This is a genomic window from Actinomadura chibensis NBRC 106107, assembly GCF_001552135.1.
GTDB classification, from domain to species: domain Bacteria; phylum Actinomycetota; class Actinomycetes; order Streptosporangiales; family Streptosporangiaceae; genus Spirillospora; species Spirillospora chibensis.
The window spans coordinates 1-57,671 of sequence record NZ_BCQP01000039.1 but is presented as its reverse complement, the minus strand read 5'-3'; the positions used below and the strand labels follow the sequence as shown (position 1 = coordinate 57,671).

Annotated in this window: 38 protein-coding genes (1 of these 38 running past the window's edge); 24 read left to right on the top strand and 14 right to left on the bottom strand. The window is 74.5% G+C overall.

Annotated features, from left to right (window positions below):
* The 7 genes from ACH01S_RS22705 to ACH01S_RS22675 all read left to right on the top strand — a co-directional run.
* Positions 1-1,599, top strand: the 3' portion of a protein-coding gene (locus ACH01S_RS22705) for a sensor histidine kinase (protein WP_067894801.1). It extends 528 nt beyond the left edge of the window; 1,599 of the gene's 2,127 nt are visible here — the last part of the coding sequence; its start codon lies beyond the left edge, outside the window; the stop codon is at positions 1,597-1,599.
* Entirely contained in the window at positions 1,596-2,243 is a 648-nt protein-coding gene (locus tag ACH01S_RS22700) for a response regulator (protein WP_083981003.1), read from the top strand. The genes ACH01S_RS22705 and ACH01S_RS22700 overlap by 4 nt, the downstream gene beginning before the upstream one ends.
* Positions 2,244-2,305: 62 nt before the next feature.
* Positions 2,306-2,677 carry a nuclear transport factor 2 family protein gene (locus tag ACH01S_RS22695; RefSeq protein ID WP_067894798.1) on the top strand — a complete coding sequence of 124 codons (372 nt, stop codon included), beginning with the start codon at positions 2,306-2,308 and terminating at the stop codon, positions 2,675-2,677.
* A gap of 285 nt (positions 2,678-2,962) precedes the next feature.
* A complete protein-coding gene (locus tag ACH01S_RS46115; protein ID WP_255220342.1) occupies positions 2,963-3,094 on the top strand; it encodes a hypothetical protein in 132 nt (43 codons plus the stop codon).
* A gap of 280 nt (positions 3,095-3,374) precedes the next feature.
* Positions 3,375-4,388, top strand: a complete 1,014-nt coding sequence (locus tag ACH01S_RS22685; protein WP_067894792.1) for a DUF5753 domain-containing protein — start codon at positions 3,375-3,377, stop codon at positions 4,386-4,388.
* 98 nt (positions 4,389-4,486) lie between these two features.
* Complete coding sequence (locus ACH01S_RS22680) at positions 4,487-5,314, top strand: SAM-dependent methyltransferase (protein ID WP_067894789.1); 828 nt, start codon at positions 4,487-4,489, stop codon at positions 5,312-5,314.
* A 120-nt stretch (positions 5,315-5,434) separates the two neighbouring features.
* Entirely contained in the window at positions 5,435-5,869 is a 435-nt protein-coding gene (locus ACH01S_RS22675; protein ID WP_067894787.1) for a universal stress protein, read from the top strand.
* Between the two features lie 11 nt (positions 5,870-5,880).
* Here the strand turns inward: ACH01S_RS22675 and ACH01S_RS22670 are convergent, their stop codons facing one another.
* Positions 5,881-6,525, bottom strand: coding sequence for a LuxR C-terminal-related transcriptional regulator (locus tag ACH01S_RS22670; RefSeq protein ID WP_067894784.1), 645 nt, complete (start codon positions 6,523-6,525; stop codon positions 5,881-5,883).
* Positions 6,526-6,725: 200 nt separating this feature from the next.
* Between ACH01S_RS22670 and ACH01S_RS22665 the strand changes: the two genes are divergently transcribed.
* Positions 6,726-9,509, top strand: coding sequence for a protein kinase domain-containing protein (locus tag ACH01S_RS22665; RefSeq protein ID WP_083981002.1), 2,784 nt, complete (start codon positions 6,726-6,728; stop codon positions 9,507-9,509).
* Between the two features lie 40 nt (positions 9,510-9,549).
* Positions 9,550-10,965, top strand: coding sequence for a serine/threonine-protein kinase (locus tag ACH01S_RS22660; RefSeq protein ID WP_067894778.1), 1,416 nt, complete (start codon positions 9,550-9,552; stop codon positions 10,963-10,965).
* Here the strand turns inward: ACH01S_RS22660 and ACH01S_RS22655 are convergent.
* Both ACH01S_RS22655 and ACH01S_RS45440 read right to left on the bottom strand, forming a co-directional pair.
* The gene (locus tag ACH01S_RS22655) at positions 10,947-12,815 is read right to left on the bottom strand and encodes a sensor histidine kinase (RefSeq protein ID WP_067894775.1); all 1,869 of its coding nucleotides are present in this window, start codon (positions 12,813-12,815) and stop codon (positions 10,947-10,949) included. The genes ACH01S_RS22660 and ACH01S_RS22655 overlap by 19 nt on opposite strands.
* A gap of 445 nt (positions 12,816-13,260) precedes the next feature.
* Positions 13,261-13,452: a hypothetical protein gene (locus ACH01S_RS45440; protein ID WP_218010357.1), complete on the bottom strand. Its 192-nt coding sequence runs from the start codon at positions 13,450-13,452 to the stop codon at positions 13,261-13,263.
* Positions 13,453-13,564: 112 nt separating this feature from the next.
* Between ACH01S_RS45440 and ACH01S_RS22650 the strand changes: the two genes are divergently transcribed.
* Entirely contained in the window at positions 13,565-21,103 is a 7,539-nt protein-coding gene (locus ACH01S_RS22650; protein WP_218010356.1) for a SpvB/TcaC N-terminal domain-containing protein, read from the top strand.
* Between the two features lie 11 nt (positions 21,104-21,114).
* A complete protein-coding gene (locus ACH01S_RS22645) occupies positions 21,115-31,173 on the top strand; it encodes a Tc toxin subunit A-related protein (RefSeq protein ID WP_067894772.1) in 10,059 nt (3,352 codons plus the stop codon).
* 1 nt (position 31,174) lies between these two features.
* Here ACH01S_RS22645 and ACH01S_RS22640 read toward each other — a convergent pair whose 3' ends face one another.
* On the bottom strand, positions 31,175-31,987 hold the full coding sequence (locus ACH01S_RS22640; RefSeq protein WP_067894769.1) for a class I SAM-dependent methyltransferase: 813 nt from the start codon (positions 31,985-31,987) through the stop codon (positions 31,175-31,177).
* A gap of 34 nt (positions 31,988-32,021) precedes the next feature.
* Entirely contained in the window at positions 32,022-34,070 is a 2,049-nt protein-coding gene (locus ACH01S_RS22635) for a phosphocholine-specific phospholipase C (protein ID WP_067894766.1), read from the bottom strand.
* A gap of 311 nt (positions 34,071-34,381) precedes the next feature.
* Here ACH01S_RS22635 and ACH01S_RS43725 point away from each other — a divergent pair, with 311 nt between their 5' ends.
* From ACH01S_RS43725 to ACH01S_RS22605, 6 genes are all read left to right on the top strand, one after another.
* Positions 34,382-35,437, top strand: a complete 1,056-nt coding sequence (locus ACH01S_RS43725; RefSeq protein WP_157406301.1) for a hypothetical protein — start codon at positions 34,382-34,384, stop codon at positions 35,435-35,437.
* On the top strand, positions 35,434-37,707 hold the full coding sequence (locus ACH01S_RS22625; protein ID WP_067894760.1) for a serine/threonine-protein kinase: 2,274 nt from the start codon (positions 35,434-35,436) through the stop codon (positions 37,705-37,707). Before ACH01S_RS43725 ends, ACH01S_RS22625 begins: the two co-directional genes overlap by 4 nt.
* A 29-nt stretch (positions 37,708-37,736) precedes the next feature.
* Entirely contained in the window at positions 37,737-39,176 is a 1,440-nt protein-coding gene (locus ACH01S_RS22620; protein WP_067894757.1) for a vWA domain-containing protein, read from the top strand.
* Complete coding sequence (locus ACH01S_RS22615) at positions 39,173-40,312, top strand: GlnX family signal transduction membrane protein (RefSeq protein ID WP_067894754.1); 1,140 nt, start codon at positions 39,173-39,175, stop codon at positions 40,310-40,312. Before ACH01S_RS22620 ends, ACH01S_RS22615 begins: the two co-directional genes overlap by 4 nt.
* On the top strand, positions 40,309-41,640 hold the full coding sequence (locus tag ACH01S_RS22610) for an ABC transporter substrate-binding protein (protein ID WP_067894752.1): 1,332 nt from the start codon (positions 40,309-40,311) through the stop codon (positions 41,638-41,640). Before ACH01S_RS22615 ends, ACH01S_RS22610 begins: the two co-directional genes overlap by 4 nt.
* Positions 41,641-41,831: 191 nt before the next feature.
* Positions 41,832-42,206 (top strand): hypothetical protein, encoded by a 375-nt coding sequence (locus ACH01S_RS22605; RefSeq protein WP_067894749.1) that lies wholly within the window; start codon positions 41,832-41,834, stop codon positions 42,204-42,206.
* A 66-nt stretch (positions 42,207-42,272) separates the two neighbouring features.
* On the opposite strand, the gene ACH01S_RS22600 is transcribed toward ACH01S_RS22605, so the two are convergent.
* From ACH01S_RS22600 to ACH01S_RS43720, 8 genes are all read right to left on the bottom strand, one after another.
* Positions 42,273-43,802: an amidohydrolase gene (locus tag ACH01S_RS22600; protein ID WP_083980999.1), complete on the bottom strand. Its 1,530-nt coding sequence runs from the start codon at positions 43,800-43,802 to the stop codon at positions 42,273-42,275.
* A 77-nt stretch (positions 43,803-43,879) separates the two neighbouring features.
* On the bottom strand, positions 43,880-44,491 hold the full coding sequence (locus tag ACH01S_RS22595) for a class F sortase (RefSeq protein ID WP_067894743.1): 612 nt from the start codon (positions 44,489-44,491) through the stop codon (positions 43,880-43,882).
* 91 nt (positions 44,492-44,582) lie between these two features.
* Positions 44,583-45,131, bottom strand: coding sequence for a hypothetical protein (locus ACH01S_RS22590; RefSeq protein ID WP_067894741.1), 549 nt, complete (start codon positions 45,129-45,131; stop codon positions 44,583-44,585).
* 174 nt (positions 45,132-45,305) lie between these two features.
* Entirely contained in the window at positions 45,306-45,734 is a 429-nt protein-coding gene (locus tag ACH01S_RS22585; protein ID WP_067894736.1) for a Zn-ribbon domain-containing OB-fold protein, read from the bottom strand.
* Between the two features lie 17 nt (positions 45,735-45,751).
* On the bottom strand, positions 45,752-46,918 hold the full coding sequence (locus ACH01S_RS22580; RefSeq protein ID WP_067894733.1) for a thiolase domain-containing protein: 1,167 nt from the start codon (positions 46,916-46,918) through the stop codon (positions 45,752-45,754).
* Positions 46,915-47,772, bottom strand: coding sequence for an alpha/beta fold hydrolase (locus ACH01S_RS22575; protein WP_067894730.1), 858 nt, complete (start codon positions 47,770-47,772; stop codon positions 46,915-46,917). The genes ACH01S_RS22580 and ACH01S_RS22575 overlap by 4 nt, the downstream gene beginning before the upstream one ends.
* Positions 47,765-48,544 (bottom strand): hypothetical protein, encoded by a 780-nt coding sequence (locus tag ACH01S_RS22570; RefSeq protein ID WP_067894726.1) that lies wholly within the window; start codon positions 48,542-48,544, stop codon positions 47,765-47,767. The genes ACH01S_RS22575 and ACH01S_RS22570 overlap by 8 nt, the downstream gene beginning before the upstream one ends.
* A 19-nt stretch (positions 48,545-48,563) precedes the next feature.
* Positions 48,564-49,268: an IclR family transcriptional regulator gene (locus tag ACH01S_RS43720; RefSeq protein WP_169809334.1), complete on the bottom strand. Its 705-nt coding sequence runs from the start codon at positions 49,266-49,268 to the stop codon at positions 48,564-48,566.
* A gap of 146 nt (positions 49,269-49,414) precedes the next feature.
* Between ACH01S_RS43720 and hutI the strand changes: the two genes are divergently transcribed.
* The 4 genes from hutI (at position 49,415) to ACH01S_RS22545 (ending at position 54,046) form a co-directional block, all read left to right on the top strand.
* The gene (hutI, locus tag ACH01S_RS22560) at positions 49,415-50,755 is read left to right on the top strand and encodes an imidazolonepropionase (RefSeq protein ID WP_083980998.1); all 1,341 of its coding nucleotides are present in this window, start codon (positions 49,415-49,417) and stop codon (positions 50,753-50,755) included.
* Positions 50,748-51,911 (top strand): acyl-CoA dehydrogenase family protein, encoded by a 1,164-nt coding sequence (locus tag ACH01S_RS22555; RefSeq protein ID WP_067894717.1) that lies wholly within the window; start codon positions 50,748-50,750, stop codon positions 51,909-51,911. Before hutI ends, ACH01S_RS22555 begins: the two co-directional genes overlap by 8 nt.
* Before the next feature lie 136 nt (positions 51,912-52,047).
* Complete coding sequence (locus ACH01S_RS22550; protein ID WP_169809333.1) at positions 52,048-53,034, top strand: TauD/TfdA family dioxygenase; 987 nt, start codon at positions 52,048-52,050, stop codon at positions 53,032-53,034.
* Between the two features lie 31 nt (positions 53,035-53,065).
* A complete protein-coding gene (locus ACH01S_RS22545; RefSeq protein WP_148344390.1) occupies positions 53,066-54,046 on the top strand; it encodes a TauD/TfdA family dioxygenase in 981 nt (326 codons plus the stop codon).
* 7 nt (positions 54,047-54,053) lie between these two features.
* On the opposite strand, the gene ACH01S_RS22540 is transcribed toward ACH01S_RS22545, so the two are convergent.
* Positions 54,054-54,773 (bottom strand): enoyl-CoA hydratase/isomerase family protein, encoded by a 720-nt coding sequence (locus ACH01S_RS22540; protein WP_067894708.1) that lies wholly within the window; start codon positions 54,771-54,773, stop codon positions 54,054-54,056.
* A gap of 69 nt (positions 54,774-54,842) precedes the next feature.
* On the opposite strand from ACH01S_RS22540, the gene ACH01S_RS44545 reads away from it, so the two are divergent.
* Genes ACH01S_RS44545 through ACH01S_RS22525 form a run of 3 tightly spaced genes read left to right on the top strand, consistent with a single transcriptional unit; the run spans position 54,843 to position 57,629 of the window.
* Positions 54,843-55,058, top strand: coding sequence for a hypothetical protein (locus ACH01S_RS44545; protein WP_067894704.1), 216 nt, complete (start codon positions 54,843-54,845; stop codon positions 55,056-55,058).
* On the top strand, positions 55,055-56,521 hold the full coding sequence (locus ACH01S_RS22530) for an amidase (RefSeq protein WP_067894701.1): 1,467 nt from the start codon (positions 55,055-55,057) through the stop codon (positions 56,519-56,521). The genes ACH01S_RS44545 and ACH01S_RS22530 overlap by 4 nt, the downstream gene beginning before the upstream one ends.
* A 1-nt stretch (position 56,522) precedes the next feature.
* Positions 56,523-57,629: an extracellular solute-binding protein gene (locus tag ACH01S_RS22525; protein ID WP_067894697.1), complete on the top strand. Its 1,107-nt coding sequence runs from the start codon at positions 56,523-56,525 to the stop codon at positions 57,627-57,629.
* Positions 57,630-57,671 lie beyond the last annotated feature (42 nt).

The following is a 57,671-nucleotide window of genomic DNA, read 5'->3' as shown; positions in this document are numbered from 1 at the left end:
CAGGGCGAGCCGCTCGCGCCGGGGCTGCGGGACGTCCCGCTCGACCCGCTGACCCCGCCGCTGCCCCACGGCCTGTGGCCCGTGTCGGGCCTCGCGTTCTGGATCGGCTTCGTCGTCTCCTTCGGGGTGTCGATCTCCGCGTTCACCGTCCGGTTCCGGCGGTCGGACCCGGCGCGGCGGGCCCAGCTGCGGTGGATGCTGCTGGCGCTGGTCGCCAACGTCGTCCTCCTGACGGCGGGCATGGTCCTGACGGAGGTGACGCCCCCGTCGGTGGACTGGTGGGTCGGCGACATCTCCCTGGTCCTCATGCACGCGGCGGTCGCGGCGGCGGTGCTGGTCGCGGTCGCCCGCTACCGCCTCTACGACGTGGACCTCCTGCTCGGCTGGACGCTCCTGTACGCCGCCCTCGCCGCCGCCGTGATCGGCATCGACGTCGCGGTGTTCGTCGGGGTCGGGACGTTCATCGACGAGCCGCTCGCCGCCGTGGCGGCCGCCGGGGTGGTGGCCGTCCTGTACGCGCCGCTGCGGCTGCGGCTCCAGCGGTGGGTGAACCGGATCGTGACGGGACGCGCCGAGCCCTACGACGTGGTGTCGGCGCTGGCGCGCCGGTTGGAGCGGTCCATGGAGCCGGACGAGCTGCTGTCCGAAGTCGCGCGGGTGGTGGCGGAGTCGTTCCGCTCCCCCTACGTGCGGGTGGAGCTCGACCGCGCCGACGGCCGCACCTCCGTCGTCGAGCACGGGACGCCCCGCGACGACGTCGTCGTCCTCCCGTTCGGCTACCGGGGCGCGGCGATCGGCCGCCTGGCCCTCGTGCCCCGGACGGGCTCGCGGCTCCCGGCGGCCGACCAGCGCCTCCTCGCCGACGTGGTCCGGCAGGCGGCCGCCGCCGCCCGCGCCACCGCGCTCACCGAGGAGCTGCAGCGCAGCCGGGAGCAGCTCGTGACCGGCATCGCCGAGGAGCGCCGGCGGCTGCGCCGCGACCTGCACGACGGCCTCGGCCCGTCCCTCGCGGCGGCGGCGCTGAAGATCGAGGCGGCCCGCAACCTCGCCCCGCGCGACGGCGACGCCGCCGACGCGACCCTCCGGTCGGTCCGCGCTGACCTGTCGGCGGTGCTGTCGGACGTGCGGCGCCTCGTGCACGACCTGCGTCCGCCGTCCCTGGACCAGTTCGGCCTGGTCGGCGCGGTGGAGCAGCTCACCGAGCGGTTCCAGGGCCGGACCCTGCGGGTACGGTTGCGCTGCGCGGGCGAGCTCGCGGCGCTGCCCGCCGCCGCCGAGGAGGCGGCGTACCGGATCGTGGGTGAGGCGCTCGCGAACGTCTCGCGGCACGCGGCGGCCGCGCGCTGCGACGTCCGGCTGGAGGCGGCCGGGGACACGCTGGAGGTGGAGGTCATCGACGACGGGCGGGGCGTCCCGCCGGGCGCGCTCGCGGGCGTCGGCCTGGTCGGGATGCGGGAACGGGCCGAGGAGCTCGGCGGGCACTGCGCGGTGACGGCGCGGACCGGCGGGGGGACGCGCGTCCACGCCGTCCTGCCGCTGGAGCCGCGCCCGGCGGCCGCGCCGCCGGAGCCGCTGCCGCTCGCGCGGAGCGCGCCGTGACGCCGCGGGTGCTGCTCGCCGACGACCATCCGGTGTACCGGGACGGCCTGCGGCTGATGCTGGAGTCCACCGGCGAGATCGAGGTCGTCGGGACCGCCCCGGACGGCGCGGTCGCGGTCGAGATGGCGGGACGGCTGCACCCGGACGTCGTCGTCATGGACCTGCAGATGCCGCGGCTCGGCGGGGTCGACGCGACCCGCCGGATCCTCGCCGCCCGCCCGGAGACCGGCGTGCTCGTGCTGACCATGCACGAGGACGACGAGAGCGTGTTCGCCGCGATGCTCGCCGGAGCCCGCGGCTACCTCGTGAAGGGCGCCGACCAGGACGAGATCATGCGCGCGGTGTCCGCGGTCGCGGGCGGCGAGGTGATCTTCGGTCCGGCGCTGGCCGGGCGCGTCACGGACTACTTCGCGCGGATCGCGGCGGCCCGCCCGGCCGGGGAGCCGTTCCCGCAGCTCACCGCGCGGGAGCGGGACGTCCTCGAACTGATCGCGCTCGGCCTGTCGAACCCGGCGATCGCCAAACGGCTCGGGCTGTCGCCGAAGACCGTCCGCAACAACGTGTCGAACGTGTTCGCCAAGCTGCAGGTCGCCGACCGCGCGGAGGCGATCGTCCGCGCCCATGACGCGGGCCTCGGCCGGTGACCCGGGGCGGCGGCGCGGGGATCGCCCGGCGCGGGCCCGGCGCGCTTTTGTAGGCTGCGACGATGAGGGACGATCTGCACACCCGCGCCGTCGACGCCTTCATCGCAGCGGCCAACGAGAGCGACGACGGCCGGCGGGCGGGCCTGCTCGACCGCGCGCTCACCCCCGACATCGTCTTCTGGGGACCGCTCGGCCGGAGGGTCGGCCGCAAGGCGGTCGACGGCTTCCTCGCCGAGGTGGTCCAGCGGCACCCTGCCGCGCCGTGCCGGCTCGTCCGCACCACGCGGGTGGACGCGCCGGAGGAATGGGCCCGGTTCGGCTGGCGCTACGAGGCGAACGACGGCCGCAGCCTGCTGTCCGGCGTGGACATGGTCCACGTCACCCCCGGCGGCGGCATCGACCACTTCGTGGTCTTCGCGGGCGCCCTCGAATGAACCGGCGGGAGCCCTCGGCGCGACGGTGAGGGCCCCGTCCCCGCGATCCTCGTGACGGCGGTCGGAAAGGGCCGGGCCGGTGACCTCGAGTGCCCGGGCCACGAGCCCGTGAAGGTTGCCGCAGAGCCTGACCTGGTGCTCGGTGTCCCGGTGCAGGTCGCCGAAAGCAGTGATGTCGACGGCGACCAAGGGTCTGCGCATGGTGATCGACTCTCGTTCTCGGGAAACGGCTGGTCGAGTTGGTCGTCCGCCCAGAAGTCCTCCAGCTCCCGGACGCTCAGCTCCGTGACGGGGACCGGGCGGAGCGCCCTGCCGGTCCGGGCCGCCCAGACCACGTACAGCGCCTGCGCCACCTCACACCAGACGGTCTCGGTCGTGTCGAACGTCGGAATCGGCAGCGAGCGCAGCATCGGCTGAAACTTCCCTTCGGGCGGATCGGCCGTCAGAGGAGATCCTGTCGATGCGCCGGGACAAGGAGGGGCGAGTCAGGCAACCGTGGACAAAGAAGAACGGCACCGCGGGCGCGGCGGAATAGATCTTGATGCGTCCATGACTTCCCGGTCACAAACCGAGTAGCGCTCGGTCGGCCCGTCCCAAGGGCGTTCTGTGCATTTTTCCGCAGTTACCTCCGCTATGAGGTGACGGGGTATCGTTTGCCCGACCCGTGGTCATCTCTATCCCAGGAAAGGGTTCCTCGATGACGGACGAACCCAAACGCATCGTCGAAGCGTTTTCGCGGGAGCTGCACGCCGCTTACCACAAGGCGGGAATCCGTCGTTACACGGACGTGGAGGACCGGTCGGAGAGGATCTACTCGGCGGAGCGCGCGGACGGCGGGACGTGCATTCATGTGAGCCGCTCTGCGGCCTACAAGACCCTCACCGGCGATCGCGAGCGGATGCCGTCGTGGGACCAGGTCGCCCAGCTCGTCCGCGTGTTCCGGGCCGAGGCGGCGGACCGCGGAATCGACCCCGACTCGGTGGGCACCCTGGCGGGGTGGAAAGCGAGATACGAGGCCGCGGCGGCGGAATTCCGGGCCGCGAAGAAGGCGGCGCCGTCCCCGGTCCCGGCGCCGGCGGCCGCCGTTCCCGCCGCTTTCTCGGACGGCCCGCAGACCTGGTGGCGCGCCTATGCCGACATCGTCCCCGCCTGGTCCGAGCGGTACCTGAACCACGAGCCCCTTTCCGACCGCATCACCAGTTACGAGAAGACTTATGTGCCGGGCCTCCTCCAGACGCCCGAATACGCGGCCGCGGTGATCAGGCTCGGGCACGGCGACGAGCCCGAGGACCGGATCGCGCGCCGGGTGGAGCTGCGGATGCTGCGGCAGCGGCACCTGGCGCGCGACGGCGCCCGGCCCCGCATGTGGGCGATCATCAACGAGGGCGCGCTGCGCGACGGCCCGGTGGGCGGGGCGGCGATGCGCGCCCAGCTCCGGCACCTGCGGATGCTCGGACCCTACGTGCAGGTGCAGGTCATTCCCGCCGACCATCCGGCGCACGACGCCGCCGACGGCCCCATCACCCTCTTACGATTCCCCTCACGCCAGTTTCAGGACCTCGTGTTCCTCGAACACGCGGACAGCGCCCTGTATCCGTCCAGTGAAGAAGATCTTGCGCATTATCTGCACGCGGTCCAGAAGCTCGGGCTCGCCGCCCTGATGCCGGGGCCTTCCAGGGAGCTGCTGCGCCGCCTCGAAGCCGAAATCTGAAAATTCCGCCCGCGCCGTTCGAACGGGGGTTGCCCGGCCCCTTCCGGAAAACACAGTATGGGGGCAGACCACGTCCGTGCCGAACCGGGGGAGTCCACGTGAGCAGCGACGAAGAATTCTTCACCATCGCCGAGCAGGAGCACGCCGCCGGTATCGACACGTCCGTCCCGCATTCGGCGCGCATTTGGAACTACTGGCTGGGCGGCAAGGACAATTTCCCGGTCGACCGGGCGGCGGGCGACCAATACGTGCAGACGTTCCCCGGCATCGTCGACGTCGCGCGCCTCACCCGGCACTTCCTCAAGCGCTCCATCCGCTTCCTCTCCGAAGCCGGGATACGCCAGTTCCTCGACGTCGGAACCGGTCTCCCCACCGTCGACAACACCCACGAGGTCGCCCAGGGAATCGCGCCCGACGCCCGCATCGTCTACGTCGACAACGACCCCCTCGTCCTGCTGCACGCGCACGTGCTCCTCACCAGCACGCCGGAGGGCGCGACCGACTACGTCGAAGCCGACATGCGCGACCCGGAGGCGATCCTCGACGGCGCCCGGCGCACCCTGAACCTCGCCGAGCCGGTCGGGCTGACCTTCATGGGCGTGCTCGGCCACGTCCAGGACGACGACGAGGCCGCCTCCACCGTCGCCCGCCTGATGGACGGCCTCGCCCCGGGCAGCCACCTCGCCATCGCCGACGGCGCGAACACCATCTCCGACGAGTTCGCCGAAGCGCAGCGCACCTACGACGAGGGCGGATCGGTGCCCTACAAGCTCCGGTCGGCGGGCCAGGTCCGCCGGTTCTTCGCGGGCCTGGAACTCCTCGACCCGGGCGTGGTGCCCTGCCTCGAATGGCGTCCCGAGGTCACGCAGGTCGGCCCCCCGCCCGGCATCCAGCCGCTGGCCGGGATCGCCCGCAAGAACGGCTGACGCGGCCCCCGCGGACCCTCCATCGGCGGGAAGGGCCGAAGGTCCCTCCCCGCGGGGACGCTCGGCTCTCACCGCCGGGCCTCCCGCCTGCGACCGTGGAAGGGAGCAAGGAGGCCACCGATGTGGATCACGCCCGAGCACCGTTCCGTCGTCGTCGGGGTGGACGGTTCACCCAACTCCATGGCCGCGCTGCGGCGCGCCGCGCGGGAGGCCGTCGAGCGCCACGCCCGCCTGGACGTGGTCCGCGTCCTGGAGCCGGGCGCGGCGTCCCGTCCGCTGCGGACGGCGCGGGAATGGCTGCGGCTGCGCCGCCTGGTGGCGGACGCGATCCCGCGCGTCCAGCACCTCACGACCCGGCTGCGCGTCGTGCGCGGCACGCCCGGCGAGGCGCTCCCCCGCGCCGCCGAACACGCCGAACTCCTCGTCATCGGCGCCCGCCTGCGCTCCGAGCACGGCAACCCGCTCGGCGGCGACACCGTCCCCGCCGTCCGCGAACGCACCCGCTGCCCCCTGGTCGTCTGCGCCGACCAGACCACCACAGACGCGCCTTCCTAGGTCCCGGCGGCCTACTGCTGGAGGTAGGTGAGGATCGCTCGTACTCGTCTGTTGTCGAGGGAGCTGCGGGGTAGGTCGAGTTTGTCGAAGACGTGGCTGACGTGGGTGCTCACGGTGTTCTTCGAGACGTGGAGGCGCTCGGCTATGCCGCGGTCGGTCAGTCCCTCGGCGAGGAGGCGGAGCACCTCGCGTTCGCTCGCGCTCAGGGCGGCGAGGCGCCTGTCGCGGCCGCGGGCCTTCATCAGGTCGCCGATCAGCTCCGGCTCCATGACGGTGCCGCCGTCCGCCAGGTGCCGGAGCGCGCGGGTGAGCTGGAGCGGCACCATGATGCGTTCCTTGAGCAGATAGCCGGTGCCTTTCTCGCCGCCCTTGAGCAGCCTTTCCGCGCAATCCGGAATGGCGTGTTCGGAAAGGACCAGAATCCCGAGCCCGGGGTGCTCCCCGCGCAGGGCCAGCGCGACCCGGACGCCCTCGTCGGTGAAATCCGGCGGCATGACGAGATCGAGGATCACCGCGTCCGGACGGAGGGCGGCGACCGCCGGGGCGACCTCGTCGGGATGCTCCAGGACGCCGACCACCTGATGCCCTTCCCCGGTGAGCAACTGGCGCAAGCCGGCACGGGTGATGAGCTGGTCGTCGACCACGAGCACGCGCATGACGCCTCCCCCTCGGCGCCCGGCGTTGGCGCAGCGACATCCTAGGCCGCGGAATGCCGCCGATCTTTCCCGCGCCCGCGATTTCGTTATTTCTCACTAGGGACTGTTCCTGACAATCGACGATGTGCGATCAAGAAGGCCCGCCATAGATTGAACCGCCTCACCGATGCGGAATCGGTGCTCGACTGGGGGAGCCGAGGATGAGCGGTTGGCGGGTGCCCGGATACACCGAACTGGGCGAGCTGGGCGCGGGCGCGCACGGACGGGTCGTGCTGGCCCGGCACGGCGCCGAGGGCGCGGTCGTCGCGATCAAGTACATCGCCACCGGGGACCCGACGGCGCCGCGCGTGCCGTCCGAGCGCGAGGCGCGGATCATGGCGGCGGTGCGGCACCCGAACGTCGTCCGGCTGCACGCGCTGGTCCGCGGGGAGACCGACGTCGCGCTGGTCATGGAGGCCGTCCGGGGCGTCTCGCTGACCCGGCTGCTGCGCGGGCTCGGCACCCTGGAGCCGGAGGCGGCGCTGACCGTCCTCAAGGGGTCGCTGCTGGGGCTGGCCGCCGCGCACGCCGCCGGGGTCGTGCACCGCGACTACAAGCCCGACAACGTCATCGTCGGGGACGGCGGCGTCAGCAAGCTCATCGACTTCGGGGTGGCGTCGGTGTCGGGCGAGCGCTCCGTCGCGGGCACCGCCGCCTACATGGCGCCGGAGCAGTGCAACGGCGACCCGGCCGGGCCCGCCGCCGACGTCTACGCCGCCACCTGCGTGTTCGTGGAGTGCGTGGCGGGACGCCCGCCCTATGAGGGCGACCAGGACGCGGTGCTGATGGCCCAGCACCTGCACGGGCCGATCCCGGTGGGGCTGGTGCCCGCGCCGCTGCGCGGGCTGGTGGCGCAGGGGATGGCCAAGAGCGCGGCCGAGCGCCCGCCGGGCGCGGCGGAGTTCGTCGCGGAACTGGAGGCGGTCGCCGTCGCGGAGTACGGCGAGGACTGGGAGGGCCGCGGGCTCGCCGCGCTGGCCGCCGCCGCGCTGGCGCTGCTGCCGCGCGGGGGCGGGGCCGCGCAGGCCGGGACGAGCACCGCCGACTCGACGATCGGCACCGGTCACGCGGCGGGCGCGGCGGGCGCGGGGGCCGTGCCCGCCGTACCCGCCGTGCCCGCCGCGTCGTCCGCCAAGGACGTCGCGAAGGACCAGGCCCGCCGTTCGACGCGGATCGGGCTGCTCGTCCTCTGCGCCGCCCTGCTGCTCCTGATCGGGACGAGCCTCTACGTCCTGCGCGACCACGCGGCCACGCGGGACGTGGCGGGACGCGACACGCCGCCCGGGCCGACCGCGCCGGGACGGCCGTCCCCGACTCCGAGCCACGGCAAGAAGGGCCGGGACGGCGGCGGGACCAAGAAGGTCGCCACCAAGGATCATCCGGGCGGGCCGTTCGACCGGCCTCCCGAGCGTCCGGGGACGCCCTGCCCGGCCCACGCCATCGAGCCCTACAGCTTCGGCGCCGTCCAGGTCGGCCAGGCGGTCGCGCGGGACTTCGCCTTCCCGCGCCGGGCGTGCGACGACGTGGGGGCGATGTCCGTCCGGGGCCCGGGGGCCGGAGGGTTCGGGGCCGTCGTCGACTGCCCGCCGCGGGAGGCGCGGTGCCGGTTCCGGGTGACGTTCCGTCCGGGCGAGCGCGGGCGGCTCTACAGCGCGTCCGTCGTGGTGCCCTCGACCGAGGGCGGGACGGCCGTGGCCTTACGGGTGTCCGGCACGGCCGCCGATCCCGTCCAGGCGGCGTGCCCGCGCCAGGCCCTGCCGGTGCGGAACCTCGGCTCGGCCGAGGCGGGGCGGTCCGTCGCCCGCGTGCTCGACGTCCCGTGGAACGCCTGCTACGACGCCTCGGCGATCCGGATCGACGGCGACCCGTCGTTCGCCCTGGCCGGGACGCGGTGCGGCGGCGCGGCCTGCCAGGCCACGGTCACCTTCGCCCCCACCGACGCGGGCGCCAGGTCGGCGACGCTGGTCGTCCCGGACCGGACGGGCGAGGCGGCGGTGACGGTCCCGGTCACCGCCGCCGGGACGCGGCCTGAGCCGTCCTGCCGGCGGGGCGCGACCGGCCCGGCCTACCACTTCGAGGACGAGGTCATCGTGGGCGGCTGGAGGAAGGCGGGCGTCCCGATCCCCTGGGACTGGTGCTATGACGCCAACGCGATGAGCCTGAGCGACACGTCCGCGTTCCTGCTCGCGCCGATCTTGGAGTGCCCGCCGGAGGACAGGCCGACCTGCGTCACGCTGGTGATCTTCAAGCCCGCGGAGCCGGGGACGTACTCCACGACTCTGCTGGTGCGCGACCGCGACGGCGGACCGGGCGTCAGCGTCCGCGTCTCCGGGACGGCCGTCCCGAGGTGCGACTTCAGGGGCGACGCCGAGGTCGAGGGCGCGAGGGTGCACCAGAGGGTGGAGCGGACCGTCGGCTTCGAGCGCCCGTCCTGCCTGAGGGGAGCGTCCTACCGGTTGGAGGGCGACCCGGCATTCCAGCTTGTGAGCAACGGCTGCGCCTCCGCCGGGACGGGGCACTGCGAGTTCACGCTCGCCTTCAGCCCGCAGCGGGTCGGCCCGCACAGGACGAGCCTGGTCATGCGTGACTGGAACCGGCGTGTCATCGGGACCTACACCGTGACCGCCCAGGGCCGGGCCGACGAAGGCGGCAGGGTGCCCTGCGATCCCGATCCGGACGGCTGCCCCGACGGGTTCACGACCTCGTCCTCGGAGCCGTCGGCGGAGCCGAGCGAGCCCGGCGGGACGGGCGGTCCGCGGACCGTGACGCCGTCCGCGAAGCCCGGCCCGGACGCACCGAAGAAGTCGGCGAAGCCGAAGCGGCCGGAGAAGAAGGAGCCGGAGACGCCGGACACGCCCGCGCTGCCGCATCCGGAGCCGTCCACCGCGCCGCCCGCCATCGCACCGGCCGGCTCGGGGCGGACCCGCGCCGTCCCCGCCCGCTAGCGCCCGGCCGCCCGGCGCCCGACCGAACCGAGGAGCCCCGATGACGACGATCCCCCTGAACACGGACGCGTACGCGGACGGTCCGCCGGGCCGCGCCACGCCGCTCGCGCCGGGCGACCCCCGCTGGTTCGGCGAGTTCCGCACCACCGGCCTCCTCGGCGAGGGCGGCATGGGACGGGTCTACGCCGGGCGCGCCCGCGACGGGCGGCCGGTCGCGATCAAGGCGATCCGCGCGGAGCTGGCGCGGGACGAGGAGTTCCGCGCCCGGTTCCGGCGCGAGGCGGAGAGCGCGAAGAGGGTCCCCCCGTACGCGACCGCCGAGGTGCTCGCCGCCGACCCGGACGCGCCCGTCCCCTACCTGGTCACCGAGTACATCGACGGCCCCACCCTGCACGCGCTCGTCGCGGACGGCGGTCCGCTGCGCGGCGCCGAGCTGCACCAGCTGGCGGTCGCGGTGGCGACGGCGCTGAAGGGCGTCCACGGGGCGGGGATCATGCACCGCGACCTCAAGCCCGGGAACGTGCTGCTGTCCAGGTTCGGGCCCCGGGTGATCGACTTCGGCATCGCGCGGACGCCGGACGCCACCCGCATGACCGGCAAGGGCCAGGCCGTGGGCACGCCCTCCTACATGGCCCCCGAGCAGCTCCGCAACGACCCGCGCCCGGCGTCCGACGTCTTCGCGTGGGGCGGGGTGATCGTGTTCGCGGCGACCGGGCGCCGGCCCTTCGACGGCGACACCCTGCAGCGCATGGTCGGGCAGATCATGAACGAGGAGCCCGACCTCGGCGGGCTGCCGGGGAGCCTGCGCGCCGCCGTCGCCGCCGCGATGCGCAAGGACCCGGACGCCCGTCCGACCGCCGCGCGCCTGCTGGAGATGCTGGACGCCGCCCACGACGCCGCCCCTCCCCCGGCCCGCGCTCCGGCCCGCCGGGCGTTCCGCGCTCCGGACCGCCGTGCCGCCGAGCCGACCACGACCGACACGACCGCCGTCTCGCAGGTTCCGGACGAGTACCGGACGGCGCCCCGCGTCCCGGCGAAGCGGCGGGGAAGGCGGCGCGGAAGCGCCCGCCTCCTGTGGGCGCTGCTGATCCCGCTCGTTCTGGCGGGCGGCCTGTTCGCCTGGACGCACCGGCCCGCCGGGGACCCGGTCGTAACCGCCGTGGACGTCAAGGTCGACCCCTCGCGTCCCGGCTGCGGGGACGAGGTCGACGTCACCGGCGCGCTCACGACCGACGGCAAGCCCGGCCGGATCTCCTACCAGTGGTGGCGCAGCGACGAGGACGCGCCCGAGCCGCCCCTCCGCCAGTCCGTGGACGAGGGCCGCACCCGGACGACCGTCCACCTCCTCTGGAAGGTCCACGGGAAGGGGCGGCACAGGTTCACCGCGACGCTGACCGTCCTCGGCGACCACGCGATCCAGGACAGCGCGTCCTTCACCTACTCCTGCGCGAGCTGATCCCCCTCCGGTACAGCGTCCCTCGGCGGGGCGTCCGGGTCGCGCGCGAAGCGGCCGGGGCAGGGGATCACGACGGTCAGGACGGTCCCCTCGCCCGGTTCGGAGCGCAGGTCGAGGACGCCGTCGACGGCGGCCACCCGGTCGCGGAGCCCGGCGAGGCCCGAGCCGGGGCGGGCGGCGGCCCCGCCCGTCCCGTCGTCGGCGACGCGGACGGTCACCCGCCCGTCCGCGAGGTCGGCGGTGACGTCCACCCGGTCCGCGCCGGCGTGCCGCAGCGCGTTGGTCAGCGCCTCGCTGACGACGAAGTACGCGGTGAGCGCGATCGGCTGCGGCAGGTCGCGGAGCGCGCGTTCCATGTGCAGCCGGACGGGCCCGTCCGCGCGCCGGACCAGCTCGCGCAGCGCGGCCCGCAGCCCCCCGGTGGTCAGCACCGCCGGGTGGATGCCCCGGGACAGCTCGCGCAGCGACCGGAGCGCGGCGCGCAGCCGCGCCTCCGCCTCGTCGAGCGCCTTGTCGAGGTCGGCGCGGCGCGCGGCCGGGACGGTCCGGGCGGCGGCCGCGCGCACCCGGGCGAGCTCCAGCCCGACCCAGACGAGCTGCGGCTGCGCCCCGTCGTGCAGGTCGCGCTGGAGCCGGTGGCGGGCGGCGTCCTCGGCCGCGACGATCCGCGCGAGCAGCGCCCGGACCTGGGCGAGGTGCGCCCGCGCCGTCACCTGCAGCCGCGTGTTCTCAAGGACGAGCCGGGTCGCCTCGGTCACCGCCTCCAGCAGCCGGGGCTCGGCGTGCAGCGACGGGTCGTGGCTCAGCACCGCGACCGGGTCGGCCGGGTCGCCGATCACGGTGATCGCGGCGCCGTCGCCCGGGCCGGGCAGTTCGGCGGGCGTGCCGTCCGCGCTGACGTGGCCGCCGTCCAGGGGGAACGCGATCCGCAGGCCGGGGTCGTGCAGGGTGGCGGCGAGCTTGGCCTCCAGGAGGTCCGGCGGCAGCTCGGCGATCTCGCGGACGAGGTCCGACACGCGCGCCTCGTCCAGCCGCTCGCGCAGCAGGCCCATGAAGAACGCCGCCGGGATGGAGGCGACCGCGACGAACTGAGCCACCGCGAGCGTCCCGTCGAACACGGGGTAGGAGAACCACGGCAGGAGCGCGCCCTGCACGCTCACCAGCGTCCACAGCCCGGCCGTGACGATCATCGCGACGGTGGGGAAGGCGAGCACCCGCCGCTCCCGCCAGCCCGCGGGCCGGTACCGCCGGACGATCACCGCCCCGCCGACCACCGCCAGCACCCCGCCGCCCGCCGACAGCGCGAGCCCGGCGACGTTGGCGAGGCCGGGGTCGTGGACCGGGGTGAGGGGCGCGCACACGTCGCGGCACCGGCCGTCCGGCCGCGGCATGCCGAACAGCGCGATGACGACGGCGTTGACCGCGCCGAACGCGTAGCCCCCGGCGACCACGCGCCGTCCGGCGGCGTCCCGCAGCCGGCCGGTCGGGTAGGCGAGGAAGACGTGCGCGCCGAGCGGGAGCTGGAACGCGTTCAGCCAGGACGACACCGCCACGAGCAGCCGCAGCGCCGCGGATCCGGAGACGAGCGCGAACGCGGCGGGCGCGGTGCAGCCGAGCAGCAGCCCGAGCGAGAGCATCAGGGTGCCCATGGGACGCCCTGGGCGCACCCGCACGACGAGGAACCCGGCCAGCAGCCACGCCCCGATCTGTGCCAGCTCCTTGGTGTAGAAGAGCGGGCCGAACGTCCCCCAGCGGACGGCGAGCCCGGCGTCGGCCGCGACCAGGGCCGCGCCCGCCGCGAACAGCGCCCGGTGGCCCGGGCGTACGGAGTCGTCGCCGTGTTCGTCCACGCCGCACCATTCTGGACAGCCACGATGCCGGAACAGCCGAATTCCGGGCGAAATCCATTGATAACGCCACGGGAGCCGCACCCAGCGTAACAGCAGGAGAACTCGGCGTTTCGCGATTCCTCCCGTTCCCGGCGGCCGGATTCGGCAACCGGCAAAGGGCCGGAGCCGGTCCGCCATTCGACCGGGATCTGGATCTTCGGCGCGCTGACCAGCGCCGGTCGCACCGGCGCCACACCTCGGACAAATCGGTTATTCATAGCAAACAAGGCACAGCCCACCACGATCGATCACCTTCCACCGATCTACCCGGACTTTGCCGCGTCGTGATTCTTTCCTGGAACGGCCATATGCGGACACGAACCGACCCAAAAATCCCGGTCACAAATTACAGCCGCTCTGCTTTGCTGTTACACGGACGGTCAAGGGTCGGTCGGCCAGCAGATCGTTATTGGTGCGCGCTGACGCGTCGGCCGAGCACGCCGCCGCCCAGCGCCCTGTCCGCGCGGGGGTCGGCGATGATGCCGTGGCAGACCAGTCCGAACGGGGCCGATCCGAGGGAATCCGGGACGAGCCGCACCGGGACGGCCGCACCGTCCAGCACACCTTCCAGCACGCCGTCCACCACTCCGCCCGCCACTCAGCCCGCCACTCAGCCCGCCACTCAGCCCGGCGCGTCGTCGGCGTCGTCGTCCGGCGCGCCGCAGGCGCCGGTGCTCTCCGTGCCGAAGGGCGGCGGGGCGGTCCGCGACATGGGCGAGATGTTCGCCGCCAACCCCGCCAACGGGTCCGGGACGCTGACGGTGCCCGTCCCCGCCAGCCCGGGGCGGCAGGGTTTCGGCCCGTCGCTCGCGCTCGGCTACGACTCCGGCACCGGCGGCGGCGTGTTCGGGCTCGGCTGGCACCTCGACGTCCCGGCCGTCACCCGGCGGACCGACCGGGGCGTCCCCCGCTACCGCGACCACGGCCCGCCCGCCGACGAGGACACCTTCCACCTCGTCGGCGGCGACGACCTCGTCCCCGTCCCCGGGACGCGGCGGGCGCGGCGCGCGGGCCGCGACTACACCGTCCGCCGGTACCGCCCCCGGACCGACCACGCGTTCTCCCGGATCGAGCGCTGGACGGACGAGACCCCCGGCCCGACCCAGGGCGACATCCACTGGCGCATCACCGACCGCGAGAACGTCACCACCGTCCTCGGCCGCGCGCCCGCCGACCGGATCGCCGACCCGTCCGACCCGTCCCGCGTCTTCACCTGGCTGGCCGACGCGAGCTTCGACGGGCGCGGCAACGCGATCCGCTACGAGTACAAGGCCGAGGACGCGGCGGGCGTCGACCTGGCCGCGCCGCACGAGCACGGCCGCTCCCCCGCCGCCCGCACGGCGGCGCGCCACCTCAAGCGCGTCCGCTACGGCAACCTGGCGCCACAGGGCCCGGACGACGCGCCGCGTCCCGGCGGATGGATGTTCGAGCTCGTCCTCGACTACGGGGAGCACGGCGACGGAGGCGCGGAGGAGCGTTCCTGGACGTGCCGCCCCGACCCGTTCTCGACCTACCGCTCCGGGTTCGAGGTCCGCACGTACCGGCTCTGCCGCCGCATCATGCTGCTGCACCACTTCCCGGACGAGCCGGGGACGGGCGCCGACTGCCTCGTCCAGTCGCTCGACCTGGTTTACGACGTGCAGCGGCCGTCCGGGCTGTCCACGCTGGCGTCGGTGACCAGGCGCGGGTTCCGCCGCGCGCCGGACGGGACGCGGGTGTCCCGCGCCATGCCCCCGATCGAGTTCGGCTACGCGCCCGCGCTGGTCGACCGCGAGGTGCGAAGCCTGGACGGCGTCGAGAACCTCCCCGCCGGGCTCACCTCCCCCGCCTACCGCTGGACGGACCTCGACGGCGAGGGGCTGCCGGGCGTCCTCACCGAGCAGGCCGGGGAGCTGTTCTACAAGCCCAACCTCGGCTCCGGCCGGTTCGGCCCGACCCGTCCCGTCGGGACGCGGCCCGTGCCGTCCGGCCTGGGCGGCGGGCGGCGCGAGCTGCTCGACCTCGACGGCGACGGCAACCTCGACCTGGTCGCCTTCGACGGCCCGGTCCCGGGGTTCAGCGAGCGCGCCGACGGCGCCTGGACGCCGTGGCGGACGTTCCCGTCCCGTCCCGTCCTCGACTGGCAGGACGCGCGCACCCGGCTGGTGGACCTCTCCGGCGACGGCCTCGCCGACGTCCTCGTCCTCGGCGACGACGACCTCACCTGGTACCGGTCGCTGGGCGAGGACGGCTTCGACGAGGCGGCCCGGCCCGCCCCGCCTCCGCTGGGCCCGTCCCGCGCCGACGCGTGGATCCGGACGGGCGACCCCGCCGAAAGCGTCCAGTTCGCCGACATGACCGGGGACGGTCTGGCCGACCTGGTCCGCATCAGGCGCGGCGAGGTGAGCTACTGGCCGAGCCTCGGGCACGGGCGGTTCGGCCGCCGCGTCGTGATGGACGGCGGCCCCCTCCCCGCGGGCCCCGACGAGTTCGACGTCCGCCGGGTGGTCCTCGCCGACGTGGACGGGTCCGGCACGAGCGACCTGATCTACCTCGGCGCGGACGGCGTGCGCATGTACGCGAACCGGTCGGGCAACGGATGGGCGCCCGCCGGGGAGCTGCCCGTCCGGTTCCCGCACGTCGACTCGGCGGTCCAGGTCAGCGCGATCGACCTGCTCGGCACCGGGACGCTGTGCCTCGTCTGGTCGTCGCCGCTCCCGGACGACGCCTCAGCGCCGCTGCGGTACGTCGACCTGATGCGCGCGGGCAAGCCGTACCTGCTCACCCGGATGCGCAACAACCTGGGGGCCGAGACGTCGGTCCGCTACACGACGTCCACGAAGTTCTACGCGGCGGACCGGGCGGCCGGGCGGCCGTGGCCCACGAAGGTCCCGTTCCCCGTCCACGTGGTGGAGGAGGTGGAGGCCCGCGACGCCGTCTCGCGGAACGTGTTCACCACCCGGTACGCCTACCACGACGGCCACTACGACGGCGTCGAGCGCGAGTTCGGCGGGTTCGGGGTGGTCGAGCAGTGGGACACGCAGGAGATCGGCGCACTGGCCGCGTCCGCCGCGAACCACGACCCGGCGACGTTCCTCGCGCCCGTCCTCACCCGGTCGTGGTTCCACACCGGGGCGCCGGGCGGGGACACGACAGGGAACACGGCGCGGGTCGTGGCGCGCGACCCCGGGCACGCGGGCACGCGCCCGGCGCGGCTCACCCCGGACGAGGAGCGGCAGGCCGCCCGCGTCCTGCGCGGCAGCCTGCTGCGCCAGGAGACCTACGGCCTCGACGGCACGCCCGCGAGCGCCCGGCCGTACGCCGTCACCGAGCACGCGTACACGGTGGAGCTGCGGCAGGCGGGCCGCGGCTCCCCGCGCGAGGACGGCTTCCTTCCCGCCGTCTTCACGTCCTACCGGTCCGGGTCGCACGAGGAGCACCACGAGCGGGCCCTCTTCACGGTGGACGGGCGCGAGGTCCCCGACCCGCGCGTCACCGACGACTTCGTCCTCGACGTCGACGAGTTCGGCGACGTCCTGCGGACGGTCGCGATCGCCTACGGGCGGCGGTTCCCCGACCCCGACCCGGTCCTGACCGCCGCCGACCGCGCCGAGCAGGCGCGCACCCGCGTCGTGGTCACCGAAAGCGAATACACCGAGGCGGTCGACACCGGGACCGCGTACCGGACGCCGATGCAGTGCGAGAAGCGCTCCGCGGAGGTCGTCGGCCTGCGCCCGTCCGGGCGGAGGTTCGGCGCGGACGAGATCCGGGACGCGCTCGACCGCGTCACCGTCGAACTGCCCGTCACGGCGTGGGACGACGAGGGCGCGTCCGGTCCCGCCCGGCGGCTGCTGGAGCTGGAGCGGTCGGTGTTCTCGCGCGACGACCTGAGCGGCCCGCTGCCGTTCGGCGCGCTGGAACCGCTCGCCCTGCCCTACGAGACGCTCCGGCAGGTGCTCACCGACGAGCTGGTCGACGCCGAGTACGGCGGCCTGGTGGACGCGGCCCGGCTGGCGTCCGCCGGGTACGTGCGGGAGGACGGGGCCTGGTGGTCGCCGTCCGGACGCGTCCTGTTCGCGCCCGAGGACGGCGGCCCGGCCGCGGAGCACTTCTACCTCCCGCACGGCTTCGTCGATCCGTTCGGCGCGCGGACCCGGCTCCGCTACGACCGGTACGACCTGCTCGTCCTGTCCTCCACGGACGCGGTCGGCAACGTCGTCAGCGTCGGGGCGCGCGACGGCGACCGCGTCCTGCCGGGCGGCTACGACTACCGGGTGCTCCAGCCCGCGGTCACCTGCGACGCCAACGGCAACCTGTCCGAGGCCGTCCACGACGCGCTCGGACGGCTCACCGCGATCGCCGTGCGCGGCAAGCCGGGCGACGCCCGCGACGACCTCGGCGACACGGTCGACGGGCTCGACCCCGACCCGGACGAGGCCGACGTCCTCGCCTACTTCGCCGACCCGCACGCGCCCGGCCTCGCCGAACGCCTGCTCGGCCGGGCGACCAGCCGCACCCTCTTCGACCCGGGCGCGTTCCACCGCACGCGCGGCGACGCGGAGCCGCGCCCGCCCGCGACGGCGGTCCTGTCCCGGGCCGACCACGTGGCGACGGGCCGCCCCGCCGACCCGCAGCACCTGATCACCTATTCGGACGGCAGCGGGCGCGAGGCCCAGCACAAGGCGCAGGCCGAGCCCGGAGCCGACGGCCGCCCGCGCTGGAGCGGCACCGGCTGGACGATCTACAACAACAAGGGCCTCCCGGTCCGCGAGTACGAGCCGTTCTTCAGCCCCACCCCCGCGTTCGAGTTCGCCCGCGTGACCGGGGTGAGCGCGATCGTGTTCTACGACCCGATCGGCCGGCCCGTCGTCACGCTGCACCCGGACGGCGGCTACGGCAAGGTCGTCTTCGACCCGTGGCGGCTCGCCACCTGGGACGCCAACGACACGGTCGCGCTGCGCCCGGACGCCGACCCCGACGCCCGCGGCCTCGCCGGGCGCTACCTCGCCGGGCTCGACGCCGCCGGGACCCCGTGGCGGACCTGGTACGAGGCGCGCGCCGGCGGCGGCCTCGGGGCGGCCGAGCGGGACGCGGCGACGCAAACCCTCGCGCACGCGGGCACCCCGTCCCGCGCCTGGGCGGACGCGCTCGGCCGGTCGTTCCTGACCGTCCGGCACGACCGGGGCGCGGACGGCGCGGCGGGCGACCGGTTCGACCGGACGCTCGTCCGGCTGGACGTGCAGGGCCGCACCCGGGAGGTCCGCGACCCGCTCGGCCGGGCCGTCAGCCGGATGGGCTACGACCTCGCGGGCGGGCTGGTCCGGCACGCCGCGATCGACAGCGGGCCGGGGCACGTGCTGCACGACGTGCTCGGCGCGCCGTGCGGGTCCTGGTCGGCGCGCGGCTACGCGCTGCGCACCGAGTACGACCCGCTGCACCGCCCGACCCGGTCGTTCGTGACCGGGCCCGGCATCGAGGGCGAGCGGGAGCACCAGCGCGCCGAGTACGGGGAGGACGTCCCGGACGCCGCCGCCCGCAACCTGCGCACCCGCGTCCACCGGACGTTCGACGGGGCGGGCGTCGTCACGAACGACCGCTACGACGCGGACGGGAACCTCGCCGAGGCGACGCGGCAGGTCGCCCGCGACTTCCGCGGGCACCCCGACTGGGCGGGCCCGGTCGACCTGGAGCCGGAGCGGTACACGGGGCGGTCGGTGTTCGACGCGCGGGGGCGTCCCGTCCGCGTCACCACGCCGGACGGCGCGACGATCATCGCGTCCTACAACCCGGCGGGCCTGCTCGAACGGCTGGACGCGCGGCCGTCCGGCGGGGACACCGTCCCTGTCGTGACCGGGATCGAGTACAACGCGCGCGGGCAGCGCGTCGCCGTCGAGCACGGCAACGGGACGCGCACCGACTACGCCTACGACCCGTTCACGTTCCTGCTGCGCGGCATCGTCACCGTCCGGGACGGCGAGCGGCTGCAGGACCTGCGGCACGTGTACGACCCGTCCGGGAACGTGACGGCCGTCCAGGACGAGTCGCAGCAGACGCTGTTCTTCCGCAACCGGGTCGTCCGCCCGGGCGGGCGGTACCGGTACGACGCGCTGTACCGGCTGGCCGAGGCGACCGGGCGCGAGCACCTCGCGCGGGCCGACGGCGTCCGCCCGCCGGGCCCGCGCCGGGGCGGGCCGCCGCCGCACCACCCGCACGACGGCGGCGCGATGAGCCGGTACACCGAGCGGTACGCCTACGACCCGGTCGGGAACCTCCTCGCCATCGTCCACGCGGTGGCCGACTCCGCCACGCCCGGCTGGACCCGGACCTACCGCTACGACCGGGAGAGCCTCCTCGAACCCGGCGTCGCCGGGAACCGGGTCGGGTCGGTCGACGGCGAGCGCTTCGACCACGACCCGCAGGGCAACGTCACCGCGCTGCCGGGCCTCGCCTTCCTCGGCTGGGACCCGGAGGACCGCCTGCACGTCACCGCGCACCGCCCGCCGCGCCCGGACACCGGCGAGGCGGACGCGGGCGGGCTCGGCGAGGCGACGTGGTCGTGCTACGACTCGTCCGGCGCCCGGATCCGGAAGGTGACCGACCGGCCGGGCCCGGACGGCGAGCGGATCCGCGTCCGCGAGCGCCTCTACCTCGGCCCGTTCGAGGTGTTCCGCGAGTACGCGCCGGACGGCGGGGTCACCGTGGAGCGGACGACCCTCCACGTCCTGGACGAGGACCGCCGCGTCGCGCTCGTCGAGCGGCGGACACGCGGCGCCGACAGGGGCCCGGAGCTGCTCGTCCGGCACCAGTTCGACGACCACCTCGGCTCGCCGACGCTGGAGCTCGACCAGCGCGGACGCGTCCTCACGCGCGAGGAGTTCCACCCGTACGGGAGCACGGCCTCCGAGTCGGCGGCGCGCGGCGCGCGGGCCGCGCCGAAGCGGTACCGCTTCACCGGGCGCGAACGCGACCGGGAGAGCGGCCTGCAGTACCACGGCGCCCGCTACTACGCGCCCTGGCTCGCCCGCTGGACCAGCCCCGACCCGGCGGGGACGAAGGAGTCGCTGTCCCCGTACGTCTACGTCGCGGCGAACCCGGTCCGGCTCGCGGACCCGTCCGGGCACGAGGGCGTCGAGCCGCGCCAGCTCAACCTGGCCGAGACGCTCAAGCAGGAGGTCGTCGCGACCCGCTCCGGACGCGGCATCAGCCAGGCCCTGCGCCGCGACCTCCAGGCCATGTGGGAGTGGTGGGGCGGGCACGGCAAGGTCGACGCCGGGCACGTCGGCAAGGCGCAGTGGGAGCTGCGCGCGGGCGAGCGCGGGCTCGTCGCCGCGCAGCCGCTCGCGGAGAACCGGTCGCTGGGCGTCCTCGAACGGGCGCGGGCGGGCGCGGCGCGGGCCCTCGGGAAGTTCGCCCGCAACGCCGCGGGCGTGGACGAGGGCGCGTCCGCCGGGGCGCGCTTCGGCCGGGCCGTCCGCGCCGCCTGGCGGGACGACGCCTCGTTCAGGAGCTTCCTCAAGACGTGGAAGTCGAGCGCGGGCGCGTCCGGGACGGCGGCGACGGCCGCCGCCGAGACGGGCGGCGCGGCGGCCGGCGCGGCGGCGGCCGCCGAGACCGGGACGCTGGCCGAGTCGGGCGCGCAGTTGAGCCTGTCCTTCGGGGCGGCGGAGTCCACCGGGGTCCGGGTCGCGACGGAGACCGAGTCGGCCATCGCCGCGGCCCAGGCCGGGGCCAAGGTCAGGGTGGCGGACTCGGTGGTCAAGGCGGCGGAGGCGGTGGCCCCCGTCGCGGCGGAGGCGGCGCCGCTCGCCAAGGAGGTCGGCTGGGCCACGGCCGCGGCCAAGACCGGCGGCCGGGTGCTGCGCGCGGCGGCGCCCGCGCTCCGCGTGGTGGGGAAGGTCGCCGGGCCGCTGGCCCTGGCGGCGGGCATCCACCAGGCCGTCACCGCGAAGACGACGGCGGAGAAGGCGGACGCGTCGGTGGGCCTGTCCAGCGGCGTGCTCGGGCTGTCGGCCAACCCGGCCACGGGCGTCGCGGCGGCGGCCGTCGTCGCGGGCGGCTACGTCGGCGGGAAGGTCGAGGCCGCCGTGGCCGAGGCCGGCGGTGGCCGCGGGGCGAGCGTCACCGCGGGCACCCTCGCGGGCGCCGCGACGGGCGCCGCGATCGGCGCCGCCGTCGGCTCCGTCGTGCCCGGCCTCGGCACCGCCGCCGGCGCGGTCGTCGGAGGCGTCGCGGGCGCCGTCGGCGGATTCATCAAGTCGTACTGGAAGTAGGGGGAGGACCCATGCCCACTCTCATCGTCGTGAGGCTGCGCCCCACCAGGCCGGTGAGCGGCGAGGCGTTCACGTCCGCGCTCTCGGGGCTGACCGTCGAGGCGTTCGACCTCGGCTTCGACTCGACCGCCGAGGGCAGGCCGCTCGGCTCGGCGACCGGCGTGTTCACCTCGGTGTCGGTCGCCGACCTCGGCGTGGACCTCACCCAGACGGCGATCGTCCAGCACTACGTCGACACCGGCGGGTCCCCGACGATCCCGCCGACCATACGCAAACCCGCCGCAGCGGCGACGGCCGTCATCGTGGTCGATCCGCCGCCCACCGGCCCGGAGTACCCGACCGGCACGTCCTTCGACCTCCGGTTGAAGCTCACCCGCGACGGCGCCCCGATCGCCGACCGGCGGATCGACTTCAACGCCGCCGTCACGACCGTGGGCGCGCTGCCCGTCCTGCTGACCGACGTGGTGGGGCTCCCGCCGAGCGCGTACGCGGTGCTGCCCGCCGCCGCGTCCGGCGCGGGCGGGCACCTGGACCTGCCGGCGGACGGCACCCCGCCGGACTTCGCGTCCCTGGTCAAGGCCGTGAACGCGGTGCTGGCGCTCGACCCGGCGGACGGCCGCACCATCGCGCGGCGCACGACGCTCAGCGGCGCCCAGGCGAAGCACGTCGCGGCGGAGATCGAATGGGACCGGAAGATCCACCCGGCGCCGCCCGAGCCGCGCCCGCTCGCGCAGATGTACACCACCCCGCAGCCGGACGCCGCCGTCGACGCGGACCGCGCCGACAACGACCGCCGCCGGTTCGAGGCCGAGCTCGACGGCTACTACGCGACCCACGACGGGAACGCGCTGCGGCTCAGCGGCTACGTGTACGCGGTCTGGGCCGCGATGATGTGCGAGCGGCTCAGCACGGGCGAGAACCTCACCGGCCCGGGCCCCGCCCAGGGGCCGGTGGACGGGGCCCGCGCCGCGCTGCTGACCCTGCCGCTGCCGCGCGGCGCCGGGGACGGCACGACCCTGCGGCACGTCTCGGTCACGCTCACCGGCGACCCGGCGCACTCGGTGCTCGACCCGCCGTTCGTCGTCCCGGCGGCCTACTTCTACGCGCTCGGCGCGCAGCTCCCCCCGCAGGTGGACGTGGCGCAGCGGTTCGCGATGGCGAGCGCCGACGCCGAGTCCAAGGTGCTCGTGACGATCGAGACGGCGATCGAGGCGGGCGTGGTCGGCGCCGCCGAGCCGCCCGCGACCGGCTCGGGCGGGCCGGGCGGCGCGCTCGTCCCGGCGCAGGCGGCCCGGCGGCTGCGGGCGATCGGGCAGGCCGCGGCGCCCGCGCCGGAGGTCGCGGTGGACGCGGCGGTCCGCCCGCTCGTCGCGGCGTGGCTCGCGCACACCGGCCCGACCGCGACGATCGACGCCGACTTCTGGGCGCCCGCGACGGCGTCCGGGCCGGGCGCGGCCGCCTACCTGAGCCTGCTCCTGCACGCCGTGACCGGCGGCTTCGCGCCGCTCATCGCGGCGGTCACCACCGACCTCGGGGTGACCACGGCGGCCGGGCTGCGGGCGGTCACCGAGGACCGGTGGCGCGCGCTGTTCCTGCCGCCGGGCGCCGCGCCGCGCCTCGACCTGCTGCCGCCGTTCACCGAGGCGGGCACGGCCAGCACGCCCGAGGACAGGGTCGAGGCGTTCCTGCGGCATCTGCGGCAGTTCCTGACCGTCCCGTTCGCCACGGCGGCGGGCGAGACGCCGGAGGGGGAGTCGCCGTCCGCGCTGCCCCGGCCGCGGCCGAACGTCTTCGCCGCGTTCGAGTCGGCGTACTCGGCGCACGGCGGCGGCACGTACACGCCGGGCGCGCCGCGCGACCCGGACGCGACGGCGGCGGCCGCCTTCGACGTGTTCCCCGGCGACCCGCACGCCCGGGCGTGGCTGCTCGCGGCGCTCGACGCGATCGACGCGCTGCACGCGCTGACCGCGTTCGCCGCGCCCGGGCAGCCGCACGCGGAGCTGCGGTTCTCGCTGATGGAGGCGCTGTACTCGCGCGGTTTCAGCACGGTCGCGGCGGTCGCCGCGCTCACCCCGGACGCGTTCGAGCACGCGCTGGAGGGGACGGTCGCCCACCCGTTCGCGTCCGAGATCCGGGAGGCGGCGGGCGGGCCGGGCGGCGAGCCGGGCGGCGAGGACCTGTTCTCCCCCGTCAACCCCGGGACGCTCACCGACTGCCTGCCGCCCGAGCACCTGTCCCCGTTCGGGCTGGTCGCGTATGTGAGCGAGCTGCTGCGGCTGTCGGCGGCGAGCACCTGCGCGGACCCGTTCCCGGCGGAGGAGGCGGCGCGGCTCGGCGACCTGCTCGCGGACCGGCGCGGGACGCTCGGCGGGCTGTGCGCGTCGGCGGCGAACCTGGCGACGCCCGTCCCGTCCGGCGACCTCGTGAACGAGAGCCTGGAGCACCTCGCGGCGGCGGTGGCGGCGGGCGGGACGCCGTCCGGCGTCGTGTTCGACACGGCGGCCGAGGAGGTCGGCGGGCACCCGATCGGCGGCCCGGCCGGGCACGACGCGGGCACGCTGCTCGCGGCCGTGCCGGAGCACTCGGCGCCGTCCGCGCCGCTGCCCGCCGCCTACGCCGCGCTGCGGGCCGAGCCCGGGGCGCCGCCGCTCCCCTACGACCAGGGGATCGACACCGTCCGCTCCTACCTGCGGGCGGCGGGCACGAGCCGGTACGAGGTCATGCGCCGGTTCCGGAGGCGGATCACCGAGTTCGCGCTCGACCCGGCCCACGAGCCGGACGGCTTCGCCGCCCACCGCTGGCGGTACCCGGTCCGGCTGGAGACGGCGCTCGAATACCTGTGCCTGACCGCGCACGAGTACGCGATGTTCTTCGCGGGCACGCCCGGCGAGGAGCCGTCCGGGGAGGTCCCGGCGGGGTGGCGGCTCTACGGGTTCCCGCGCGCCACCGCCGGGCGGACGCACTGGTCGCGGATCGCCGCGCGGCTTCCCGAGCTCCTCGCCCGCACCGGCCTGGAGTACTGCGAGCTCGCCGAGCTGCAGCGGAGCGGGATCGCCCCGTTCGACGTGGTGAAGATCGCGCGGCGCCGCCGGGAGGAGGGCGACGGCCGCCTCCCGGACTGCCCGCCGTGCGACCCGGAGGAGTACCGGGCCCGGTTCCCCGGCGAGGGCGACGCCGACCGGGCGGCGGCGCTCGTCCGGCTGATGCTGGTCGTGCGGCTGTGGCGGGCACTGCGCGCGCGGTGCGGCGGCGGCCTGTCGTTCCAGACGCTCGCGGACGTCGACGCCGTCCTGCACCTGTTCACCTCGGGCGGCGCGGTGAACCCCGACTTCCCGCGCCAGCTCGCCGCGCTGCTCATGCTGTGCGACGACCTGCGCCTGCCGCTCGGCGGCGGCGACGAGTCGGGGCCGCTCGGCCGCGTCCCGCTGCTCGCCCTCTGGGCGGATGACGCCACCCCCCGCGAACGGGAGCGCGCCGTCGGCCTCCTCCTGGACGGCGTCGAGGAGACCGCCGAACGCGCCGACCCGGCCCTGGAGGCCACCCCCGAACTCACCAAGATCATCGAGGCGAACCTGGACCCGCTGTCGGTGCTGGCGGGCTTCGACCCGGAGACCCCGTCCGACACCTGGCACTCGCGGCCCGCCGCGACCCTGCGGTTCGCCGAGGTGCTGCTGAAGGTGTACCTGTCCCCGTTCACGGTCGGGGAGCTGCTGTTCCTGTTCACGACCGGCGACCACCTCGACGGCGACGACCCGTTCCCGCTCCAGGACCGCAACGAGGCCGCCGACGACCCGCTCGCGCTGGGCGACACCGAGCCGTTCGACGGGCAGGGCCCGCACTCGCTCTGGACGCTCCGCGACGCCCTCGGCGAGGTCGCGGTCACCGAGGAGGAGGCCGCGTCCTGGCCCTGGACGCGGATCGCCGCGTCGCTGCGCGCCGACTTCGGGTACACCGCGCCGACCGGCGTCCCCGACCCGCTCGACCTGCTCGGCCGCCGCTTCTTCGCCGCCGAGCTGCGCCGCCGCGGCATCCCGGTGAGCGCCGCCGAGACCCGGTTCGCGGTGCCGCTGGCCGCCGCCGACACCTCGCCGGACATGTGGGCGGGCGGTCCGCCGGAGGGCGGCTTCGCCTACGACCGCGCCGCCGAGGAGCTGTACTGCCTGCTGCCGCTGCGGGACGCCGACGTCCTCGAACGGCTGCTGCGGACGCGCCCGCTCAACCCGGTCGAGCGGCGCGCGGTCCGCGACCTGTACTTCGCGCCGCGCGCCGCGTGGGCGCCGTTCGCCGCGCTGTTCGAGAACCCGGTGCGGGCGATCGAGTCGCTCGTCCAGGAAGGGGACGACGACTCGCGGTTCGCGCTGTTCCAGAAGGCGTACGCGCTGTTCGTGCGGCGCGCGCACGTCGCCGCCGGGCATCTCGCGCGGCACGTCGCCGCCGCGACCGGCGGCGACTCCGAGGGCGCGGACGAGGCGGCGTGGCTGGTCCTGCGCGGCCTGTGGGCCGACGAGAACTTCGGCCTGACCCCCTGGGAGGACGACTCCGGCGCCCCGCCGGACGTCACCTGGCCGTCGCGTCCGGGCGCGGGCGCGTTCGCCGCGCTGCTCGGCCTGCGCGGCACCGGCCTGGTCGGCGAGTTCCGTCCCGACGAGCCCCGCGCGGCCTTGCGCTGGCGGGAGGTGCGCGGGCCGCTCGACCCGTTCGGGGACGTCCGGAACGCGGCGAACGCTCCGGTGCCGACCGTCCTCCCGGCGATGGACCTGGAGCTGACCGAGGAGCAGGAGCGGTACGTCAGCGTCCGGAACGGCCTCGCCCTGCTGGACGCGACCGGCGAGCCGCTCGGCGGCGCGGAGCCGTTCACGGCGCGCTGGGAGGGCGTCCTGCTGGTGGAGCACGGGGGCACGTACCGCTTCCACGCGGGCCACGAACCAGACCGCGACGAGCACGGGGACTGGTGCGAGGGACGGCGCTGGCGCGTCGTCCTGCGCCGCGGGCAGCGGGTGTGGACCGTCCTCAACCACGGGCTGCCCGGCGACGAGGCGCCCGGCCACCGGTCGGGGCCGCTGCGGCTGCGGCGCGGCGCGTACGAGATCACGATCGAGGCCGAGCAGGACAGGCCCCGGTTCGCGAGCCGCGCCGACACCGGGGCCGCGCGCACCGGGTTCCGGTTCGCCTACGCGGGCCCCGACACCGGCGACGCGGTCGCCGCCCTCCCGTTCGACCGGCTGTTCCGCCCGGCGAAGGACGCGACGCTCGGCGACGGCGTCGTCCGCAACCCCACCCTGGACGCGGCCGGGCAGGCGTTCTCCCCCATCCGCCCCGGCGAGAACGCCGCCGCATGGCTGGACGGCCTCTACACGAGCAGCCTGCGCGACATCCGGCGCACCTACCAGCGCGCGTTCAAGGCGCTGCTGGTGGCGCGGCGGTTCGGGCTGTCCGCGCGGCCGGCGGTGGGATACCGGCAGTCCGAGCTCGGGTACCTGCTCGCGCACGGCGCGACGTTCGCGGGCACATCCCACCCCAGGACCGGGGCCGCGTCGTTCGGCACGCACCGCGCCTGGCTCTCCACCGACCTGCTGCCCGTCGGCGACCCGTACCTCACCGACGCCGTCGCCGACCAGCGCGCCCACCCCGGGCGCCCCCGGCAGGCCGCCCTCTTCGACGTGTGGGAACGCCTCTACGACTACTGCGGCCTGCGGCGCGACACCCGGGCGGCGCGCGAGCGCCCCGCCTGGATCCTGTTCGCCGAGGTGACCGAGCAGCAGCCGGACGACCCGGTCAACATGCTGCGGTACCTCGGCGTCGACGCCCGGCACGCGCCCCTCGTCAGCGCGTACCTCGACGTCCCGCCCGCCCCGTACCGGCTCGGCCCGCACGACCTGGAGGACGAGCGCTGGGCGATCCGCGCCTGGCTCGCCTCCCGGCTCCTGGACCGGATCACCGGGCATCTCGTCCCGCGCGACATCGCTGCCGCCCACCCCTACCTGTGGACGGCCGACGACCCGGCCGCGGCGGTCGGGACGCCGCCCCGGCCCGGCGTCGCCGACCTCGTCCGGTTCGTCGAGGACGCCTTCATCGAGAACGGACGGCCGCGCCGCTACACCGACCTCCAGCGCCTGAACGACGGGCTGCGCGAGCGCGCCCGCCACGCCCTGCTCGCCTACCTGTGCGGTCCGGGACGGTTCGTCGCCGCGCCCGGCGACCTGTCCGACCTGCTCCTCCAGGACGTCGAGGCGGGCCCCGGCCAGCGCGTCACCCGGATCGAGGACGGCGCGGCCGCTGTGCAGGCGTTCGTGCAGCGCGCGCTGCTCGGCCTCGAACCGTCCCTCACCATCCCCTACGGGCTGCGCAAGCTGTGGCGGAACCGGTTCGCGACCTTCGCGCAGTGGCGCGCGTGCGCGCGGCGCGAGGCGTACCCGGAGAACTGGATCGAGTGGGACGACCTGCGCGAGGCGCGCCGGTCGGAGGCGTTCCGGATGCTGGACGCGCGGCTCCGCGAGGACGAGCTGACCGTCCCGGTCCCGGGCGGGCTGGCCTGGTGGCGCTCGTCCCGCCCGCCGGAGCACCCGTCGCTCACCCTCGTCCAGGACGCGGCGCTCGCCGTGGAGCGGCTGCTGGCGCCCGCGCCGGAGGGGCTCGGGCTGCTCGGCAGGCCGGCGCCGTCCGCGCAGCCGTCGTGGCTCGCGCCGATCACGCTGCCCGCCGCGACCGCGACCGGCGCCGCCGACGCGCCCGCGCGGGACGTCTCCACCGAGGTCGTCCCGGCCGCGCAGGGGCGGGAGCTGCCGCTGTGGCTGACGGCGGCGATGACGCTCGGCGCCGCGTTCGTCCGGGTCGCGGCGGCCGGGATCCCGCCCGCGTCGGCGCACCTCATGCCGTTCGGGCACGCCGCGGGCTGCTGCCGGGACTGCGCCGAGGACCGTCCCGAAGCCGGGATCGACGAGTACTACTTCTGGCTCGTCGCCGCCGCCGGGTACGACGACGCGGACGCGGCGCGGGACGCCGACGCCGGGGTCGTCGTCTCGACGCCGGAGCACCCGGCCGACCAGACGTCCGACTGGCACCGCCGCGACAGGCTGCCCGCCCTGCTGCTGTGGCCCCCGGCGCGGGTGGCGCACCTGCACTGGTGCCGGGTCCGGGACGGCCGGTTCGAGCCGCCCCGGCGCAGCGCCGAGGCGGTGCGGCTGCGCCCCGGCCGGGGCGCCGCGCGGCTCGTCTTCGAGGGCCGGACGGACGACGCCCTCCGCTTCTCCGTCCCCGACGCCGCGCCGCCGGTCGGCCACACCGACCCCACGCCGCCGGGCTTCCGCTACGACCTGCCGCTGGACGACGCGGTCGTCCTGCCCCTGGTCACGGCCCCGGACGCGCCCGCCGTCCCGCTGCCGGGCGGGATGGCCGCCTACCCCTACTTCACGATGCGCCCGCCGGGCGCGCCGCTGCTGCCGCTGTCGCCGTTCCCCGTCGCGGCGGCCGTGGCGGGCGCGCTGCGCGCGCACTGCCGCCACGAGGCGGCGCTCGCCTGGTACGGCCTCGCCCACCGGCCGCTGGACGCCGACAACACGTGGCGTCCGGGCGACTCCGACCCGGACGCGGTACGCCGCCGGGACGTCCTGCTGTCGTTCGCGGAGACGCTCGCCCAGGCCGCGGACGCCGCGTTCGCGCGCGGCGACCTGGAGAGCGCGCGCCAGGCCCGGGTCCTGCTCGACGCGCTGGCCCGGCTGCTCGGCCCGCCGCCGCGCCGGATCTCCGGCGAGCCGGGCGGCGCCCACGTCGGGCTCGCGGACTTCGAGCCGCGCCCCGCCCCGCTGAACCCCCGCCTGCTCGCCCTGTACGAGAGGGTCGGCGACCGGCTCGCGCTCGTCCGGCACGACATCGACGCGCACCGGCTGCGCCGCGGCCCGGACGTCACCGCCGACCCGGCCGACCCGTGCGCGGACGGCTGCGACGGCACGGCCTGCCACGGCCCGATCGGCCCGTACCGGTTCACCTACCTGATGCAGAAGGCGCTGGACCTCGCCGCCGAGGTCCGCGGGCTCGGCGCGAGCCTGCTCACCGCCTACGAGAAGGGGGACGCCGAGGCGCTCGCGTCGCTCCGCGCGGCGCACGAGCGGCAGCTCGCCGAGCTGGGCCTGCGGACGCGGCAGTTCCAGTGGCGCGAGGCCGACTGGCAGGTGCAGGCGCTGGAGAAGACGAAGCAGGGCGCGCTGACCCGGCTGGCCTACAACCAGGCGCTGCTCCGGGCGGGCAACAACGCGGGCGAACTCGGCTACGAGGCGATGACCGTGGTGTCGACGGCGTCGCGGATCGCGGGCAACGTGTCCGAGGCCGTCGCCCAGGGCATCGGCATGACGCCCGACTTCTGGCTCGGCGTCGCCGGGGTCATGGGGACCCCGCTCCAGTTCAACCAGTTCCCGCTGGGCAACAAGCTCGCGGCGGGGTTCAGCACGGCGGCGCGGATCCTCGCCCAGGTCGCGGAGAACGCCAACACGACCGGCGGCCTCAGCCTGACCGAGGGCGGCTGGCAGCGCCGCGAGGACGAGTGGCGCCACCAGGTCCAGGTGATCGGCGTCGAGCTGCAGCAGATCGAGCGGCAGATCCTCGCGGCCGAGCGGCACCGGGACACCGCGCTCCGCGACCTGGAGGTCCAGGAACGGCAGATCGAGAACGCCCGCGAGGTCCAGGACTACCTGCGCGACCGGTTCTCCAGCGCCGAGCTGTACCTGCACCTGCAGCGGGAGACGGCGGCGCTGCACCGGCGGCACTACGACCTCGCGCTGCGGCTCGCCCGGCGGGCGCGGCGGGCCTTCGTCCACGAGCGCGGCACCCCGGCGCCCGAGCTGCCCTCCCCCGGCTGGGACACGCTGCGCGAGGGGCTGCTCGCCGGTGACCGCCTGCACCTGGCGCTGCGCCGGATCGAGACGGCCTACATCGAGGAGAACTGCCGCGAATACGAGCTGGCCCGCCACCTGTCGCTGCGCGCCGAATTCCCGGCGGCGTTCCTCCAGCTCCAGCAGACCGGGTACTGCGAGATCGAGATCCCGGAATGGCTCCTCGACCTCGACCATCCCGGCCATTACATGCGGCGGATCAGGAACGTCACGCTGACGATCCCGTGCGTCGTCGGGCCGTACACGAGCGTCAACTGCCGCCTGACCCTGCTCAGCAGCCGGACGCGCGTCGACCCGTCCCTGCGCGGCGCGCCCGCGCCCTGCTGCGACGCGCCGGGCGCCCCGGCCGCGCGGGTCCCGTGCCGGTGCCCCGGCGGTGGGACGCCGCGCGCCTGCCCGTGCGCGTCCGGGGAGTGCTGCGCCTCGGGCGCCGTCGCGCCCTCGGGGTACGAGGCCGGGCCGGACGACCCGCGGATCGTCCACGCCTACGACGCGACCGAGGCCATCGCCACGTCCAGCGGGCAGAACGACTCGGGGATGTTCGAGCTGAACTTCCGCGACGAGCGCTACCTGCCGTTCGAGTTCCGCGGCGCGGTCAGCCGGTGGCGGGTCGAGCTGCCGCCGGAGGACAACCGGTTCCCGCTCGCCAGCGTCAGCGACGTCGTCATGCTGCTCAACTACACGTCACGGGAGGGCGGCGACGTGCTGCGCGCCGCCGCCCGCGCCGCCGCCGCGGACCGCCTCCCCGGCGCCGGGATCCGGCTCGTCGACGTCCGGCGGGACCTGCCCGACGACTGGTACCGGCTCCAGGCGCCGGGCCGCCGGCTGCCGCTGCGGCTGACCAGGGAGCTGTTCCCGTACGTCCCCGGCGGCTGCGACCTGCGCGTCACCCGGATCGAGCTGTTCGCGGAACTGGCCGAGCCGGGCTGCCGGTCCGTGGTGCCCGCGGTGTTCCACGCGCACCACGGGCACCGTCCGGACGAGCCGTGCTCCTGCTCCGGCGTCCCGGTCGACTGCGTGACGGGCGCGGAATGGCCGTGCCTCTTCCACGGCGCCGTCGACACCGACCTTCCGGTGCGGCCGCATCCGTCCGCCGAACTGGTCTTCCCGGACGTCCCGGACGGCATCACCGCCCTCCATCTCCTCTGCACCTACACGACCGAGCGGCATGCCACGACGCACTAGATCAGGGAGAGGGTTTCGCCGCCCGGAGCGAATACATCAGCGGTATCCGGGGGCGGCCTTCGGGAAGGCGGTAAATCGTGCCGTGCCGTTCCAGGGCGGTGAACCTCTGCCAGAGCGTGTAGTCGTGCTCGTGGAGGAACTCGATGCGGAGCCCGGCGGCGGCCAGGGCCGAGACGACCTCGCCCACCCCGTGGACGAACTCGACCGACCGGCTGTTCTGGACGGGCGTGTCCGGGTCGGCGTAGCTGCCGGTCTCGGGCTCGTCCCAGATCCGCGGGCCCTCGGCGAAGTAGTCGAGGGTGACCGTCCGCCCTTCCGCGTCGTCGAGCGTGTCGGCGAAGGGGTGGAACTCCGCGAGGTAGAGGAACCCGCCGGGGCGCAGCAGCGACGCGACGACACCGGCCCAGCGGCGGAGGTCGGGCAGCCAGCACAACGCGCCCAGGCCCGTGTAGACGATGTCGTAGGTCTCCCCGAGGGCGGTCTCCGCGTCGTAGACGTCGGACGCGACGAAACGCGCGGGAAGCTCCGCCTCCGCGGCCACCGCGCGGGCCGCCTCGATCGCCTTGCCGGAGAAGTCCAGCCCGGTGACCTCGGCGCCCCGGCGGGCCCAGGAGAGCGTGTCCAACCCGAAGTGGCACTGCAGATGGACGAGGCGGCGGCCCTGGACGTCGCCGACCTCGTCCAGTTCGAAGTCGCGCAGCGTCAGCTTGCCCGCCTTGAAGCCGGGCACGTCGTAGAAGTCGCTGGCGACGTGAATGGGGACCAGCTCGTCCCAGAGCGCCTTGTTGATGGTCTGGTGGTCGGGTTGGGTCATGGTGGCGAGAATAGGTTCCCGGCGGCTCCCGTCGTTAGCGAGTTTTGACGGCCGGGTCGGTGAGGCCGGGGCGGCCGGTCTCCAGGTGACCGGCCAGGCGGCGGACGAAGGCGGCGTCGGCGTCGCAGCCGACGGTCAGGTCGTACCAGTGCGAGCTGCGCGCGGTCGGGACCCGGTGGTTCGCGCGCCCGCCCGGCCGGACCCGGATCCTCTTCGGGCGGGCCCCGTGCCCGCCGCCCTGCCCGTCGCCGTATCCGTCGGCGATCGTGAACTCGACCGGCTTCGCGCTCCGGTTGGCCAGCGCCAGCCGGATCCAGTCGTTCTCGACGTGCGCTTCGACGGTGAGCGGGGTGCCGGTCCGTCCGGCGAAACGGCGGTGGAAGCCGTTCGGGCCGTAGGCGGAGACGTCGTAGTCCTCGCCGGTCCACGTCCCGGTGAGGGTGCGGCCGGGCTCGACCGTGTAGGTGCGCGGGTCCTGCCCGGCGGCGGTGACGTAGAAGCAGGCGCCCGCCCCGGTCCTGGCGGCGAACCTCAGGGTGACGCGGCCCGCCCCGACCGTGTCGGCGACGTCCAGGTCGTACGGCAGCGGACGGGTGTAGCGGCGGCCGCGCTCCTGCGCGAGCGGCTGCGCGGCGCCCGGAATCGCCGGGTAGAAGGTGGTGTGCCGGTCGTGGTCCGGCGGGAGGTAGCCGTCGGTGCCGGGCAGCCCGGCGGGCCGCGGCTGCGCGCGGGAGAAGTCGAACGCGCTGGTCAGGTCGCCGCAGACGGCACGGCGCCAGGGCGAGATGTTCGGTTCGCGCACCCCGAAGCGGCGCTCCATGAACTGGAGGATCGAGGTGTGGTCGAACGTCTGCGAGCACACCCAGCCGCCCTTGCTCCACGGCGAGACGACGAACGTCGGCACGCGCGGGCCGAGCCCGTACGGCCCGGCGACGTATCCGCCGCCGCCCGGAAAGTGCTCCGTGGAGGTGTCGGCGGTGGACGCGCTGGCGGTGCCGGGCAGCGGCGGGTACGGCGGGACGACGTGGTCGAAGAAGCCGTCGTTCTCGTCGTAGGTGATGATCAGCGCGGTCCGGCTCCAGACCTCTGGGTTCGCGGTCAGCGCGTCCAGGACGCGGGCGATGTACCAGGCGCCGTAGTTGGACGGCCAGTTGGAGTGCTCGCTGTACGCCTCCGGCGCGGCGATCCAGGAGATCTGCGGGAGCCGCCCCTTCCGCACGTCGTCCTCAAGAAGGGCGAAGTAGCCTTCGCCCTTGGCGGCCCTGGTGCCGGTGCGCGCCTTCTCGTAGAGCGGGTCGCCGGGACGGGCGTCGCGGTAATTGTCGAAGTAGAGCAGCGAGTTGTCGCCGTAGTTGCCGATGAACGCGTCGCCGGTCCAGCCCCACCCGCCGTTCGCGTCCAGGCCGGTCCCCTCGTCCTGGTAGACCTTCCAGGAGATGCCCGCCTTTTCCAGGCGCTCCGGGTAGGTGGTCCACCCGTATCCCTTTTCCTCGTTTCCGAGGACCGGACCACCGCCCGTCCCGTCGTTTCCAGTGTGGCCGGTGAGCAGGTAATAGCGGTTCGGGTCGGTGGCGCCGAGATAGGAGCAGTGGTAGGCGTCGCAGACGGTGAACGCGTCGGCCAGCGCGAAATGGAATGGAATGTCGCCCCGGTCGAGATAGGCCATCGTGTATTTCGACTTCGCCGCGATCCACCGGTCGTACCGGCCGCCCGCGAACGCCTGGTGCCCGTCGTTCCGGCCGTGCGGAAGGCCGTACAGGTAGCGCATTCCGAGGTCGTCGACCTCGGGGTGGAAGGGCAGGACGTCGGCCGTCCCGTCCGGCTGGTGGAAGATCGGCTTGCCGTCGGGCCGGACGACCGGCCGGGGGTCGCCGAGGCCGCGCACGCCGGAGAGCGTCCCGAGATAATGGTCGAACGAGCGGTTCTCCTGCATCAGGACGACGATGTGCTCCACGTCGCGGAGCGTGCCGGTGCGGCGGTCCGCCGGGATCTCGGCCGCCCTCGCGATGCTCTGGGGCAGCGCGGCGAGCGCCGTCGTCCCCCCGGCCAATTGCAGGAACCTCCGGCGACTGATCTCGCTCATACCGTGCCTTTCGGGGGCAAGACGGTTCGGTACGTCCGAATCCCGAAAGATCGTCGTGGCCGCCGATGGCGGGCGCGTATACGCGGCCGGAACGTCCGCCGAAGCTCTCCCGCCCACGGGTCGCGAACGAATCGGAGGTTTCCGGGTCCGGCCATCCGACCTGTATCAGAAATCACAATGTGTGCAGTGGCCACTACTACACTGAGCGGCGGTTGAGCGCCGGTCCGCCGCCTTGCCGACCGGCCTTCCCGAACGCGACACGAACGGGGAAAGCGATGGTCGCCGAAGCGCGGTTACACGTCATGGTCGGCGTGGACATCGAGCGATTCGGCAGCCGTTCCGACGGGCTCCAGCAGGTTCTGCGCGACCGGCTCTACCGGGTCATGGAAACGGCCCTGGAGACGGTCGGCGTCAACCGGCAGGACGTCCGCGACCCCGAAGACCGGGGCGACGGCCTGCTCTGGGTGCTGCCGAGCTGGGTGTCGATGGTGGCCCTGACCGGCCGGTTCACCGCGCGTCTCCACACGGAGCTGCTGGAGTACCCGGCGGGCGGCGACGACGCGATGCGGCTGCGCGCCGCGTTGCACGTGGGAATGGTCAAGGCCGACCGGAACACCTGGGTGGGAACGGCGTTGAACACCGCGTTCCGGCTCCTCAACGCCGAACCGCTGCGCGAGGCCCTCGCCGGGACGAGCGCCCCCTACGCGCTGCTGATGTCCCGGGAGTGGCGCGACCGGATCGGCGACCAGGACATCGAGGGGTTCGACTGGAGGGCCTGCCGCGAGGCGGTCGTCGACGTCAAGGAACTGCACGCCAGCGCCTGGGTGTACGTGCCGCGCGACCTTCCGCGGATCCCGCCGTCCCGCCCGCTGGGCGGGCGGCTGCGGCGGCTCGCCGAACGGGAGGCGGAGGTGGAGCGCGCGGAGCGGCGGGCGCGCGAGCGGCGCGCCGACATCGGCGAGCTGTTCACGGGGGTACCGGAGTTCCGGGAGCGGCCGGACGACGTGAGATCGGTCCTCGAACTGGTGCGGGAGCGGGGGCAGGCGTCCGAGCAGCGGTGGGCGGTGCCCGACGTGGTCCGCTGCGAGGAGATCATCGAGAGCCATCTGGAGCGGGTCGAGGAGTTCACCACCGGTCTGGAGGGACTGCGCGCGGAACGCGACGAGCTCCGCGGGCGCCTCGGCGCCTACAAGGCCAAGGAGGCGAGCGGCGTCAGTCCGGAGGATCCCCGGCTCGCGGCGCTCTACGGCGAGGCGCACGAAATGCTTTGGAAGGCGCCGTGCGATCTGCGGGCGGCGAGGGCGGCCGTCGAGCGCTACCAGGCGGCGCTCTGGCACGCGCTCGGTTACAAGGGGACGCGGTCGTGAGGCCCTGCAACCGTCCCGGCTGCCCCGGGGTCACCGACGAGACCGGGTACTGCGACGTCTGCGGCCTCCCGCCGCTCGTGCCGCCCGCGCGGCGGGCCTCGCGCGGGACGGACCGGATCGTCGCCGGGGCGCTCGCCGTGCGGGAGGCGCTCCCGGCGCCCGACGTCCAGCGGCCCGCGTCCACGACCAGGGCGAACGGGGCCGGCCGCCCGCTGCCGTTCCTGCCGCCGCCGCCTCCGGAGAGCCGGGTGCAGAGCGACCCGCGGCCCCCGCGCGGCGGCCGCACCTGCGGCAAGTACGGCTGCTCGGCGGCGGTCGGCGCGCCGATCGACGGGCGGCCGGGCCCGGTGGAGGGCTACTGCCCGCGCTGCGGCACGCCGTTCTCCTTCAAGCCGAAACTGCGGCCCGGCGTCCTGCTCGGAGACCAGTACGAGGTGGTCGGCTGCCTCGACCGGGGCGGACTCGGCTGGGTCTACCTCGCCAAGGACCAGCGCCTTGAGGACAACCTCGTCGCCCTCAAAGGGATGATCAACACCAATGACGACGAGGCGCTGGAGATGATGGTCGCGGAGCGCCGCTTCCTCACCCTGCTCGACCATCCGAACATCGTGCGCATCGTCAGCTTCGTCACCCATCCCGATCAGAGCTCGGGAGGGCAGACCGGCTACATCGTGATGGAGTATGTGGGCGGTCTCCCGCTCCGCGACATCCTGGACAAGGCGCGCGCCGGTGAGCGGCCGTTCGGCGAGCCGCTGCGGATGGAGCACGTCCTCTCCTACGGGATCGAGATCCTCTCCGCCTTCGAGTACCTGCACGACCGCGGGCTGCTGTACTGCGACATGAAACCGGACAACGTCATCCACATCCGGGACCGGGTCAAGCTCATCGACCTCGGCGCCGTCCGCCGGATGGACGACCGCGAGTCCCGCATCATCGGAACGGAGAAGTACCAGGCGCCGGACGAGGAGATCCTGACGCGCGGCCCCTCGGTGGAGTCCGATCTCTACACGCTCGGCAAGACCCTGGAGGAGCTGTTCGCCGTCGCCGAGGGGTTCGGCGACGGCGGCGAGCCGGGCGCCGAGTCGTGCCGCCGGATCGTCGTGCGGGCCACCCATCCCGAGCCCGAGCGGCGGTTCCGCTCGGCCGCCGAGATGGCGGAGCAGGCGCGGGGCGTCCGGCGCGAGATCCTCTCCCTGCGCGACCGCGTCCCCCGGCCCGAGCCGTCGGCCCGGTTCGCGCCGACGACCGCGCTGCTCGACGCGGGGCTCGGCCTCGTCCCGCCGCTGGAGAGGTGGCTCGCGCCCGGCCGCGGAACGGCGGTCTGGGACACCGGCGGGCTTCCCGAGCCGCCGGACGCGGTGGCCTGCCTCCCGGCGCCGCTGACCGATCCGGCCGACCCGGCGGCCGACGATCTCGCCAAGCTGGAGACCAGCGACCCGGGCAGGCGCGTCGAGCGGCTCTCCGAGTTCGACCCGTCCTCCGCCGAGGTCCAACTGCACCTCTGCCGCGCGCATGTCGAACTGGGCGGCGACGACCTCGCGAAGGCCGCCCTGGCGCTGCGCGCGGCCGCGTCCGCGGCCGGGGACGCCGACTGGCGCGTGCTGTGGCACCGCGGGCTGCTGGCCCTGGCGAAGGGCGAGGTCGAGGCGGCGGGCGCCGAGTTCGACGCGGTCTATTCGGCGCTGCCCGGCGAGGACGCGCCGAAGCTGGCCCTCGGGTTCTGCCTGGAGCGCCGGGGCGAGCCGGACGCGGCGGAACGCCATTACGAGTCGGTGTGGCGGCGGGACGGCGCCCAGGTCGGCGCGGCGTTCGGGCTCGCCCGGATCCGCCTCGCGCGCGGCCGGAGAAGGGACGCGGCCGAGGTCCTCGGGGAGGTCGGCAAGGGGCTGCGGCACTACGACGCGGCGCGCGTCGCCATGGTCCGCGTCCACCTCCTGGATCCGCCCGGGGCGCAGGGCGAGGAACGGCCCACCACGGCCGATTTCGAGGAGGCGCTGCGGCGGCTGTCCGGCCTCGAACTGGAGGGCGGGGCGGACGGCGACTCCCACACCCGCCTGGTGGCGCTCATCCAGGAGACCGCGTTGCGGCGGCTGCCCGAGGTCGAAGGGCGGGACTTCGGCGCAGTCCTCGGCAGCCCGGCGACGGAACGGCGGCTGCGCACGCTGCTCGAAGCGTCCCTCCGCAAACTCGCGCAGCAGGCGCGCAGCGCCTGGGACCACGAGATCCTGATCGACCGCGCCAACACCGTCCGCCCGAGGACATTCCAGTGACGTCCGGTACGAGCCCGGAAGCAGGCGACATGGACGCTCAGCCCAGCTTCGACCTCCAGGTGAGCCAGATCAAGTTCCTGTCGAGGGAGGAATCGGAGATGCACGCCATCGTCACGGTCGGCGCGCGGAACGCGGGCGCGGGCCCGGGCGGGAGGGCTCCCGAGGGCGCGGAGATCGTGCTCGTGGACTGCTCCACCTCGATGGGGGATCCGCCGTCGAAAATGGTCGCCGCGCGCAGGGCGACCATCGCGGCGATCGACTCCATGCGCGACGGCACGCGGTTCGCCGTCGTCGCGGGCACGCACGAGGCGAGAATGGCCTATCCGCGCGAGGAGGCGACCGCCGTCGCCGATCCGCGCAGCAGGGCGGACGCCGCGACGGCCGTGCACCGCCTGTACGCCAACGGCGGGACCGCGATGGGGACGTGGCTGGCCCGCGCCCGCGTCCTGCTGGACGGGCATCCCGCGGCGATCCGGCACGCCGTCCTGCTGACCGACGGATTCAACGTCAGCGAGGCCAGGGCGGAACTCGACCGGGAACTCGCCGCCTGCGCGGGCCATTTCTCCTGCGACGCGCGCGGGATCGGCGACGGCTGGGAACCGGAGGAACTCCTGCGGATCGTGACGGCGCTCGGCGGAACGGCCGACGCGGTCCGCCGGGAGGACGAGCTGGAGGCCGATTTCCGCGCGCTGATGCGGACGGCGATGGGCAAGGCCGTGCCCGCCGTGGCGCTCCGGGTGAGCACGCCGCCCGACGTCCGGACGCGGTTCGTCAAACAGGTGTTCCCGGCGTTCGCCGACCTCGCCGGAAAGACGCGGGAGGTGGACGCGCGCACGGTCGAGGTCGACACCGGAGCCTGGGGCGACGAGGTCCGGGAGTTCCATGTGTGCCTGGCGCTCGACTCCGCGGACAGGGAACTGAGCGTCGACCGGCGGGTGGCGCGCCTGGACCTGCTGCCGGAGGGAGACGCGACCGTGGACGGCTCGCCCGCGAACGTCTTCGTGCACTGGACCGACGACCCGCGCCTCTCCACCCTGATCGACCCGAAGATGAGCCGCTACACCCGGCACGGCGAACTGAAGGAGGCGATCGACACCGGGTTCGAGGCGTACCGCTCCGGCGACCCGAAGCGGGCGGCGGCCGAATGGGCGCGCGCGATGGAACTGGCCGCGAAACTGGAGAACGACCGGATCCTGCGGCGGCTCCGGCGCGTGGTCGCCGTCGACTCCGACGGCCTGCCGCGCCTCAGGGACGACGCCGGGGACCTCGACAGCAAACGGCTCAGGATCGCCTCGCGCGACACGCACGGCGGCGCGGACGGGCGCGGCGCGGCGCCGGGATCCGCGCGCGGGGAACCCGAGGGCGCGACCCGGACGTGCCCGAACTGCGACCGCCGCACGCCGTCCGGCACGTACTGCACGCACTGCGGCGCGCCGATGAACGGCGGCGCCTCCGGGGGCGCGGTATGACGACCACGGCCTTACGTCACGGCACCCCGTACCGGGGCACGGCCCGCGCCCTGTCGTTCCGCCACAGGTTCCTCCTCATCGCGACGATCGTGATGCTGGGCGGCTCGCTGGCGGTCCTGCAGGGAACGCGGCAGAGCTTCGGGGAGGCGCGGTCGCGGACGGCGCCGGCCGTCCTGGAGATCGCCCAGGCGCGGAAGGCGCTCGCGGAGGCCGACAGCGCGGCCGTGGCGAGCTTCCAGGCGGCGGAGTCCGAGCTCACCGGATTCCGGCCGGGCGAGGAGTACCAGAACCAGATCGGCATCGCCAACCAGAGCCTCGCGCAGGCGGCCGAGGACAACTCCGTGGGCGCGTTCGGCAGCCGCGTCCTGCAGACGGTGGAGGGTTCGCTCGTCGCCTACACCGGCTGGATCGGGCAGGCCGGCGCGCAGTTCCGGCAGGGCGACACCGCGCTCGGCACCGCCAGTCTCTGGTACGCGTCGGTGCTCATGAACGCCGAGGGCAGCGGGATCCTCTACCAGCTCGAAAAGCTGCAAGGCGCGGAGCTGGACAACCTGAAGGACAAGCTGACGCTCGATTGGATCGACCTCGCGGCGATGGCCGGCTGGGCCGGTCCGGTCGCGCTCGTCCTCGTGCTCCTTTCCACGACGCAGGTCTTCATGGCGCGCCGCTTCAGGCGGACGGTCAATTGGCACCTGCTCGCCGCGACCCTCCTCGTTCTTGCCGGGCTCGGAATGGGCGGCGCCCTCATCCGCGCGGACCGGGACCATCTGGCGGCCGGAAAGGACGCGCTCATAGAGGCGACCGATATCAGGGACGGTCAGGTGGAGCAGGCGCACTACACGGAACGGGAGGCGTTCGGGAAACTCCTCCAGCGGGAATGCGCGGGCGACGCGCAGGGCTGCGGCCCCACCGTCGCGGCGTTCCTCGCGAAGGCGGGGAGCAGGCGGGTCACGGAGCGGCCGACCTCCGAGCGGACAGCGATCGAGGCCGGGAAGTCGGCGGCCGGACAGACGGACGCCGCCCGGCTGAGCCCCTATTACGCCTTTCCGGCCGTGATCGTGCCGCTGGCCGTGTTCGTTCTGATCCTGTGGGGCTTCCGCGCCCGCATCGACGAGTACAGGTACCTGCCGCGATGAAGCCGACCGTCAAGTCCGCGCTGTGGGGGATCACCGCCGTGACGGCCGTCCTGGCGCTGGCCGCCGGGCTCGCGGCCTACACCGGCCTGGCTCCCGCGGGCCGCGTCACCATGCTCGCGACCTGGACCGGGAACGAGCAGAAGGCGTTCGAGAAGGTCCTCGACGCCTTCACCGACGAGACCGGGATCCGCGTCGACTACACCGGGACGCGCGCACTCAACCAGGTGGTGCTCTCGCAGGTGCAGAAGGGCACGCCGCCCGACGTCGCGGCGCTGTGGAGCGCCGGTGAACTCGAACGGTACGCCCGCAACGGCGACCTGCATCCGCTGAACGACGTCATCGGCCGGGACCGGGAGGACTACCGGCCGCAATGGCGGCTCGCCGAGTCGAGCGCCGCCGAGGCGCCGTTCTATGTGATCCCGGTCAAGGCGAGCCTCAAGAGCATGATCTGGTTCAACCCGCGGCGCTTCCCCAGGCCGGCGCCGAAGACCTGGGCGGAACTGATGAAGAGGAGTGACGCGGAGGTCGCCGCGAAGCGCACCCCCTGGTGCATGGGCATGAGCGACCCGCCGACCTCCGGATGGGCCGGGACCGACTGGATCGAGGACATCGTCCTGCACCGCTACGGCCCGGACGTCTACCAGCGCTGGGCGTCCGGCGAGCTCTCCTGGACCTCGAAGGAGATCGAAGGGGCGTGGCGGACGTGGGGCGAGGTGGCGGCCCGTCCCGGCAGCGTCCCCGGCGGGTCGATGGCGACTCTGGTGGCCGATTACCAGGACGCCGGACGGCTGATGGTCGGCGCCCGTCCCGCGTGCTCGCTCCAGCACCAGCCGTCGTTCATCATGACCGACTACCAGGACGGGCCGCCGCCGGGAAAGACCTATCCGGTCACCGACTACGACTATTTCCCGTTCCCGAAGTTCGACGGGCGCCCGGAGGATTCCGCGGTGGTGTCGGCCGACCTGCTCGGCATGTTCAACGACACGAAGGAGGCGCGGCGGCTCGTCCGGTTCCTGGCGTCGGAGAAGACGCAGCGGATCTGGCCCGCCGTTCCCAGCAGCGCCGCCTTCTCGCTCAACCGGCGGGTGCACGAGACGGGCGCCGACCCCATCAGCCGGAAGATCTCGGGCATGCTCACCTCTCCCGACTACCTGCTGTGCCTGGACGCGTCCGACCTCTTTCCCGCCGCCATGCAGAACGCCTTCAACCGCGCGGCGCTGGCCTATGTGAACCGGCCGGACAAGCTAGGCCTAATTCTCCGGGACCTGGAGCGCATCCGGTCGACCGTCCAGCGCAAGAGGTGGTCGACCAGCACGTGCGGCCGTTAGTTCGGAGGAGTCGGAGCGCGTCCAGCAGGCGCGCGCCGCGGAATGATGGAATTCCGCGCCGACCCCTCCAGCCCGTACCATGGCGCCGAACTGGACCCCGCGGCTCCGACCATTCCGTCCTGCGCGTCCGGCGGCCGTTCCGCGCCATCTCGACGGCGGGCCTGCGGCGTGGGAAGGAGCAGGGCCGTCCGGTGACGTTCGACCGCCGGAGGGCTCTGACCATGGACGGACGGATCGGCGCGGAGTTCGCCCGCGCGGTCGCGGGCAAGGACCGGGGCGCGCTGCTCGCCCTGCTCGAACCCCGGATCGACTTCCGGGCCCTCACCCCCGGCCGCCCCTGGGAGGCGACCGCGTCGGTCGAGGTCGTGGACGAGATCATCCTCGGCCACTGGTTCGGCCCCGCCGACCACGTCCTGGCCCTCCTGCGGGTCACCACCGGCGCCGTGGCGGACCGCGAGCACCTGGCGTACCGGCTGCGCGTCCGCACGGGGGACGTCCTGTACCTGGTCGAGCAGCAGGTGTACTACGCCGTCGACCGCGCGGCCGGATCCCGTGGCTGCGGGTGATGTGCTCCGGGTTCCGGCCGCTCTGCGGCGGCGGCGCGGACGCCCCGACCGCGCCGCCCGCAGAGCCTAGGCCGTGGGCGGGTAACTGACCGGCCCCTCGGCCGTGATCCTGCCGTTGGCGACGGTCATCAGCCGGGTCGCGGACGCGAGCCGGTCCGGCGGGATCGTCAGCGGGTTCTCCCTGATGACGACGAGGTCGGCGTAGTTGCCGGGCGCCACCGTGCCGCGCTCGCGCTCCTCGAACGAGGCGAACGCCGCCCGCGAGGTGATCAGCCGCAGCGCGGCCCGGACGTCCAGCCGCTGGTCGGGGAGCCAGCCGCCGGGCGGGGTGCCGTCGAACTCGGTGCGGGTCACGACGCGCTGGAGCCCCCACAGCGGGTCGAGCGCCTCGATGTCGAAGTCGGTGCCGCCGACCATCGGCAGCCGCGCCCGCAGCATGTCCCGCCACCGGTAGGCGTAGCGGAGCCGGTGGCGGCCGAGCGCGTCCTCGGCGAACCGCTGGTCGGACGTCGCGAAGCTGAGCTGGATGCTCGCGATCACGCCGCCCCGGATCATCCGCTCCAGCAGGTCGTCCTCCACGACCTGGACGTGCTCGATCGCCCAGCGGTCGCGCGGCGACACGTCGTTGTGCTCGTAGGCGTTCAGCGTCACCTTCAGCCCGCGGTCGCCGATGGCGTGGGTGGTGATGTTGAAGCCCAGTTCGCGGGCGCGGGCGACGTCGCGGTTCGCGCGCTCCTGCTCCAGGAAGAGGATCCCCTTGCGCGGGAAGCCGTACGGGTCGTCGGCGTAGGGGCGGCGCAGCGCGGACGTGCGGGGGCCGAGCCAGCCGTCCGAGTACAGCTTCACGCCCAGGACCTTCACCCAGTCGTCGCCCACGCCGGTCTTCCAGCCGAGCCGGGCCGCCTCCTCCATGCAGCCCCAGGCCACCCGCACCAGGAAGCGCACCTTCAGCTTGCCCTCCTCGGCGAGTTGGAAGAGGGCGTCGAGCGCGCCGAGGTCGCGCAGGCCCGCCTCGACGACCGTGGTGACGCCCTGCTTGGCCACCTCCTCCTGCATGACCAGCAGGTCGTTCTTCATCTTCTCGGTGACCGGGCTGTGGGCGAAGACGTCCACGGGCGTCTCGCCGCGCGCGTGGATCTCCACGTGCCGCTGCCCGGTGCGCCTGCGCGACTCGAACGCCTCCTTCTCGTCGTACGGCTTGTAGACCGGCCGGTACGCCTCCGGCCCGGCGCCGGTCAGCGCCCGCGTGATGAGGTGCGTGTGCTGGTCGCGGAAGCCGGGGCCGACGAACGCGCCGCGCAGGTCGACGCGGCGCGTGCGGTCCCCGGCCCAGCCGAGGACGTGGCGGTCGGAGCCGACCGCCACGATCCGCTTCCCCCGGACCGCCACCGCTTCGGCCGTGCCGTCCCCGGTCCAGACGACGCCGGAGTGCAGGATGAGGTCGGCCCGCCGGTCGGCGTGCGGGTCGGCGTTCGGGTCGGCGTTCGGGTCGGCCTGGAGGTCGGATCGGTCGCTGGGCCGTCCGGCGGCGATCGTCCCCGCGGCGGCGGTTCCGGTCAGGACGAGGGCGGAGCGGCGGGTCATTCGGGAGTCCATGGCACACCCTTCACAGATCGGTCATGATCAATGTGAAGGAGCCCGGCGGGCTTGTCGACCCCCGGCGCGGGGGCGGCTCAGGCCGGGGAGACGGCCGTCCGCGCGGCGTAGACGACGATGTTGTCGCGGTAGCTCCGCTTGACGCGGTCGAACGTCCCGCCGCAGGTCACGAGCCTGAGGCCCGGGTAGTCGAGCGGCCCGTAGACGCGTTCGGAGGGAAAGGCGTCCTTGCGGACGCGCTCCACCGACTCGACGGTGAACAGGGCGGTCCGGCCGTCGGCGCGCGCCACCTCGACGCGGTCGCCGGGGCGGAGCCGGCCGAGGTCGTAGAAGACGGCGGCGCCCTTCGCGGAGTCGACATGGCCGAGGATCACGGCCGCGCCGCGCTCGCCGGGGGCGGGGCCGCCGTCGTACCAGCCCGCCTCGTCCGGACGTCCGGCGGGCGGCACCTGGACGGAGCCGTCCGCGGCCAGCCCCAGCCGGGCCAGCGGCGCCCGGACCCCGATCGCCGGGATCGCCACCTCGACGGGCAGCGAGCGCCCGAGCACCGGACCGCGATGGTCGACCGCGCGGGTCCGCGCCGCCCACGCGGGCGGCTGCGGCGGACCGTCCGGGCCGCGCAGCCCGAGCCCCACCAGGACGAGACCGGCCGCCAGCAGAACGGCCGCCAGAACCCCCACCCCGCGCATGATCCCTTTCACCCGCCCACGCAGAATCGCCGACCTCGAAAGAATGGCTCCGGTGGCCGCCCCGGAAAGGACGGCCACCGGAATTCCGCCGTTACGCGGCCGCGCCGCCGCGGCGGCGGACGGCCAGGGCGCCGAGCCCGAACCCGCCGAGCAGGAGGACCCCGCCGCCCGCCAGCAGCGCCGTGCCGCCGCTGCCGCCGCTCCCGCCGCCGAAGCCCGTCGCGGGCCCGCCGTGCGGGGTGGCCTTCGCCGTCGGCTGGTGGGTCGGCTGCTGGGTCTGCTGCGTCTTCGGCTGCGCCTTCCGCTCGACGACCACGATCTCGCCGACCGAGCGGTGGCCGCCGCACCTGACCTGCACCGTGTAGGTGCCGGGGACGGTGTCCTGCTTGATGGTCGCGAGGCCGGACCGGCCGTCGACCTCCTCGGCGCCGTTCAGCGGGACGGCCCCGCCCACGAACGCGAGCGAGCCCGCCTCACCGTCTGTCGCGCACTTCTTGCCCACGACGGTGATCTTGTCGCCGGGACGGGCCTGCTTCGGCTGGACGACCACGTCACCGGGGTCGGCCATCGCGGGGGCGGCGAGCCCGACCGTGACGGCTCCGACGACGAGACCGAGGACGGTCGCCTTTCCGAGTCGCATGTCCACTCCGTTACGACACGGTGGCTTACTCGACTTTCAGCTCGTGAACCCGTGCCCTCTTCTGCTTTCTTACGATGGGCCCGGCCCTTGTTTTGTTCGAAGAATTTCCGGGCCGGATCGAAACGGTCATGATCGGAATTCGGAGCGGAAAGTTGGAGTGATAGCCGTCACATCTCAGTCGCTCGGCCGGAACCGGTAGAGCCGGGCCCGCACCTCGCCCTCGCCGTCCGGCGCGGGCGGGTCGAAGACGAGCGTGACCCGCCGGCCGATCCGCACCTCGGCCGGGTCGCAGCCGACGATGTTGGTGAGGATCCGGGGCCCCTCGGCCAGCTCGACGTAGGCCACGACGTACGGGGTCAGCTCGCGGTACTCGCCGCGCGCCTTCCGCACCACCGTGTAGGTGTAGACGGTCGCCTCGCCCGACGCCGCGAACCACGTGATGTCGCGTCCGCCGCAGCGCGGGCAGAACGGCCGCGGGTACCAGACGATCGTCGCGCACGACTCGCAGCGGGAGAGCAGCAGCCGCCCCTCGGCGGTGGCGGCCCAGAACGTCTCGTCCGCGCCGGACGGGGTGAAGTCCGCGCGGGGCAGCGGCACGCTCACGCCTTCTCCCCGGGTGCTCACGCGTCCTCCCGGCCGAGGACGAGGGTGGCCGCCGAGCTGCGGGTGGCGAGCCGTCCGCCCGAGCCGTGCACGACGGCCAGGCGGCAGTCCGGCACCTGCACCTCCGGCGCGGCCTCGCCGCGCAACTGGCGGACCGCCTCGATCATCCGCGCCATCCCTCCCCGGTTGTCGGGCTGGTTGTTGCACAGCCCGCCGCCGTCGGTGTTCATGGGCAGCCGTCCGTGCGGGGCGACGAGCGCGCCGTCCTCGACGAACCGCCCGCCCTCGCCCTTCGCGCAGAACCCGAGGTCCTCCAGCGCCATCAGGGCGGTGATGGTGAAGGAGTCGTAGATCGACGCGTAATCGATGTCGCCGGGCGCCACCCCGGCCTCGGCGAACGCGGCCGGGCCCGACCACACCGCCGCCGTGTGGCTGAGGTCGGGACGTCCCGTGCCGGTCCCCTTCGCCGCCTCGCCGTGCCCGAGGACGGCGACCGACCGGCGCGGCAGCCGCCGCGCGACCTCCGCGCTCGCGACGACGACCGCGCCGCCGCCGTCGGTCATGACGCAGCAGTCCAGCCGGTGCAGCGGGTCGCTGATCATCGGCGAGGACAGCACGTCCTCCACCGTGACCGGCTTGCGCAGGAACGCGTTCGGGTTGTGCCGCGCGTGCAGCGACGCGGCCACCTTCACCTCGGCGAGCTGGCGGCTCGTCGTCCCGAACTCGTGCATGTGCCGCATGGCGACCAGCGCGTAGTTGTGGACCGTGTCGGTGATCCCCCAGTGCGTCTCGAAGTCCGTCTCCGGCGCCCCGGACAGGTTCGGCCCGGCGGCGAGCCGCAGCGTGCGCGGCCGTCCGCCCATGACGCACAGCGCCACCCGGCACTTCCCGGCCGCGATCGCGGCCGCCGCGTGCCCGACGTGCGCGAGGTAGGACGCGCCGCCGGTCTCGGTCGTGTCGAGGTACCGGCAGCGCAGCCCCAGGTACTCCGACATCGACAGCGGGCCGACGCCGGGGGCGTCGGAGTCGCAGAAGTAGGCGTCCACGTCCGAGGGCGACAGCCCGGCGTCGGCGAGCGCCGCGAGCGCCACCTCGGCGTGGATCTCCGCCACCGACAGGTCGGGGATGTCGCGGCGGGGGTGCTCATAGGCGCCGACGACGAAGGCCTTGCCACGGATCGTCACGGCGCCGCCCCGTCCAGCTCGGCGACGGCGGGCGCGGCGGCGGGCGCGCCGGCGGGCTCGAACTCGCGCACCCAGCCGTCGAAGCGCTCCGCGAAGTCGGGGATCTCCTCCATCGGGTAGTGCCCGATGCCCGGCATCACCTCGAACGCGGCGTGCGGGACGAGGTCCGCGACGCGCCGCACCCGGCTCGGCGGGACGAAGTAGTCGTCCTCGCCGGTGAGGATCCGCACCGGGCACGTGATCCGGGCCAGCTCCGCGCGGATGTCGTGGGTGAGCGCGCCGTGGATGTCGCTGACGGTGATGTGCCAGTCCTCGCGGCAGTGCATCTGCGCGATCAGCTCCGCCCGCTCGGCCGGGACGGACCTGCCGCACGCCTCGATCGTCCCGAAGTAGGTGCGGTCGCGCATGCTCGGGGACGCGGCGTCCTCCAGCAGCGGGGGCGGCGGCGGCCCGCCGTCGCTGCCGAGCACCCCGGACGGGTCCAGCGCCACCACGCCCGACAACCGCTCGCCGGGCAGGCGGGTCGCGACGTCCAGCGCGATGCTGCCGCCGATCGAGCAGCCGAGCAGGTAGGGCCGCTCCAGCCCGAGCTTCGCGATCAGCCGCACGCACCACTCCGCGTACCAGGACAGGTCGCTGACCGGCCCGTCCGGCGCGGGCTCGGACCGGCCGTGCCCGGGCAGGTCGGCGACGACCACCCCGAAGCCCAGCCCGGCCAGGCCGGGCGCGGCGTGCCGGTACTGCACGCCGCTCTGCCCCGCCGTGTGGACGCAGAGGACGGTCGGCCGGTGGCCCGGCCAGGTCTCGACGAACGCCAGCCGCCCGTCCAGCTCCAGGTACTCGGCGTTATGCACCGGTCGCCTCCAGCGTCGTGTCAGGGGCCGTGTCGCGCGCCAGCGCGCGGGCCTGGTCGATCATGATCATGACGGCCTTGATCATGCGCAGGTACTGGTAGCCGCTGCCCTGGACGCGGAAGTGCCCGTCGCTCGTCCGGCGGATGAAGTCGTTGGACGCGGCGCCGAGCAGCTCGACCCACGCGAGATCCGCGCCCTCGACCGCGAACGTCGCGCCGTCGAGGGACTTGCGCGCGACGTCGATCACCGTCCCCCGGTAGATCCGGAAGTGCACCTGCCGGTCGGGCACGGCGAACGCGATCGCCCCGTCGAAGCTGCGCGTGGCGGCGGCGAAGCGGGGGTCGGCGGCGAGCCGGTCGCGCAGCCGCTCCCCCCACCGGACGGACGCGAAGTCGGCGTCCTTCCAGGCGGCGGCCTCGGCCCGGCTCAGCTCGACGGGAGCGTTCCAGGCCACGGTCGAGCGGGACCGCACGCGGTCGTCGTCGTCCAGGACGCGCACCGCCTGGTGGATGGTCGCGCCCTCCGCGCCCGGCACCCGCCGCGTGACGGTCGCCTCCAGCCGCAGGCCGGTCGCGCCGCCCCCGGGGTCCGACGCGGGCGGCCGGTCCCAGCGCAGCGACACGAGCCGCGCGCCGCCGGACGGGCGCACCTCGTCCAGCAGGCGCAGCAGCGCCGACAGTTCGGCGGGGTGGGCCGCGGCGTCGCGGTCCTCCGCGACATGGCGGGCGCTGCGCGAACGCGCGCCCACCGCCAATCCGGCATCGTCGGCCATCAGGTCCTCTCTTCCTTCGCTAGCGATCGGCCGGGCCCGGCGCCGCGGCGGCGTCGAGGTCCGGCATGCCGAGTTCCCGGGACAGGGCCTGGGCGTGCGCGGCGACGCGCTCCCCGATCGCGCGCACCTGCTCGTCGGGGATCCGGTAGGTCGGGCCGACGACGCTCAGCGCGGCGGCGGGGCTGCCGTCCGGCCAGCGGACGGTCGCGGCGATCGCCGTCACGCCGTCCTCCAGCGTGTGGCTCGCGCTGACGTACCCGAGGTCGCCGCACCGGCCGCGCAGCGCGGTGCCGATCGCGGTGTCCTTCAGCGGGACGGTCCGGCCGAGCCACCCGCTGTGCCGGATCGACTTGCCGCTCTCGGCCATCCGCGCGTACAGGACGGTGTCCTGCGGCCCGGCGACGCCGAGGTAGGAGCTCTCGCCGACCTCGTCGCGGAGTTCGGCGAGGTGCGGCTCGGCGAGCCGGTACAGCGGGACGCTGCTCATCGACGTCACCGCCACCTGGATCAGCCTGCTGGCGCCGTGGTAGGCGCCGTCGCCGTCGCGCCGGACGAACTCCGTCGCCTCCAGCGTGCGCAGCAGCCGGGACGCGGTCGCGGGCGACAGGTTGACCCGCCGCGCGAGGTCCACCAGGCCGAGGCCGTCGTTGGTCGCGACCTCCACCAGCAGCGTGAGAGCCCGCTCCACGGTGCGCGTCGGCACCCGCCCGTTCTCTGTCGACACCCTCTGGTCCTCCAAGTCGTCTGCGCCTGATCCGCGCCGTGATCCGCGTGGTCGGCGGGGTGGTGGGCGGTTCGGGCGTCTTGCTCCGAGTGCTTGCCTCGCCCCCGACCATATGCTTTCATCTAGTGACCTTCGATTTTTACTAGATGACAGGGTTGCAGATGAGCGGCGGGCTGTCCAGCCAGAAGACACCGGTTGAGGTCGATCTCGTGATCGCCCACGCGGCCGAGGTGCTGACGTGCCGCCCGGCGTCCGGACGGGGCGTCCGGGGCGCGGATCTCGGCCGTCCGGAGCGGATCGCGGACGGCGCGCTCGCGATCGACGGCGGCCGGATCGTGGCGGTCGGGCCGTCCGCCGAGGTGCTCGCGCGGCACACCGGACGCGAGGTGCTCGACGCCACCGGACGGCTCGTCACCCCCGGCTTCGTGGACACGCACACCCACCTCGTCCACGACGGCTACCGGCACGAGGAGTGGGGCCGCAAAGTGCTCGGCACGCCGGGCGGCTCGCTCGCCTCGGGCATCGGGCACACCGCCCGCACGACCGCCGCGGCCGGGTTCGAGCGGCTGCGCGACGGCGCGCTGTCCCGGCTCGACACGATGCTGGCGCACGGCACGACCACCGCCGAGGCGAAGTCCGGGTACGGGCTGACGGCGGCGGCCGAGCGGCGGCTGCTCCAGGTCGTCGCGGCCCTCGACCACCCGGTGGACGTCGTCGGAACGTTCCTCGGCGCGCACGTCCCGCCGCCGGGCGCGCCGCGCGAGGAGCACGTGGACGGCGTCATCGCGCAGCTCGGCGAGGTGCGCCACCTGGCCGAGTTCTGCGACGTCACCTGCGACCCGGCGGGCTTCGCCCCGGCCGAGTGCCTGAAGATCGCCCGCGCCGCGGACGAGCACGGCTACCGGCTGCGGTTCCACGCCGACCAGACCGGCCACGGCGCGGGCGCGGAGACGGCGGTGGAGGCGGGCGCCGCGTCCGCCGACCACCTGGAGCACGTCACCGACCGGGCGATCGGGATGCTCGCCGACTCCGACACCGTCGCGACGCTGCTGCCCGGCGTCAGCTACCACCTGATGGACATGGTCCCCGGGCCCGGCGAGGAGGGCTGGTCGGATCCCCGGCGCCCGCGGCTGGCCGAGCGCTACCGGCGGCTCGTCGACTCCGGCGCCCTGGTGGCGCTCGCGACCGACTACAACCCGGGCAGCAGTCCGAACCTGTCGATGCAGGCCGTCCTGCAGCTCGCGGCGCGGCTCTACCGGCTCGGCTACGGCGAGGTGTGGCACATGAGCACGATCAACGCCGCGGTCTCGCTCGGCCGGGACGCCGACATCGGCAGCCTGGAGCCGGGCAAGCGGGCGGACGCCGTGATCTGGAACGTTCCGTCGCACGAGCACGTCGTCAACCGGTTCGGCGCCAACCTCGTGGCGTCGGTGATCAAGGACGGCGCGCTGCGCGCCCCGGCCCGGCGGGAGGACGGCGATGCTTGAGCCGCTCGACGACCAGACGCGGGACCTCCGCGACACCCTGCGGGAGTTCTGCCGCAGGGAGGTGATGCCGGGCGCGGCGCGCCGCGACGCCGCCGCCGAGTACCCGGCCGAGCTGTTCGCGCGGCTCGCCGGGATGGGGCTCATGGGGATCACCGTCCCCGAGGAGCTCGGCGGCCTCGGCCTGGACATGCGGACGCAGGTCCTCGCGATGGAGGAGATCGCCTACGCCGACGCCTCCCTCGGGTCGGTGTTCGCTGGCCACTACCTCGGCATGGAGACGCTGCGCCAGTTCGGGTCGCCCGACCAGCGCGAGCGGTACCTGCCGGGCCTCGCCGCCGGGACGTTCCGGGTGGCCTTCGCCCTCACCGAGCCCGACGCGGGCTCCGACATCTCCCGCATCCGGACCCGCGCGACCGCCGGGCCGGACGGCTGGACGATCATCGGCGGCAAGACGTTCATCAGCAACGCCCGCGAGTCGGACGCGCTCACCGTGTTCGCCATGACCGACCCGGACGCGGGCATCCGGGGCATCACCGCGTTCCTCGTCCCCACCGGGGCGGACGGCGTCGGCTTCTCCGCACCCATCGAGAAGCTCGGCCTGCGCGGCGAGCACGCCTACGAGGTGACGTTCGACGGCGTCCGGGTCGGCGCGGACGCCGTGCTCGGCGAGCCGGGCGGCGGCGGGCGCATCGCGCTGGAGGTGCTCAACAGCGCCCGCATCGACGTCGCGGCGCTGGCGAACGGCGTCGCGATGCGCGCCCTGGACCTCGCCGCCGGGTACGCGGCGACGCGGGTCCAGTTCGGCCGTCCGATCCGCGAGCTGCAGGCGATCCAGATGCTGCTCGCGGAGATCGACGCGCTCGTCCAGTCCGGGCGGCTGCACACCTACCACGCGGCGGCCCTCCGCGACCGGGACGAGGACGTCCGGCGGGCCGGTTCGCTCGCCAAGTACGTCGCGAGCGAGAACTGCTTCCAGGCCGTCGACAAGGCACTCCAGATCCACGGCGGCTACGGCTTCGTGAAGGAGAGCGAGATCGAGCGTCTCTACCGGGACTGCCGGATCTTCCGGATCTACGAGGGCACCTCGCAGATCCAGCTGCTCACCGTCGCGAAGCTGCTGGCCAGGCGGCACGACAGGCACGGAACCGCGGTGTAGCCGCCACGAGCGGCGCCGGTTCCCCACTCCCCACCGACACTCCCCTTCGATCCAGGACAGAACGCGCGGCGCGGCACGGCAGAGGCCGGCGCCTCTATTTGGAGTTCGTGTGATGGTAGACATCCTGAGAGAACCGGTGACCGGGCGAAGCGTCTGGACGGCCGCCGACATCGGCGCCGAGGACTCCTACGCCCGCAGGTTCACCGAGGACGACCTCCTGGAGTTCGACCGGGCGCTCGCCCGCGTCCGGGACAGGACCGCGCAGGAGTTGTCGAAGCGCGACTTCCCGCTGCCCGGATTCGCGGAGAAGGTCCGCGACGTCGTGGCCGACCTGGAGCACGGCACCGGGTTCGTCCTGCTGCGCGGCCTGCCGATCCACGACCGGTACACCGTGGAAGAGGCCACCAAGATCTACTGGGCGATCGGCCTGCACATGGGCGAGCTCGTCCCGCAGAACCGCAAGGGCGAGCTGATCGGCCACATCCGCAACCTCGGGGCGAAGGGCCACAACGCGCGCGGGTACGCGACGGCCTCGGCCGCCGCGTTCCACACCGACCAGACCGACATCGTCGGGCTGATGTGCCTGCACCCGGCGCGCAGCGGCGGGATCAGCCTGGTCGCGAGCGCGATGACCGCGTACAACATCGTCCTGGACGAGCACCCGGAGTGGCTCGACATCCTCTACAAGCGGTTCCCCACCGACTGGGTCAGCGAGGAGCCGCCCGGCAGTCCCGGCTGGTACTACTCGCGGCTCTACTCCTACGTGGACGGCCTGCTCTCGGCGGCCTACCGCACCGGCCGGATCCTCAGCGCCACCCGGTTCCCGGACGTGCCGAGGCTCACCGCCCGCGAGGTCGAGTGCCTGCTGTTCCTGGACGAGATCCCGACCCGTCCCGGCATCGCGCTCGACATGACGCTGGAGGTCGGCGACATCCAGTTCGTCAACAACTTCGTGACGGTGCACAGCCGCACCGGCTTCGAGGACGACCCCGACGACCCGGAGTTCCAGCGGCACCTGCTGCGGCTGTGGGTGAGCCGTCCCGACACGGGACGGGTCGTCTGCCCCGAATACCACTACTGGCGCAGCGGGATCTCGCGCCTGGAGTGGGCGCGGTCCGCGTGATCCCCCGGCCGACAGCGATCAGGAGCACATCGTGACGACAGAGGTTCTGAACCGGCCGGTGACCGGGCCGAGCGTGTGGACCGCCGCCGACCTCCAGTCCGGCGAGCCGTACGCGCGGCATCTCACCGGCGCCGAGATGGGCGCGCTCGACGCCGCCCTCGACGCCGAGCCCGACCGCGACCCGGCGCGCCGGGACGGCCCCGTCCCCGGCCTGGAGGGCCTGGTCTCCGAGCTGGTCGAGCGGCTGGAGGACGGCCACGGCTACGCCGTCCTGCGCGGCCTCCCGCTCGGGACGCGGTTCCCGGCCGAGCGGGCGTCCCGCGCCCACTGGACGATCGCCCGCTGCCTGGGCGAGATCGTCCCGCAGAACCGGGACGGCGACCTCGTGCGCGTCCTCGCGGACGCCCGCCACCCCGAGCAGCCCAGCGGCAGCTACCACAGCAAGGCCGGGGCGCCGTTCCACACCGACCCCACCGACGTCGCGAGCTACCTCTGCCTCGCGCCCGCGCGGAGCGGCGGCGCGCGGGTGGTGGCCAGCGCGGCGACCGTCTACAACGCGCTGGTGAGCGAGCACCCGGAATGGCTGGAGCTCGTCTCCACCGAGTACGCCACCGACTGGGAGGGCGAGGGGCCGGCCGGCGAGCCGGGCTGGAGCCCGCGGCCGATCTTCTCCGTCGCGGACGGCGTGCTGAGCTGCTCCCTCGCCACCAAGCGGATCATGAGCGCGATGCGGTACGAGGACGTCCCCCGGCTGAGCGCCGAGGAGATGACCTGCCTCATGTACCTGGACTCGCTGCTGCGCCGCCCCGGGACGGCCGTCCACGTGGAGCTGCGGGCCGGGGACCTGGAGTTCGTCAACAACTACGCGGTGATCCACTCGCGGACGGGGTTCGTCGACGACCCGTCCGACCCGGCGTACCGCCGGAGGTTGGAGCGGCTGTGGATCAACCGGGGCGCGGACGGCCGTCCGCTGGTACCGGCGCTGCAGCGCTGGCGGGCCGGGATCGCATGAGCGCGCGTCACTCCTCCGGCGGCGGCTCGGCGAAGGTCATGTGCTCCTCGGACCAGTCGTCCAGCGGGCCCACGGCGTGCCCGGCCCACTGCCGCAGCCACGCCATGCCCGCCGTGACGACGTGCCGGGGCGCGGACCCGAGCCCGGCGGCCAGCTCGCGGGCGGCGGTGAGCGCCTCCCCGGCGGGGACGACGTCGGTGACCAGCGCGTGCGCGGCGGCCTCGGCGGCCCCGAACCGGCGGCCGGTGAGCGCCCAGCGGAGCACGACGTCCGGACGGACCCGGCGCACCACGTTGGGCGCCGCGCCCATCGGAAAGAAGCCGAACTGCGCCTCGGGCAGCCCGAACCGCGCCGACGCGCCCGCGACCGCGTACGTGGACGCTCCGACGAGCCCGACGCCGAGGCCGAGCGCCCAGCCCTCGACGGCCGCGACCACCGGCAGCGCGCTCGTCCGCACGGCGCGCAGGAGGCGCGCGTGAGGGGTCTGCCGCCACGGGACGTCCGCCGGGTCCGGCGCGGGCTCGGCCATGTCCGCGCCCGAGGAGAGGTCGCCGCCCTGGCCGCACAGCACGATCGCGGACACGGCCGGGTCGGCGTCGAGCCGGGCGACCGCCTCGACGAGGCGGGCCGCGGTCGCCGCGTCGATGGCGTTGCGCCGGTCCGGGCGGCGGATCTCGACCAGCCCGACCGGGCCGGTCACGTCGATGCGCAGGGGTTCGGCACTCACGCGCTGCTCCTCGGGGTCGGGCGGTGCGGCCGATCGTATCCACGGCACAACCGAAGGGAAGGCACGCAGGTGGACGAAGCAACGGACGTCCACGCGGCGGAACACGCGCTGCGCGCGGCGGGGCTCAAGCTTTCCGCCGACGAGATCGCGCGGATCGCGTCCAGCCACCGGGGCCTGCGCGCGAAGGCCGACGCGCTGTCCGCACTGGACCTGCGCGACGTCGAGCCGGTCGACCCGGCGGCGATCGCGCGGACCCGCGCGCTGCCCGGCGAGGACGGCCGATGACGGCGCCCCTCCCGCTGACCATCGAGGACGCCGCCGGGGCCCTCCGCTCCGGCGCGGTGACCTCGCAGGACCTGACCCGGACGGTCCTCGACCGGATCGCGCGGCTCGACGGCGCGCTCGGCGCGTACGTCGCCGTGACCGCCGACGGGGCGCTCGCGGCGGCGGCCGCCGCCGACGCCGACTTCGCGCGCGGGATCGACCGGTCGCCGCTCCAGGGCGTCCCGCTGGTGGTCAAGGACCTCATCGCCACCCGCGACGCGCCGACCAGGGCGAACAGCGAGGTGCTCGCGCCGGGCTGGGGCGGCGGCGCGGACGCCCCGGCCGTGGCGCGGCTGCGGGCGGCGGGGAGCGTCCTGCTCGGCAAGTCCACGACGAACGAGTTCGCGTGCGGCCTGCCCGAGCCGCCGTCCCGCTTCCCGTTCCCGCGCAACCCGTGGAACCCGGAGCACACCGCGATGGGCTCCAGCTCCGGGACGGCGATCGCCGTCAGCGCGGGCCTCGCGCTCGGCGGGCTCGGCACGGACACGGGCGGGTCGGTGCGCGGCCCGTCCGGCGCGAACGGCTGCACCGGGCTGAAGGTCACGTTCGGGCGGGTGCCGAAGAACGGCGTCGTCCCGTGCGCGTTCACGCTCGACACGGTCGGGCCGATGGCGCGCGGCGCCTACGACTGCGCGCTGATCCTCGACGCCGTCGCCGGGCACGACCCCGGCGACCCGCACTCCTCGCCGCTCCCCGCGGACCGCTACGCCGCCGGGACGCGCGGGGACGGCGGGGTCGAGGGGCTGCGGATCGGCGTCCCGACCCGGTACTTCCTCGACTCGCCGCTGCTGGACGGCGAGGTCCGCGGCGGCGTGCTGCGCGCCGCCGACGAGCTGGCACGGGCCGGGGCGACGCTCACCGACGTCGCCGTCCCGTACGCGCAGGAGGCGAACGACGCCAACAACGTCACGTTCCTGTGCGAGTGCTTCGCCTACCACCGCGGCGACCTCGTCCGCCGGTGGGACGACTACGGCCGGACGACGCGCGAGCTGCTCGCCCGGGCGGCGTTCTTCACCGGCGCCGACTACGTCCAGGCGCAGCGGGTCAGGGCGCTGTTCCGGCGGGCCCTCGCGGACGTGTTCGCCAAGGTCGACGTGCTCCTCACCCCGGTCACGCTCACCCCGCCCGCGCCGGTCGCGACGGCGGACTTCGCCGCCGCGCTGCTCCGGCCGGGCTTCCAGGCGCTGTGGAACGCGGCCGGGCTCCCGGCGGCGGCCATGCCCTGCGGGTACGCCGCGTCCGGGCTCCCCCTGTCCGTCCAGGTGGTCGGACGACCGTTCGGCGAGAGCACCGTGCTCCGCGTCGCCGACACCTACCAACGGCACACCGACTTTCACCTGAGGGTGCCGCCGGCCGCGCGCGACGGAGTCGCACACCCGGGGGGCGAGCGGTCAACGCATACAGCACGAGAAGGAGCAGGATGACATGTCTTCCCAGCGAAACCGTCCCCCCACAGGGCGCCGCCGCGGACGGCTCGCGGCGCTGATCGCCCTCGCCGTGGTCGCGTCCGGCGCCGCCGCCTGCGGCGGCTCGGACTCGGGCTCGGGCGGCGACTCCAAGACCCTGGTCGTCGCCGGCTGGGGCGGGTCGTTCACGGCCGCGAACAAGGAGTTCTTCTACGACCAGTTCACGAAGGACACCGGGATCAAGGTCACGATCGCCACGCCGGGCGGCGGGTTCGCGGCCAAGGTCGCGGCGCAGCGCGCGGGCAACAACGTCGAGTGGGACCTGCTGGAGGCGCCCGGCGGCGACACCGCGAAGCTCGTCCTGGACGGGAACCTGGAGAAGTTCCCCCAGTCGCTGATCGACACGATCACGCCGCTGGTGGCCGACGGCGCGATCCGTCCGAGCGCGTCCGAGCCGTACTACCTCGACCACGGCGGGACGGTGAACCTCATCGGCTGCAACACGAAGCTGGTGAAGAAGTGCCCGACGAAGCCGTCGGAGTTCTTCGACGTGAAGAACTTCCCCGGCACGCGCGGCATCACCGCGAACAACCCGATCTTCACGAGCCTGTTCGCGCTGGAGGGCGACGGCGTCGACCCGAAGCAGTTCTTCCCGGTCGACGTGAACCGCGCCATGAACGCGCTCAAGAAGATCAAGCCGAACGTGCAGGTCTGGTCGACGAGCCCCGCGCAGATGCAGCAGGCCGTCGTGGACGGCGAGGTCGGCATCATGCAGGCCCCCAACACGGTGCTCGTCTCGGCGAAGAAGCAGGTCCCCGAGCTGAAGCTGTTCTGGGAGGGCGGCCTCCTCTTCGACGAGGGCTGGTGCGTGACCAAGGGCGCGAAGAACAAGTCGGCCGCGTTCGAGTTCATCAAGTGGTACGCGCAGCACCGCGAGGCGCAGGCCAAGTTCACGGAGAAGATCTACAGCGGCACCGGCGGGCGCGACATGCAGAAGTACCTGTCGCCCGAGGTGCTGGAGAACCTGCCCATCAACAAGACCGGCGTCACCCTCGTCGACGGCAAGTCGGGGGCGAAGCAGCAGCAGGAGCTCGGCAAGGAGCTCCGGGAGATCCTCGTCGGCTGACCCGCGGGCGCGCCGGCGGCCGCGGCCCCCTGCGGCCGCCGG

What these genes read in the sequence shown, in the direction of transcription:
- ACH01S_RS22555 (WP_067894717.1), top strand. Translation starts at nt 50,748, where the DNA reads ATGCTTGAGCCGCTCGACGACCAGACGCGGGACCTCCGCGACACCCTG.
- ACH01S_RS22530 (WP_067894701.1), top strand. Translation starts at nt 55,055, where the DNA reads ATGACGGCGCCCCTCCCGCTGACCATCGAGGACGCCGCCGGGGCCCTC.
- ACH01S_RS22590 (WP_067894741.1), bottom strand. Translation starts at nt 45,131, where the DNA reads ATGCGACTCGGAAAGGCGACCGTCCTCGGTCTCGTCGTCGGAGCCGTC.
- ACH01S_RS22695 (WP_067894798.1), top strand. Translation starts at nt 2,306, where the DNA reads ATGAGGGACGATCTGCACACCCGCGCCGTCGACGCCTTCATCGCAGCG.
- ACH01S_RS22670 (WP_067894784.1), bottom strand. Translation starts at nt 6,525, where the DNA reads ATGCGCGTGCTCGTGGTCGACGACCAGCTCATCACCCGTGCCGGCTTG.
- ACH01S_RS22665 (WP_083981002.1), top strand. Translation starts at nt 6,726, where the DNA reads ATGAGCGGTTGGCGGGTGCCCGGATACACCGAACTGGGCGAGCTGGGC.
- ACH01S_RS22640 (WP_067894769.1), bottom strand. Translation starts at nt 31,987, where the DNA reads ATGACCCAACCCGACCACCAGACCATCAACAAGGCGCTCTGGGACGAG.
- ACH01S_RS22635 (WP_067894766.1), bottom strand. Translation starts at nt 34,070, where the DNA reads ATGAGCGAGATCAGTCGCCGGAGGTTCCTGCAATTGGCCGGGGGGACG.
- ACH01S_RS22610 (WP_067894752.1), top strand. Translation starts at nt 40,309, where the DNA reads ATGAAGCCGACCGTCAAGTCCGCGCTGTGGGGGATCACCGCCGTGACG.
- ACH01S_RS22600 (WP_083980999.1), bottom strand. Translation starts at nt 43,802, where the DNA reads ATGGACTCCCGAATGACCCGCCGCTCCGCCCTCGTCCTGACCGGAACC.
- ACH01S_RS22525 (WP_067894697.1), top strand. Translation starts at nt 56,523, where the DNA reads ATGTCTTCCCAGCGAAACCGTCCCCCCACAGGGCGCCGCCGCGGACGG.
- ACH01S_RS22615 (WP_067894754.1), top strand. Translation starts at nt 39,173, where the DNA reads ATGACGACCACGGCCTTACGTCACGGCACCCCGTACCGGGGCACGGCC.
- ACH01S_RS22685 (WP_067894792.1), top strand. Translation starts at nt 3,375, where the DNA reads ATGACGGACGAACCCAAACGCATCGTCGAAGCGTTTTCGCGGGAGCTG.
- ACH01S_RS22650 (WP_218010356.1), top strand. Translation starts at nt 13,565, where the DNA reads ATGGGCGAGATGTTCGCCGCCAACCCCGCCAACGGGTCCGGGACGCTG.
- ACH01S_RS22645 (WP_067894772.1), top strand. Translation starts at nt 21,115, where the DNA reads ATGCCCACTCTCATCGTCGTGAGGCTGCGCCCCACCAGGCCGGTGAGC.
- ACH01S_RS22660 (WP_067894778.1), top strand. Translation starts at nt 9,550, where the DNA reads ATGACGACGATCCCCCTGAACACGGACGCGTACGCGGACGGTCCGCCG.
- ACH01S_RS22620 (WP_067894757.1), top strand. Translation starts at nt 37,737, where the DNA reads ATGGACGCTCAGCCCAGCTTCGACCTCCAGGTGAGCCAGATCAAGTTC.
- ACH01S_RS22675 (WP_067894787.1), top strand. Translation starts at nt 5,435, where the DNA reads ATGTGGATCACGCCCGAGCACCGTTCCGTCGTCGTCGGGGTGGACGGT.
- ACH01S_RS22595 (WP_067894743.1), bottom strand. Translation starts at nt 44,491, where the DNA reads ATGCGCGGGGTGGGGGTTCTGGCGGCCGTTCTGCTGGCGGCCGGTCTC.
- hutI (WP_083980998.1), top strand. Translation starts at nt 49,415, where the DNA reads ATGACAGGGTTGCAGATGAGCGGCGGGCTGTCCAGCCAGAAGACACCG.
- ACH01S_RS22570 (WP_067894726.1), bottom strand. Translation starts at nt 48,544, where the DNA reads ATGGCCGACGATGCCGGATTGGCGGTGGGCGCGCGTTCGCGCAGCGCC.